The following is a 57,671-nucleotide window of genomic DNA, read 5'->3' on the forward strand; positions in this document are numbered from 1 at the left end:
TCAGAAAGCTGTTGAGCAATTTCCACATCACGGATATCGCGATTAACCAACAAGCGATTTAAACAGCCTTCTAAAACCAACTCCATCTGATTGGCGACGAGTTCTGCATCTTCAATATCTAGCTCATCGAGCAGCTGCTTAGTAAAGCTGAATGAGTTGGATTTTTGCAGGCGGCTTAATTGGTGGATAGGGTGTTCTGGGTCTGGGTAATAGTTGCAGGCAGAAATAAACAGACAGCCAGGGAAACGCCCTTCGCGGACTTTCTCTGCCAGTTGTTGATAACGAGCCATGAGTTTAAGTTGTGGGCTGAGTCGCTCATCTAATAAGGTTTGGCGCTGCCACACTTCAATTTGCTGCCCGTGATAGCGTAGAGAATCATAAACGAGGGCTTCATCATCAGGCCAAAATTGGCGTAAGGTCGTAAAATCGGATTCAATTTCAGTGAGTAAACTTTCTGTCGAGGCAGATAACCCCTGTTGCTCTAACTGGTTTAACGCATGGCTCAAAATAGTGTCGCGCTGGATACTCATCGTTATCTCCATCACAAGATTTGCTAATTTTTCCATCATAGCAATGTTCAAAGTTGATTTATAGGCGTTGATTTTGTCACAAGTATGAGGGTGATAGAGGGGAATTACGGGGAAGTCAAAGAGAGAAGAGGTAGAGAGGCATTACCCTCTCTATACCTAACAAGTTGTTTAGTAGAAATTAATTTCTAGTTAAACAACTTTTTCTCCATATCAATATCGATATGATAAAAATTAAAAATATTTTGCAGGAACTCATCAATATCGTGCTTTTTTAATTCTAAAGCATGCAAAATTCCCAAAAGATTTTGAATAGTAATCGCATTGACACCTCGCTCATAGCGAGAAATCTGTTGTTGGCTGATGCTTAAACGAGAAGCGAGCTCAGCGCCCGTGAGCCCAACGACTTTACGTCGTCGTTTAAGAAATGAACCAATGTAATTGGATACTTCATGGTTATCAAATTGTTGATTAGCTAGCATGATCCCTCCATGCGAGTTTTATTGAGATAATAGTATTCAAAGATAATTAAATATTATTATCTTTAATTGGCGAGAGTAATCTAAAATTGACTGGTTCAATTTAGGAGTATTTAACCGCTAAGTTAAATTAATTACCAATATTTATGACGGATTGATAGGCTATTTTCGATAGTTAATAGCTATTTCGATCACTCAGTTAGTGAGTAAAGGTATAAATAATTATGGATTTTATGTTTGATTATTTTAATTTAATCAATCTAATAATCTAGTTTTCTGGGTTTTGATTGGTTTTTTATGGCGATAATTACTGACTTATTTTTTATAAAAATAACGCAAAAAATAATAATGAAGTATGAATTGGGTAATGGGCTGTTACACTTATATATATATTATTCATAAATATGTTTCGAGAGAAAGATTTATATTTACTTCGTCATAAAGATACAGATTTGTTTATTGATTATCGGTATTATTTTAAATAGTTTATAGAAATAAAAATAAATATGACATTGTGCAAATAAGGAATGCGGATTAATGAAAATTATCATTGCACCTGATTCTTTTAAAGAGAGTATGAGCGCCGAGCTTGCGGCTCAATCAGTCATAAAAGGCTTTCGACGTGTGTTTCCTGACGCGGTATATATTTCACTGCCAGTGGCTGATGGTGGAGAGGGAACCGTGGATGCGCTTATTGCGGCACTGCACGGTGAAAAAATATCGGTTACCGTGGCAGATCCATTGGGTCTCCCTGTCATGGCTTACTATGGGCTATTAGCTGAAAGTAAGACGGCGGTGATTGAAATGGCACAAGCCAGTGGGTTGATGCTAGTGCCTATTGCCAAGCGAAACCCGATGCTGACGAACAGCTATGGTACGGGAGAGTTGATCGCCAATGCGCTTGCTCAAGGGGTTGAGCGGATTATTCTAGGGATTGGCGGGAGCGCTACAGTGGATGGCGGCGTTGGTATGTTGCAGGCGCTGGGTGTGCGATTTTATGATGAAAATCATCAATTACCGGGAACCACGGGTAATATCCTTTCACAGATATCGCATATCGATATTCAGCAACTTGACCCGCGGTTATCTCAGTGCAAAATCGACATTGCTTGCGATGTGAGTAACCCATTGGTAGGAGAACACGGCTCAGCGGCGGTTTTTGGTCCACAAAAAGGGGCAACGCCAGAAATGGTGGCTGAGTTGGATAATGGATTAAACCAGTTTGCGGCGCTTCTTCAACAGTTAACGGGGACTGACTATCGTTATCTTGCCGGTGGCGGCGCGGCGGGGGGGATCGCCGTTGCAGCAGCTGCACTACTCGGCGGTGAGCTTAAATCTGGTATTGAGATTGTGATGGACGCTTTAGCGTTTGAGCAACACTTACAAGATGCTAACTTGGTGATCATCGGGGAAGGTAGTATGGATGGGCAGACCGCAGGAGGAAAAGCGCCCATCGGCATTGCGAGACTCGCGGCAAAACATCAGGTTCCGGTTATTGCATTAAGCGGTGTGTTAGGGGATGGGGTAGAAGGATTGCACCAAGAGGGTGTAACGGCGGTATTTAGCATTCTGCCAAGATTGTCTTCCCTTAGTGAGGCGCTCAATCAGGGGGCTGAAAACTTAGAAAATACAGCATGCAATGTGGCTCGAGTATTAAATATGGGTCGCCACCTTTGAAATAAAAGCGAACCTATTTATTTGATGAAAAATAATCTGACTTATCCAATATTTATGTTATATGCACTTTTTCCGATACCATGATGGCGGGTTATTTGGTAAATGAAGGGTAATAAAGCAATAAACTACAAGAATAGGTAAAAAATGCTTAACCCCAACACGTTTGTGCCACTGAAAATTATTGCTTCTGGCATCGCACTACCCGCACATAAAGTATTGTCGATGGATTTGGATAAGCAGCTGAATAAACCGAACGGTTACGTTGAAAAACGTTCGGGGATCCGCTGGCGCTACCATGCATCAAATACCGATAGCCAAGCTGAATTAGCTGCTTCAGCAATTCACGATGCATTAACTCGCCACCATATTGACCCTGCTTCAGTGGATGCCTTGATTTGTGCATCGGCTATTCCTGTCCAAGCCCTACCTTGTAGCGCAGCTCATATTCTTGCAAGTTCAGCACTTCATTCGGGTATTGCCTGCTTTGATGTGAATGCGAGCTGTGTGAGTTACTTATCGGCGTTGCAAATTGCGGGTGGGCTACTCACTACCCATCAGTATCGCCGAATTGCAATTGTCTCTGCGGATATTGCCTCTCGGGGGATCGATTGGGAACATGAAGAATCCTCGCTTATTTTTGGGGATGGTGCGGCTTGTACTCTTGTTGAACGCGGTGATGGGAATAGCGGTATTTTGGCATTTCGTCTAGAAACCTATCCTGAAGGATTAGATCTCTGTGAAATTCGCGCGGGGGGCACTCGTCGTAATCCACGTTCAGGGATGGAGCCGAGCGATTTCTTATTCCACATGAAAGGCAAACCTCTATTCAAGATGGCATCCGCCATGGTTGAGGATTTTATGGAGAGAATACTGTCTCAAGCGGGAGTGAGCTTAGCGCAGATTGATACGGTGGTTCCCCATCAAGCGAGCCACTTATCCTTGGAACATATGCGTAAACGCCTGGGTGTTACCGCCGAGCAGTTAGTCGATATCTATGCCACACACGGCAACCAAGTCGCGGCATCAATTCCTTCCGCGCTGCATGAAGCCATTATTACCGACCGTTTTTATGGCAAATCCCACGTAATGCTGGTAGGAACCGCAGCCGGTTTAGCGTTATCCGCACTGGTTCTTATACCATGAAAATCTTAGTCACAGGTGCGACCAGCGGGCTTGGGCGCAATGCCACAGAAATCTTGCTACGTGATGGGCATCAGGTGGTGGCTTGCGGGCGTGATTTGGCTATTGGTCAGGAGTTAACGGATGCGGGGGCGGTATTTATTCCCGTAGAACTGGCAACATTAACACCGGAAACCGCGCGTGAATTGATGGCAGGGTGTCAGGTAATTTGGCACTGCGCCGCACTGTCGGCGCCATGGGGTGCGCGTGAAACATTCGAAGCCATTAATTGGCAAGCCACCAAAACCTTGGCGCAGACTGCGGCAGAGCAAGGTATCGAGCGGTTTGTGCATATCTCCACCCCTGCAATCTATTTTAATTTTACTCACCAGCACAATATTTTCGAATCAACGAATAACACGCAATTTGCTAATGATTATGCGCGAACGAAGTTCCTTGCCGAGCAAGAAATTGCCAAGATAGTACCGAATTATCCCTCAACCACCTTTGTGATTTTGCGTCCTCGAGGATTATTTGGGCCTCATGATCGGGTTTTATTGCCGCGTTTGATGGCGCAAGTCCGCGCCCGCCATGGCAAATTGGTGCTGCCGGCAGGGGGCAAAAATGCCTTCGATTTGACCTACGTTGAAAATGTGGTGGATGCCATGATGTTGGCAACCCAAAAACCGTTAAAAAATGGCTCGATATTTAATATTACTAACCAAGATCCTCAACCGTTAGCCACCACATTAAAAATGCTATTTAAGCAAACAGGCACTGAGTGCCAGATTAAATCAGCCCCTTATTCGCTATTATACGGTGTGGCGTTTTGTTTAGAAAAATTAGCGATTATGCAGCGAAAAGAGCCGTTATTAACCCGTTATAGCCTCGGCGCTGCTTATTTCACGATGATTTTAAACAATCAACGCGCTCAGCAGGAACTCGGTTACATCCCACGCTATTCCATGGCGGAGGGCATCGCACGCACCGCAAAATGGCTTAATGAAAACCAAGAGGGCAAACTATGATGAACATTCGGGTATTTGAAGTGGGATATTGCACCCATCCCGGTTGTGTTGCCCTCAAAGGTGCCAGTATGAAAGCGTGTAAATTCCCCGCGCGGGCATGGCTGATTGAGGGGCATGGCCAGCGCTGGCTGTTTGATACGGGGTATGCCGACCATTTTTATGATCATACCCGTGAAGGCATCATTCGGTTGTATCGAGCGGTTACGCCGGTTTATTTTGATACCAAAGATGCTCTCGTTTCTCAGCTCAAGGCGGATGGTATCACGCCTGCTGATATTACAGGCGTCATTATTTCCCATTTCCATGGCGACCATATTGCGGGGCTGCGGGATTTCCCTTCAGTACCGCTGATCTGTTCGGGGGAAGGGTGGAAAAAAACGCGTAACCTAACCGGATTTTCCGCATTACGTAAAGCTTTTGTGCGTGGGTTAATCCCTGAAGATTTCGAAGAAAGAGCACGGCTTTATGAAGGCTTTGAGCGTATTGAGCTGCCTGAAGCCTTAGCCGAATTAGGATTTGGCTACGCAATAAACCCAGAAAAAACCTTAATTGCGGTGCCATTACCGGGTCATGCCGCGGGGCATACTGGGTTATGCGTGGCAACGGATGATGGCTGGATTTTGCTGGCGGGAGATGCGGCATGGTCACCAACGAATTACCGAGAATTGCGCGGACCAATGGCGGTGGCGAATTTAATTATGGATGACCGCCAAGCCTATTACGACACGCTCAATAAATTGCATCAGATTGATAAACGCCAGATACCGATCCAACTGTGTCATGAGGGTGAGCTGTGAAACTGCTGAAAATTCTGTGGTATTACTGGCAGGCTCGCCGACTGCGTTTTACGGATAGCGCAGCGCTAGAGGCATATCAACAGCGAAAATTATCGGCATTTACGCAGCGTTTTTTACGGCGTAGTCCCTATTTTGCGGCATATTGTCAGCAAGCACTTACTCAGTGGCCTGTGATGAATAAAGCTTTGATGATGCAGCATTTTGACCGCATGAACACCCAAGGGCTGAAAGTGGATGAGCTGCTTGCCTGCGCGAAACAGAGCGAATCCTCCCGTGATTTTTCTCCAACAGTGGGGGAATTTAGTGTGGGGTTATCGTCAGGGACATCAGGAAAACGTGGGGTGTTTGTGGTCAGCCCAAATGAGCAAGCTCGCTGGTCGGGAACCATGCTCGCTAAGATGCTACCAGATGGATTATTTGCTGGAGAGCGCGTTGCACTGTTTCTACGTGCAAACAATAACTTATATGAAAGCGTGAATAACCGCTGGCTCTCATTTCAGTTTTACGACCTGCTGGGGGATTTTGATGAGCATCTTGCTGAGCTTAATCAATGGCAGCCTACCATTATTGTTGCTCCTGCACAGGTGCTGGTAGAAATTGCAAAGCGCCAGCAGCGAAATGAGTGCTCACTAACCCCGAAAAGGGTGATATCAGTGGCGGAAGTGCTAAATGCGGATGATAAAGCCCGGCTAAAAACCGTTTTTGCAGATGTCGGCGAAGTGTACCAAGCGACGGAAGGTTTTCTTGGTTGCACCTGCCCTCATGGCACATTGCATCTGAATGAAGCTTTTTTGCATATCGAAAAACAGTGGATTGATGAACGCCGCTTTTCACCGATTATCACCGATTTTACGCGGCAAACTCAGCCCATTGTGCGCTATCAGCTGGATGATATTTTGGTCGTTAGGGAGACCCCATGCCCCTGTGGTGATGCTCAAATAGCCATTGAATGCATCGAAGGGCGTAGTGATGACCAAATAGTTTTAACCAATCAACAAGGTGAGCCAATAACCTTATTTGCGGACGCCTGTAACCGAGTGATGTGCAATACGTTACCGATAGAAACAGATTACCGACTTCATCAACAGGGGCAGTTATTCACCTTATCCGCGGATTGTGAAGACACGGCGCTGTTGGCATGTAAGCAAGCACTAACTGACTACTTCGAACTGCAAGGCGCAGTGACTGAGCATCTTCAGTGGCAACTCAACACCACCTTGCCCGAGACGACAATGGCAATCAAACGTCGGCGGATCACGCGGGAGGTACCATGATAACGTCGATATCAGTGTGGCAGCGCGTGGGGTATTTACTATTAGGTTGGGGATGTGTTGGGGTTATCTACTCTTTGACGGGGCATATTTATTCCTCTGCGCACGTTATTTCCCCCTCGATCATTGATGATGCCATCGGTTATTCGCCAAATGCGATATGGCTTTATCTCTCATTTTTCCTTTTTATTCCTTGCGGTTATCTGCTGAGTCACGCAGAAAAAGTGAAGCCGTTAATGTGGCAGATGATCCTCTGTGCGGTGCTATCTGGCACGGTGTATTTGATTTATCCAACCACGGCAGAATTCCCTCAAAATATAGGGAGTGGATTGACTCAGCAGGCACTTGCCAGGTTATTGCAGGTGGATACGTCGCAAAATATGCTGCCTTCGCTCCACGTGTCGTTAACATTAATTGCGTGGTGGGCTCTGTGTCGAAAAGGTCAATTTTTGAGAAACCTCTTGTGGCTATTGTGGGCGTTGATGATTATTTTTTCTGTCTTAATGCTGAAGCGGCACCTATTTATTGATGTGGTTGGCGGCGCGGTTTGTGCGTGGATAGCGATAACGGTTGTTCGCTTATGGGCGGCTTATCCGTCACGGAGAGTGCGATGAATGAACTGACATTTCCCATTATCTTTATGGTGGCGATTGTGATGGTGGAAGCGCTGATTATTGCTCGCCAAAAGCGCGTTTCATTCAGTTGGCAAGATGTGGTTTTTAACCTTAATTCCGGGCATATCATGCTGTGGCTGTTCCGTGGATTAGAACTATTTTGCTACGGTTTTGTGGTCACGCATTTTTCTTTTGGTCTTACCGATAGCTGGCCAACGTGGTTGGTGTGGTTGTTTACGTTAATTGCTTGGGATTTAGGATTTTATTGGCTACATCGTTTGCACCATCGTTACCGTCTTTTGTGGGCCGTGCATGTGGTGCACCATCAAGGGGAGCATTTTAATCTCTCATTAGGGGTACGTAATTCGTGGTATTCCTCACTCACTTCGATTCCTTTCTTTCTGTTATTGGCGTTGATGGGCGTGCCGCTCACTGTTTTTATGACGATATCTGTGCTTCATTATACGATTCAATTTTTTAACCATAGCGGGTTAATTCCCCGTTTTAAATGGCTGGAATCATGGATGGTGACGCCGCATCATCATCGGGTTCACCATATAAAAACGGGTGGGTACGCCAATCGTAATTTTGGCGGTAGCTTTATTATTTGGGACAAGCTGTTTGGGACGTTTTCTGAATCTCCTGAAACACCGCATCAATACGGTATCGGTGGTGAGGTAGCGACGGAAAACCCGCTGATTGACAGCAATCGTCCATTCTTGCGTATCTTGGGCGTGAAAAAAACGAATAAACCAACGCATTCCCCTCGTTATCACATCGGAAAAATGGGGCTTGTAGGCGGGACATTGCTGCTGTTCGCGTTGGTGATTGGCTATGTGTATCGCTATGGGTACGGTTTTAATGGCACGACCCTTGAGCAAGTCGGGTTATTTATTCTGTTAGCGGCAGGAACTGTCGCATTATCTGGCTTATCAAGCGGTTATGGCTGGGGGAAATGGAGTTGGTTTACGGTGGCCAGCCTGATGCTGTTATTGATCATTATTGCAGGTTGGTTGACACCATTTTGGCTGGTGGTGGGGGCGCTATTATGGTTGCACAGCGCTGCTGTGCTAATGGGCATAGGAATAACGCCTGTGGATAGACGTGATGTACAAGCCTAAACCATTACCGCCCCTCGCTTTTCGCCAGCGGGATGACTTGGCTTTTCACCGTGCATTGCAGCAAGCGGCAAAGGGGTATCTGCAAGAAAAAGGCGATCACCGCTTTGCCGATGGCTGGGTCTATCTCAAAAGTTTTATGCTGATTTTGGTGTGCTTAGGCAGCTACGGGCTAATGCTCAGCTCCCAAGGTGGAATACTGTTTTTTGTGGGTTATCCGCTGTTTATTTTCTTTGCCTTATTGTTGGCGATTAATATGGTGCACGATGCCTCCCATAACGCCGTTTTTCAGCGAGGAGCACTTAACCGGATTGTGAACTTTTGGGTGACAATTCCTTTAGGGTTAGATCCTGATTGTTGGCGTGTGCGGCACATTGTTTTTCACCATTCCCATACTAATGTTCGTGATTATGATCTGGATATTGAAGAGAATTTTTTACTGCGCCAAACTCCATACCAACGCTGGTATCCGTTTATGCGTTGGCAGCATTTGTATTGGCCGTTGATAGCGGCAATGACGTTTCCCGCGCTGATTTGGGGCTACGATTGGTTTGACCGTTTTCATTTCACCCGCGTCGCGCCAAAAATGCGCTATCAAGGTGCGAAAGGTATTGGGGTATTTTTTCTGAGTAAGAGCCTGCATCTTGCCTTGGCCATATTATTACCCTATTGGGTGTTATCCCCGTATGGCATCGGTATTGGCACATTGTTGGGTGTTTATCTGCTTAGCCAAATGTTCGCGTCATTTATTTTTGTGGTGCTGATTTTAGGTACTCATTGGGCGAAGGCCACCTTTTATACGGCACCGGATTCAGGGCGTATGGAGCAAGGGTTTTATACTCATACGTTTTCAACGACCTATGATTGGCAAACCACGCCGAAGTGCCTAACTTACTGGCTCGGCGGACTGAATTTGCATCTGACCCATCATTTATTCCCCAATTGGCACCACCGACATTACCCTGCGCTTGCTCGTATTATTCAGCAAACTGCCGCGCAATTTGGCATGGATTATCACTGTGTTGATGCCAAAACTTTGTGGCGTTATCAGCAGCGGTTTTTAAAGCGAATGGGGACAGGGGAAGGGGTTAGGTAAGCGATAATCGCCTACCTAACCGTGGGTTAGTGTAGCTCAGATTGAACTTGCTGTAAGCTACGTACCCACGGTTTATCCCGTTGAAATGCAGACGGTAAGCTTGGTATGGCGTGTTTTGCGGCTCGGAGCGTTGGGTATTCGCCATACACTAATATATACCATTGGCGGTTATTTCTTACCGTTTCATAGACCAAATAATTACGTAATTTATGTCGACGAGCACGTTCATAAAGCCCTTCAGGGCTGCTTGCGCTGCCTAATTGCAATGTGTAATGGCGAGGGGAAGCTGAGCGAATATCGCCACCTAAGTTAGTGCTCACTGAGGTGTGTTTCGCCACCGGAATCGTCACCTCTATCGGTTTGCTAGGCATATCGATTGGCACTGATTCTAGCTGTTCAGTTTCACCTTTGTGTTCTGACGGGGGCAATACAAGGGTAATGATCACTTCAGTCGGTTCGTCAGAAACGGTTTCATTTACCATTGACGCTGTTTGCTGCTGAATATGGGCTTTATGCGCAGCGGCGAGCATTAAGCGTTCACGGTGCTCGGCAATAGGTTGCCATATTTTAGTCAGTTCCTTTTGCAATAGGCGCAATGTGGCATAAATCCGATGCGGTCGGTGGTTGTTTAAAACTTCCAGTAGCACCTGATTTCCCTTGGCAGAGAGCTCGATAGCATTAACTTGCGGTTCAGCGTGAACGGGCTCGGTCATCGGTAGGCTGATTAAGTTGTACGAATATTGCTGGCAACGTTGTTCATCAACCGCTTCTGTGGTGACAGTGGTATCTTCCTGAATGTCATGCAATGCCTGTTGCGCTCTTTCACGCACTTCATTATTCGCGGCAATGGCTTTTTCCAGCCACCAAATTGCGCAGGCTGAGTTTTGAGGACCTCCTTCACCCGTGAAAAACAGAATCCCTAAATGGTATTGACCGAGGGGATAGCCCTGCAATGCGGATTGCTGAATATAGTAGCGCCCTTTGGCGAGATCTACAGGGACGCCATCTCCATTGATGGATTGCACACCAAGGTCGTGAATTTGCTCAAGGGATGTTGGCGATGTGACTGAAAGTGCAGGGCGGCACAATAGAAGCGAAATACCCATGAGCAATAAGGTGAAAACGCAGTGGCGGTGAGTGGCTATCATGGCATTCTCATCGTTGAATGATAAAGGCTTAGTGGTTTGTGGTGAAAACCACTAAGCGGTTAGGCAGGTTATTCCCAGTCAAGAGTGACGGTGGCGGTGGCAGAAGCGGCGCCAGATTTAAAACCTTCTCCAAGCGCACAGAGGCTAAAACGGTAAGGGACTTGATGTGGACCAACGGTGAGCTCACCTAAATCAACGATATGTGAGAGGGGCTTACCGTTTGTTAGAGTAAAATTTACACCGTTATTATCGCAAGGGGGATAAAGAGACTTAATGGAGGCTCGTATGGTCGCAGGTGCCACCTCTCCAGTGGTATCCATTGTCATTTTTAAGTCGTTTGTGTATCCTTGATGCGTTCCATTTAGTGTCAATTTAGCGGGAGCATGAGCACCATTATCTCCAGTGCAGTTGATCGTAAAATTCCCATCAACTACCCCTAAAACATCCTTACGATTTCCTCCTGGTGTACCGGATGTATTGCCTTTCCAATCCCAAATATTCACTTTGCCGAAATCAATTTTAGGTGGGGTGTTGATGGTGCATTGGATTGGCGGAGCATAGGTAAATTCAATACGATTAGAGAGGTGGACACGCATATCTCCCACTTCCAGATTAACATCTCCTGAATATGAATAAGTACCAGGTTTCACTGAATCACTGATATATAACGCAACCTGTAAATTTCTAGCCTGATATAAGTTATTTCCAGTAATGCGAATGGGGATACCTGTGGACTTTAGTCCTGCTTCATATTTATAAATTCCGCTATTTTTGAAAACGTTAACTGTGTTTTGGTTTTGTATACTGGATGCTTTCGGTTCTGCATTATATTGGTAATCAACTCTAACGTTATAACGGCTGGAGGCAGTGTAGGACATTCCTGAAAAAGTGAGTACTATACCAGGCTCAAGAACCACTCCGTGGTGGCCATCAACAACTCCCCAGTCGCTTCTGGAAACAGTAGATACTACTGTTCCATGAATAACACTCTCCGCACCTCCTTCATAGTAAGGTCTTTCTTCTTTAGTGATAGCTTCACCTGTCCATACTCTTTTCCCGGATTCCCTAAATACTGCTCCGCTAGGAAAACTCCAGTTATCAGCACTGTAACTAACAGCTGTGAATGCATTGTATATAATTAAACCTGCCGCGGCTGACCACACTTTTCCCCAGCGTTTTTGATTGTTCAATTTCATTATTTTTCTCCTGCTGGCGACTGTAACCAACGTGTTTTATTGGGTTTTTGATGTAAAGGCTCGATATTTTCCATTGGAGCAGGTACCTGCTGAGCCGTTTGGGATGTATTCGATATCACAGGCTGAGCCTGCGGTTGCCCACTCACACAGCGATAAGAGACTTGGCGGATTGGCATATCGGCTGAAACGTCAACATGGCGCAAATCGAAATTTACCTGACATTGTTGTGCGGCTGTCTCTCCCCACTTCACTAACAATTCCCCGGTTTCTGGTAACCCTGTGAGGTACACCTGCCCGGCATCCCCCACAATGCTGCTCATGTTGTCAGCGCTGCTATCGGAAATTAAGGTGGCAATTGCCCCAAATGGCACATACTTGGCACCCTGTTTTAAGGTCATGAGCACTTGGTAGCCGATACGGGTACGGAAACTGGCTTTCACCACTGCGCCTTTGGTGGGGTAAACGTTGGTATTGGATTGCGGTAAATCGACGTTTTCAGGCAGCGTGCTTGGGTCTAAGCCAATGCTGTTTTTGTTATAGTCGGAAAGATAAGGCGCCACGGCGTAGCCGCGCCAATCGGTCACGGCGGTTCCGCCATTAACACTGACGCCTTCGGCACCCGGTGCACTGATCAGCGCGACAGAATCCCCCATAGAGCGGCTTAAAGTCAGCCCTTCGGCGTGGAGCAAGGCGCCGCCGCTGGCATTCATATTGATTGACTGAGAATTATTGCTATAACTATAACCGGTACTGATGCTGCCTTTATCGCCTTGGTAGCCCGCATTCAGGTTGGTGTTGGCGATTTGCCCTTTATTTCCCCAGCTTTGTGATGCGCCATAAGACAGCTTGCCATCCAGCATGTTGCCGCTCAGGCCGCTATTATTTTGCGTGCGTCCATTTTGGTCATGACTCATGGAGTAGGTGGCATAAATCGACTGCAAATTACGGTCTTGAGTAAATACACTAAACGGCACGCTTAAGTTGAAGGAGAGCTGGCGGTTTTCCGGCCAGTTATTACGGCTGTCTTTCACGCGGTCGATATTGTAGTTCACACCGTAACTGACCCCTTTAAAGCTGTTGCTGTAGCCCATGGATAAACCCGTTAACGTTCGGCTGCTGCCCCAGTAATCATCACTATTAGCGCGAAAATGCAGTGAGCCATACTGTTGCATCTGTTGGCTGAGCTGGGTTTGGAAGCTGCTGCGACGACGCTGTAAAGTCCACGGGCTAAGACCCTCTTCAAGGCGATAACCTTGGCTGTTAAATTCGCTAAAATTATAGAAATGCTCGGTGGAGTAACGTAATGCAGTTAAATCCACCGACGTGCCGGTTGCCATTAAGCTTTTTGAGTAACGGATACGGTAAGATTGCCCCGTTTTTCGCTCGCTAGAGCTGGTAACTGGGTTGGAATAAGTAAATTTAGCCGATGAGTGCGTGACGTCCGTGGAGACAGCACCGAAGTCACCTAAAGAGACTCCTGTTCCTAAACTCAGAGATTGATAATCTTTTGCCAGCAAGGCGCCGCCATACACCGTGACATCGTTATGCAGCCCATAAACAGCAGTACCGAGAATAAAGTCAGAACGACGTGAGCTGGTGGTCAAGTTGCCATTGTAACGACCGGAGGCCACTTCGTATTTCCAGCCACCGGGGCGCAACATCACGGGTAAAGATGAGTAGGGCACCACAAACTGGCGCTCAGCGCCATCGGCTTCGGTGACCGTGACGTCATAATCCCCGGATAAGCCCGCTTGCTGGATATCATTGATATAAAAGGGCCCTGGAGCCACATAGGCTTCATACACGATATTGCCATTTTGGCGAATAGTGACGCGAGCGTTGCTGTTGGCAACACCACTGATCGCCGGCGCATAGCCGCGTAATTGGCTTGGCAGCATTTGCTCGTTAGAGGTTAGCTGCACGCCCTTAAAGGGCACACCATCAAACACATCGCTGCCCGTGCTGCTTTCACCGACTAACAATGTCGAGCGTAATGCACGAATATCCCGTGATAGGGTGGTATTGGAAAAGTAGGTTTGGGTGTTGGTCGTGGCCGATTGGTTCTCGCTCCCGCTGTATTCGAAACGGGAATGGGTGAGGTTACTGCGCAGACGCCACGGCCCTGCATTGGCACCCAAGCGTGCGGACGCAAAGACGTTGGTATTTTGGTTTTTTTTGCCGTGATCATAGCGACTGGTGGTACGACCCGCACTGACGTTATAGTTCGCCATTAACGCAGGAATGCCATCGTCCCATAATGACGGATCGGCATTACGATTGACTTGAGATTGCATCGCCACTTGCGGCACGCTGATGTTTAATCGCAAGCGTGACAAATCTAATCGGGTTGTCGCTTGTGGGATCAGTGCGCCTAAATCTGAAATAAACTCGCCGTTAGGTAAGTCTTTCAGGACAGGAATTTGCGGCACATTGACCCCAAAGGTGTCGAGTTGCTCAGGGGTTAATTCCGGTGCGATTTCACCGTGGGTATTTTTGATAAAATTAAGCGTGAATTGCCCCACGTCCTGTTGGTTCACAAATACGGAAACGGTGTATTCCCCTTCGGCAACGCCACCGACTTGTGAGAAGGCGGATAAATCCACGTCTGTGTTTTCACCTGCAACCCCTAAAAAACTGGGATCAAAGTAATCTTCGGCCTGTGTTGGAGCGACCGCCAATAGCAATACACACGCCAGCGGGTGATAACGGAAAAAAGGGATTTTTGGCTGATTTTCAGCAATTTTATGGGCTTTTTTCATGATCTTCCTTTATCTTGCGAATGCAAGAATCCCCCCGTTGCCAATGCGCATCGGGTGAATGTGTTTATCTGTCGGGTGTGGTTACATTGCTGAGAGTTGGCGTGTTCTCATTTTGTCGGTTCCGCCATCGTCTTCCATGAGCTGCCAATGAATGTCGCTTCCCATATGGCTGGCATCAAGGGGCCACTGCGCCTCCCCAAAGGGGGGGATCATGCGTGAGGAACTTAAATTCAGGGCGTTCTTCCCCACCGACAGTGACGCTAACGTGACATAAAAAGGCGTCGGGTTTTTCAGGGTTAGCGTGTTTTTTGTATGCTGAAATTGCAGCTGTTCGGCGATGTTGTCGAGATGATGTTCCGGTAATCCCGCGGGGCGATAAAACAGCTTCAGATTATTTTGTACGGCAAGGATCATTTGCGCGCCTTCCGCCGCCTCTTTTGATTGCGCGGGGATCGCCGTCAGTGACAACTGCGCAATCGACTCTTTATCTTGCGCGAGTAAATGATGTTTTTGAAGAATGCGCAATGTGAGTGTTTCACCCGGTTCGAAGCGCTGTAACGGCGGTAAAGCAATGAATGCCGTCAAATTTTCATCGGCGGCTTCGGTATTTTCGTTCGCCGTTTTGCTTGATGAATTCCCTTCCCACGGCAAGAGGCGCGCCTGCAATAAATACGGTATCGCCGTATTATTGGTGATAGTGTACGTCACCCCGTTTTTGGCATCATGGGGGTAGATAATACGGGTTGAATGCAGTGTCAGCCCATTAATTTGGTCTTGGATGTTATTTGCCCATACAGTCTGGGTAAAAAGTGAAGCCAATAGGGCAATCCCGCTAATTAGGCGATACAACGCAGGTTTTTTAATCTTCAATAACTTAATGTTGTTCATCGCGAATATCTCCTGATTGAACCTTCCCCTGATACGCGGGGCTCATATCCCCATAATCCGTAATCACTCTCCACTCTGCACGTGTAGCACCGCCTTTGACGGGGTAAATTTGGGTGGAGAAGGGGGCAATCATAGGGTCCAGTTCTCGTACATCAATGGGGTGCTGATCCACACTCAATTGCGCCAAGGTTATGTAATACGGCGTTGGGTTACTGACTTCGAGCTGTTGACCTTGCTGGCGAAACGTCAGTTGGCTTGAAGCGGTTTCGACGCTCATGGGTAACCCTTTCGGGCGATAAAACAGTTTGATCACGTTGCGGATCCCCACAGAAACTTGCGCACTGGTCATCTCGCCTTCGGGGGCATTCGCTTTTGTGGTGGAAGGGATCGCTAATAAGCTTAAATAAAACACGGATTCTCGGTCTGTCGGCAGCTCTGCGGTACCATTACGCACAATGAGCAGCGTATTTTGGCTCTCTTTTTCTAAGCGAGACATGGGTGGTGTCACAATAAACGGGGGCGCGGGTTTGTGGGCATTCCCCTCAGGCGTATTGAGGACATCGGCTTTGATTAAGTAGACCTGCGGGCTGCTATTTTTGATGGCAAGTTTTGTATTTGGATTGGCTGCATCAAAGACGACGCGAGTTTGAGCCAAACGCAGTCCGCCTTCTGCTGCGAAGGATAGCGTCGAAAAACTGCTGCATATCAATAAAATAATTAGCGCGCGGTAGTCAAAGAAACGATTTAAAAACATACGTATTACCCAATTAGTCATATACGAAGCTAAACGTGACGGTTGCTGTGAGTTCACCGTTCTGTAAATTGTCACTGGCTGTGCAGGTGCCGCAGGCCAGCTCGGCAGTAAAATCAAGTGAGCTGTTTAAGCTTGCGACATCGCTGGTTCCATCCGGTGGCCATTTTTGGATGGTAATCGCCTCATTGCCGGGTTTCGCAGTATTGTCATTGGCATTGAAAACATTATTCCCCTGGGTGGATAGCTTAATGCCATAGCCTTTTGCGGTGCTGGATGCATCGGCATACAGCGGTTCATTGTTATCTGCGGTGAACGTGTTCCCTTTGACCGCAATTCTGGGTGTTAAAAAATAGCCCTGGCACCCTGAGAGGGTTAACCTGAATCCGCTACGTTGCGGATTTTTCCGAATTTCATCGTAGGGCAGTGGTGCGCCATTGTTATACGTGACGGTATTTGGCACCGTCACATCGCAGCTACCACCATAAAAAAAGGCGGAAAAGGAGAGGGTGGTTGAGGCACTGCCTGCCTGTAATTCACTGGCTGGTAATAGCAACCCTACAATCACGCTAAAGAAAGACAGTTTTCGTATCATTGTTATTAGCAGCCTTCAAAATCAGTGATAGATAAAATTAAACGTTAGTGAGGCGGTTAACTCGCCACCTTGTAAGTTATCAGCAGTACAGGTTCCACAACTGACGGTTGCTTTCAGGGGAATTTTTCCCTCCAATGTGCTGGCAAAGGTTTTATCCCAGTTTGTGGTGGTGAGTGGCTTGATTTCTTTACCCGTTGCCAGGTTGTCACTTTGGTTAAAATTACTGTTACCGTCTGTGGATAATAAAATGCCATAACCTGTACTGGTGCTGCCGGCACTCACAAACAGCGCTTCACCGGAGTCACTATTGGTGTCCCCTTCGAGGGTTATCGAGGGTTTTAACCCGTAACCTTTACAGCCAAGAATGGTGAGATCAAAAGTTTCGCTGATATCGCTGGTGGTGGTGATATCTTCAGCAGGAATCAGATCCCCGTTACGAATCGAAACAGTTGAGGGCGCGGTAATTTGGCAGCCACCACCGACAATGCTGGCACTGATTTTAGTGGTGGCCGAGGTTGCCGCCATCGCGGATTGTCCCAGACTTGCCGCATACAAGGCGGTGGGGATGAGCAGGGAATAGAGTGACTTTTGAGTCAGTGTCATGATGATTTCCTATTTTTAGGTCTTACTGAAAAATAAGGTTAAACGTCAATGAGGCTGAGAATTCACCAGGAATGGCTTCCCCATCCACGGGCCCCACTAAACCCACGAGAAAAGTCTCTTCGGTTTGGTGATGGTTCTCTTTGGTCAGTGGCGTTAAGGCAATCTGTTCACCGCGTTTAAAGGCTTTGCTTGTGTCATAAAAATCACTCAGGGAGAGCGGCGTGCCATCACTGAGGCGTAACATAAACCCTGTGCTATTTGGGGTACCATCCAAGAAAATCGTGCTTTCGTTATAGGGGGTATTTCCCTGTAATGTAATTTTTGGGGTCAGATTGCCCGTTTTATCCACACAGATAAATTGCGCTTTCAAGGGCTTAATTTGATGCGTGGTCACTGCGCCTTGAAAATCGGATGTGCGCATCGGGGTAAATTGCAATGAGTTAGGAATGCGAATTTCACACCCAACATCATCAGTAATGAGCGCTCTAATCTCGGTCTTTTCGGCCTGTGCCATGTGCCATCCGTTAAGTAACATGGCGAAAAAAAACATGCATAATTTATTGAATTTGCGCATGAAACTCGTCCTTTCCGCCATAGTCATTAATGGCTTTCCATTCAACCGAGCCTTGTCGTTGAACATGGGAATAGGTGATGCTGCTAAACGGCGCAATCATGTTATTTCCCTTTTTGGTACTCAGAGAAACGGGTTTATTGGCAATTTTTACGCTGTCTAAGGTGATGTAGTACGGGGACGGATTGGACACTTGAACCCCATTATTTACACTCGAAAATTTCAGCGATTTCATGGCTTGTGGCTGGGTCATGCCTAACTGATTCGGGCGATAAAACAGCTTAATGATGTTTCCCGTCGACACTTGTACGGCACCATCAATATGATTTTGTGGGGTATTCAATCCTTTTTCGCTGGTCGGCATGGCGATGGTACGAAAATAAAAAACAGATTCTTTATCTTGCGGGAGCGCCACACTGTTTTTCATTATACGGACTTGATTGGTCGACCCTTTTTCTAAGCGGAATAAGGAGGGCGTCACCACAAAAGGGGTTTCTCCTTGCTCGCCATAAGGGTCACGCAACATTTGTGCTTTGACTAAATAAGGCGTGAGTGACTGGCTTGAGCTGGTGATACCCACACTTTTTCCGGTGGTGTTATCACTTTCTGAAAAGATAATTCGAGTGGTGTCGATAGCGATCCCGGCTATCGATGAACCTGATAGCAATAGCAAGCCACCGCAGATCCCTTGCATAAATCGGTTATTTCGCATTTGTCTATCCTCATAGTTTTCGTGGCAGAATATAGGTAAGACGGAGCCCGCCTTACCTCAATCGACTGAGTTAATTAAATCGAATTAGTCAACGATATAAGCCACTAAGATGGGTGCGCTGTAGGAATCTGCTTTCGGAGTGGTCGTGGTTGTTGCCATGCCAACTTTGAATGTGTATTGGGCTGCTGTTTCACCTGCGCCAATTTCAACTTTTGTACCACTACCGTTGGTGATGCGCTTGTTGGCTTCATCTTCAATCATAAAACCAACAGTTTGAGAATCTGTTGCAACAAAGATGTCTTGTTGGTTGTTGCCGACAGAAGTGATCCCTTGAATGATTAAGTTACCTTCCTCACCCTCAGCACAACCCACTAAAGTCACTGGCATATCAACGGTTGTAGAGGACATTGCATTGACAGCGGCAAAGTCTGAATCTGCTTCACCCACAGACGTTTTTAAGACACCTACGTTTAAGACTGATTTACCGCCATTGATGGTGACATCACAGGTTGTGTTGGTCAGGATCCCTTGCAGAGTGACTTCTGCAGAAGGTGCTGCCATTGCGTTCAGGCTTAAAGCTGACAGGCTCATAAATAAAGCAGTAGAAAGTGCCGTTGTTTTAAATGACATAATTAGTATTCCTATTTGTCCAAAGTTAAATAATTAAATTGATTGTATATGCTCGTATTCCATGACTTATTTCGTTATAGATATATACGTATGATGCCGATATTATCTATTTACCTAGGCTAAATTTAGGTTGAATCAGTTATAAACATTCAATTTAAAGTTTCGCTAATTTCCTTTATTCCATTCCTTAGATATAAAGGGGATACTCTCTTGTTCTAAAAAAGAGAATATTACCTTTATTCTTAGTGCTCGATTTATTATTCACTAACCTATAATAAATAAGCATGAAAAGTAGGGCGCCATATGAATAGAATGGCGCTCCATGGATTTATCAGAGTGTTAATTTTCTATATTTAATAGATTAATTTTTTCACATGTATTTAATGGCTAAGTATAAATAACTGTTTAGGTGGTTAGATTAAGTTTTCAGCTGTGCTGAAATAATTTAAATGTTTAATATATTTATCATTAATACGATAAATAGGACTTTTAAAAATATTTTTATTTATAAAATCATATTGTTATTGGTAAAGCTCCATTGGAGTAGGGGTATTGCTATAATAAAAATAAAAGTTATTCTTTATTGTTAAGATATAATGAATTAAACATGTAGGGAAAATATATGCCTACTTTATAAATGAGCTATTTAACAGTGAGATATCTTTACTGCCAACACTGCTTAGCTTAAATTTCATTATGGAAACTCGAATAACGGTTCTATCCAAAAAGTCCTGAATAGGCATTTTTAGTACATTTAAAACCTGTACTAGCATATCTATTGTAATGTTGCAGATACCTCGTTCATAACGAGAAACTTGCTGTTGAGAGATATTCAATAAATTTGCTAAATCTTTTCCACTGAGCGAACGACGCTTTCGTAATAAATAAATTTCATAACCCACTGCTTTTGTATAAATAGTTATACCCTTCTTGGGTGAAGGGCTATTACCGTCTGTTTCTTTCATTGTATGCATTCCTTCCAAACAGCATCACTTAATAAAAGTCGTATTTAGGTGAATACGAAGGATTGATGAAAACGTTGTGTGAGGAAATTATTTCACTCCGTTTTCTTCTAACTAATTTACGTGACGTTTTTTATAAAATCAAATAATGCAAATATAGTGAAATAGTCGAAAATTTTAAATTAAACACATAAGGTGAGTAATATAAAATAATAAAGCTAGCGTTAGGTGGTGATAAGGGGAGTAGACTCTTTGAGAGCATCTTTATTAAATAGTGATATAATCTTATTTAATTCGTTATCGGTACATAATAAAGAATATAATTCTGGCTTTTACATTTATTAACAACTGGTCACTAAATTGTGACGCATCAATTCTTTCTTGCGCTCAAAATCATCTTTTTTTATCTATTAATTGTTATTTTTCATTATTTTATGTGATTTATTTTTAGCGTTTTATTCAATTTTAAATATGACAAATTGTTTCAGTTTGTTTAAATGAAAAGAATTGTTCTATTTTGAACAGGTATATTTACGTAGTTGTAAATACTTAAATTTAAGCGTGATTAGACCGTTTTTTCTGTAATGGAATACAGCCAGTTTAATTATTATCTATTTTAGATATTCTAAATGGGTGGGAGATTTAGTGCAGACATAAAAAAACCGTGACTAGAAAGCCACGGTTTCTCTGTTCCTAAGTCATTGCATTGATGACTACAGGATCATACCGCCGAACAGGAAGCCGAAGGTAACGGCCAGTGCCACAGCGATGGTACCCGGAATAAAGAATGGGTGGTTAAAGACGAATTTACCGATGCGAGTTGTACCGGTGTCATCCATTTGTACTGCCGCAACCAGAGTTGGGTAAGTAGGCAGGATGAACAGACCAGATACGGCTGAGAATGAAGCGATAGCGGTTAATGGGCTAACGTTCAGTGCCAGAGCCATCGGCATCAGTGCTTTCGCTGTTGCTACTTGAGAGTACAGAAGCGCAGAACAGAAGAAGAAGATAACCGCTAACATCCATGAGTGTTCGTGGATTAAGTCACCCGCAGTTTCTTTGATCCAATCAATGTTGTGTTGTACGAAAGTATCACCTAACCATGCAACACCTAATATACAGATACATGCGCTCATACCTGCTTTGAAGGTACTAGAGTTCAGGATTGCATCAGTGTTTACACGGCACAGTACAGTGATTAACGTAGCCACAGTCAGCATGATAATCAGGATAGCGTTAGTGGTGTTCATCAGTGGGGTTGCCACAATGCCTAAACTTGGGCTGTTGATGATTGCGTAGCAAACTACACCAACAACGCCGAGTAAGAACAGCAGAACAGACGCTTTAGCACCTGGTTTGATCTCTTTAACTTGGCTACCGCGCAGTTCAACTAAGCCTTCAGCTAAACGTTTTTGGTAGATTGGGTCATCAGACAGTTTAGAGTTAAATGTCCAAGAGATAATGAAAGACATCAGGATGATAGCTAAGAATGTTGCTGGTAATAAAATACCTAACAGCGTGATATAGCTAACGGTGTTACCTGCACCAACCATTGCTGGGTTTTCCATGACAGATGCCATGTAAACAACTGCCGCAGAAATTGGAGATGCTGTGATACCAATCTGAGCTGCAACAACCGCTGTAGACAGTGGGCGACATGGTTTCACGCCTTGTTCTTTCGCCACTTCTGCGATAACTGGCAGAGTTGCTAATGAGATATTACCTGTACCTGCGAACAGAGTCAGGAAATAGGTCACGATAGGGGCAAGGATAGTGATGTATTTTGGATTGCGACGCAGTAGTTTTTCTGTTTGAGCAACCAAGTAATCCAAACCACCCGCAATTTGCATTGCAGAGATGGCGGCAATAACTGCCATGATGATAGAGATTACGTCAAAAGGAATGGTTCCCGGTTTCACGCCAATTGCAGCGAGCACCAGAACACCAAGGCCACCGGCAAAACCGATACCTATCCCTCCAAGACGGGCCCCTAAAAAAATGGCCAGCAGAACAATGACAAATTCTACGGCTAACATAGTGTTTACTCCTCGACAAAAATGAAAATTATGAAACTGTTATGTTAATTATTTGTGTGTGCATTCATGAAAAAAGGCACGCTATCCGGTGGAAAGTCGTGCCCTTATTCTTAAGAATTATTTATGCTAAACATAAATAATTAGTCGTCAAATCTTTTTGCTTTATATGCTGGATGTTTTAGGTTCTCAACAGAGAAGATATCATCCAGTTGCGCTTCGGTCAGCAGTCCGCGTTCTAGGACAACTTCACGTACGCTCTTACCTGTTTCTGCACAGATTTTACCCACGATATCACCGTTGTGGTGACCGATGAATGGGTTCAGGTAAGTTACGATACCGATAGAGTTGAATACAAACGCTTCGCAGATTTCTTTGTTAACAGTGATGCCGTTAACGCATTTTTCTACTAAGTTGCGGCATGCATTGCTCATCAGAGAAATGGATTCGAACATCGCTTGACCGATTGCTGGTTCCATTACGTTTAATTGTAATTGACCTGCTTCAGCAGCCATCGTTACACAGATGTCGTTACCCATAACTTTGAAGCATGCTTGGTTAACAACTTCAGGAATTACTGGGTTAACTTTTGCTGGCATGATAGAAGAACCTGCTTGTAATTCTGGCAGATTAATTTCTTTCAATCCTGCGCGAGGACCAGAGGAAAGTAAACGTAAGTCGTTACAGATTTTAGACAGTTTAACTGCTAAACGTTTCAGGCTAGCGTGAACAGTGATGTAAGCACCACAGTCAGAAGTTGCTTCGATTAGGTCTTCTGATGGTACGCATGCTAAACCTGTTACTTCTGCTAATTTTTTAACAGCCAGTTCTTGGTAACCAGGGGCTGTGTTCAGGCCAGTACCGATAGCAGTTGCACCTAAGTTAACTTCGAGCAGTAAATCGATGCTACGTTTCAGATTTTTTTCTTCTTCTTTAAGAAGAGTTGCGAAAGCATGGAATTCCTGACCAACAGTCATTGGTACTGCGTCTTGTAATTGAGTACGACCCATTTTCAGGATGTCTTTGTACTCTTCTGCTTTACTTTCAAAACCTTTTTTCAGGTAAGTAACAGAATCGATTAATTTCAGAACAGAGTTATAAACCGCGATACGGAAACCGGTAGGGTATGCATCGTTGGTAGATTGGCTTTTGTTCAGATGGTCATTTGGGTTTAAGAATTCATACTCACCTTTTTTATGACCCATCAGTTCAAGACCGATGTTTGCCAGAACTTCGTTGGTATTCATGTTCAGTGATGTGCCCGCACCACCTTGGAATACGTCAACTGGGAACTGATCCATGCATTTGCCTTCATTCAAAACAACGTCACATGCTTTGATGATGGTATCTGCGATATTACGAGGAATAGTGTGCAGTTCTTTGTTAGCTAGTGCGGCTGCTTTTTTTACCATTACCATGCCGCGAATAAATTCTGGGACATCGTTAATGGTGCGGTCGCTGATATAAAAGTTTTCAATCGCACGCAGAGTATGAACACCATAATAGGCATCGGCTGGAACTTCTTTTTTACCTAACAGGTCTTCTTCGATACGAGTATTGTTTGACATGAGAACCTTCTTAATTAGATTACAGTTACTGTCCGTTTATGCGCTTTTAAAAATATATCCTAAAACTAAACTTCTAGGTGATTACCACCTATTACTCCTTTATCAGTATTATGTTCTACTGACTTATGGGGTGATCATATGCCCTTTATCACCCCATACCTTGAACCTAGATCATTTTATGGATTGATTAGTGCAATAGAATTTATATTGTGTGATTTAAATCACAGATAAGCCTTGTTAATGATCTTAGTCCATGAGTTGAAAATCACGATCAGAGACCCAATTATTATGGCTATACTGATGAAAAAAGCGAATATGAATAGTAGTCTCTTAGAGATAGTTCACAAAGGTTTTCATTTAGCCCCGAAAAATGCAGTAGCTTATTGATATTAAGGAGTACTTGTGCGCTGGTTACCACTAATTCTGATATGTATTTTGGTGTATATAGAGTCGGTCATTTTTGTCCGAGTTGCGGCTGAAATTGGTGTATTGATGACATTAATTTTAGTGGTGCTCACATCCTGTTTGGGGGTTTCACTTGTGAAGAACCAAGGGATGAAAAATGTCATGCAAATACAACAAAAATTAATGAGTGGTGAAAGTCCTGCCGCTGAAATGATTAAAAGTGTGGCGTTAGTGTTAGCAGGATTTTTACTTATTGTTCCTGGATTCTTTACGGACTTTATTGGACTACTTTTATTACTACCACCAGTACAAAAATTATTTGTGATGCGTTTAATCCCGCACATCAAGTTTTACCAACCTGGAAATGGTTTTCAGGGTGGTGGCTATCAAAATGGCAATACTTTTGAAGGCGAGTACCAACGCAAGCAAGATGACCCTTCTTATACTATTGATCGCGAAAGAACTATTGATGATGAAAGCCATCGTGTTCCTGACGATAAATCTTCAGATTCCAACCAAGATAACCCGCCTAAACCTTAATTCCCTTTGAACTGTAGGGAGATAAATAATAAAAAAATTTATCTCCCACCCCTTGAAGTCTTAGTTATTCATCCCAATCTCCTGAAACATGGTACTGGTGAAGATCACCTTGGTATCGACCTTTTACCCGTATGGACTTTATTTGTAGGAGAACTATTAATGAAAATTCGTCCATTGCATGACCGTGTTATCGTTAAACGTAAAGAAATCGAATCTAAATCTGCTGGTGGTATCGTGTTAACTGGCAGTGCTGCGGGCAAATCAACTCGTGGTGAAGTTATCGCTGTGGGTCAAGGCCGCATCCTCGAAAATGGCGACGTTAAAGCGCTGGATGTGAAAGTTGGCGATATCGTAATTTTTAACGACGGTTATGGCGTAAAAGCTGAAAAAATCGACAACGAAGAAGTGTTAATCATGTCCGAAAGCGACATCTTAGCAATCGTTGAATAAGAATTTTCACTTAAAACTTTCATCAAACGAAAAGAATTTAAAGGAAAGAGATAATGGCAGCTAAAGACGTTAGATTTGGTAATGACGCTCGTACAAAAATGCTTCGTGGTGTCAATGTTCTTGCTGATGCAGTTAAAGTAACTTTAGGTCCTAAAGGCCGTAACGTTGTTTTAGACAAATCTTTTGGATCACCAGTTATCACTAAAGATGGTGTTTCTGTTGCTCGTGAAATCGAATTAGAAGATAAATTCGAAAACATGGGTGCACAAATGGTGAAAGAAGTTGCTTCTAAAGCTAACGATGCAGCGGGTGATGGTACAACAACCGCTACCGTTTTAGCTCAAGCAATTATCACCGAAGGTCTGAAAGCAGTTGCTGCGGGTATGAACCCAATGGATCTGAAACGTGGTATCGATAAAGCAGTCGTTGCTGCTGTTGAAGAACTGAAAACTCTGTCAGTTCCATGTTCAGATACTAAATCAATCGCACAGGTTGGTACTATTTCTGCAAACTCCGACGAAACTGTTGGTAAATTAATTGCAGAAGCAATGGAGAAAGTCGGTAAAGAAGGCGTTATCACCGTTGAAGAAGGTACTGGTCTGGAAGACGAATTAGACGTGGTTGAAGGTATGCAGTTTGACCGCGGTTATTTATCTCCTTACTTCATCAACAAACCAGAAACTGGCGTTGTTGAACTGGAAAACCCATTCATCCTGTTAGTCGACAAAAAAGTGTCTAACATTCGTGAATTACTGCCAGTATTAGAAGGCGTTGCTAAAGCGAACAAACCACTGCTGATCATCGCTGAAGATGTTGAAGGTGAAGCACTGGCTACATTAGTTGTGAACACCATGCGTGGTATCGTGAAAGTCGCTGCGGTTAAAGCGCCTGGTTTCGGTGACCGCCGTAAAGCAATGCTGCAAGATATCGCTATCCTGACTAACGGTACTGTTATCTCTGAAGAGATCGGTATGGAGCTGGAAAAAGCAACGTTAGAAGATTTAGGTCAAGCTAAACGTATCGTTATCAACAAAGACACCACTATCATCATCGATGGTATCGGTGACGAAACTGCAATCGCAGGTCGTGTGACTCAAATCCGTCAACAAATCGAAGAGTCTTCTTCTGATTACGACCGTGAAAAACTGCAAGAACGCGTAGCGAAATTAGCTGGCGGTGTTGCGGTAATTAAAGTGGGTGCAGCAACTGAAGTTGAAATGAAAGAAAAACGCGCTCGCGTTGACGATGCTCTGCACGCAACTCGCGCAGCGGTTGAAGAAGGTGTTGTTGCTGGTGGTGGTACTGCGTTAGTTCGCGTCGCGGCTAAACTGGAAGCACTGAAAGGCGATAACGAAGAACAAAACGTAGGTATCCGTGTTGCTCTGCGTGCGATGGAAGCGCCAATGCGTCAAATCGTCACTAACGCAGGTGAAGAAGCTTCTGTTGTTGTTAACAATGTTAAAGCAGCAACTGGCAACGACGGTTACAACGCAGCAACAGATACTTATGGCGACATGATCGAAATGGGTATTCTGGATCCAACTAAAGTTACTCGTTCTGCTCTGCAATTCGCAGCATCAATCGCAGGTCTGATGATTACGACTGAAGCGATGATCACTGATATGCCAGCATCTGACGCTCCTGATTTAGGCGCAGCGGGTATGGGTGGCATGGGCGGAATGGGCGGCATGATGTAAGCCAGTAGGCAAACATTGTGCGCCAGTAGCCACTAACTAGTGGCTACCAGCCAAAATAAGACCGGCACCATGAATTATCGAGTGGTGCCGGTTTTTTTTATAGGTAATCAAATTAATGCTTTCGTGCTTTGTATTTGTGAGGTTTATTACTTATTTTTGCGTTAAGGTAACTCATCGGGTTATATTTAACCCAAGGTAAAAAATAGTTTAAATAAGTAAAGAACATCACAAGCGTATTGATTGTTTTGTGATAAACTCTGAGCGATTGACAGTTTTTATCAAGCCTACTTGGATATCTAGTACGCTAATTTACTGTCATAAAACAGAATTTTGAGTGATTGGAGCTATAAAGGTTCAACAACCAGCTGCAAAAACACAATAAAAAATGAGGGAAAACATGCGAATTAAAGTCTTGCTTGGTGCTGCTGCATTACTAACTTTAGCAGGTTGTACATCAACCAATGATCTGACTGAGGCAGGCTCACAAGTTCGTTTTGTTGAAAATCAACCGGGAAGCGAATGTCAACTTCTTGGTCAAGTCACTGGAACTCAAAGCAACTGGTTGAGCGGCGTTAATAACGAATCTAGCTCCATGCGCGGCGCAGCAAATGATTTACGTAACAAAGCTGCAGCAATGGGTGGTAACGTGATTTTTGGTGCTTCAAGCCCAAGCGAAACTGTCCTATCTAGCTTTGTTCCTGTTGATAGCAAAATGGTTGGCCAAGTTTATAAGTGCCAATAATCATGTATCAATAAGACCCGCTTAATCAGTTAAGCGGGTTTTTTTATGCCTATTAGTTTTGATGTTTATTAACTCAGACTAGCTTTGGCGCAAGTTTAAATCGAGTAAGGTTTTGCTTGGCTCCCCGCCAATTTCTCTCGCTAACTTCGGTACTAAATACCCCGAGACCTGACTTAACAATTCACGAATTAATTGTCGAGCTTCAATATCACTCACTAAGAAGTGGGCAGCACCTTGGACCTTATCGAGCACATGCAAGTAATACGGTAAAATTCCTGCATCAAATAGGGCATTGCTCAGGTTTGCCAAAGCAGTGACATTGTCATTAACTTGGCGGAGCAATACGCTTTGGTTGAGCAGTGTGACGCCTGCACGTTTTAATTTCTGCATCGCTTTCGTAAATTCATCATCAATCTCGTTAGCATGGTTAACGTGAGTCACCATAATGACCTGCAAACGTGACTGAGATAAACGCTGGCAAAAGGTATCTGTAATTCTTTCTGGAATTACCACTGGCAAGCGAGAATGAATTCGCAAGCGAGTAATATGTGGAATTTCCTCAAGTTGGCTAATTAACCAGTCAAGTTCGTGGTCTTTTGCCATTAAAGGATCACCGCCAGAGAAGATGATTTCATTGAGTTCACGGTGGTTTTTTATATAATCCACAGCCATCAACCAGTTATTTTTATTTCCTTTGTTATCTTCATAAGGAAAATGCCGGCGAAAGCAGTATCGACAGTTCACTGCACAACCCCCTTTAACCAGCATTAATGCGCGGTTACGGTACTTGTGGAGTAAACTCGGGATCGCGTTATCCTGCTCTTCTAGTGGATCAGTAGAAAAACCTGGATGTATATCGAACTCTGCTTTTGCGGTTAATACCTGCAATAACAGAGGGTCTAGTGGATCACCTTTTTTCATTCGCGAAATAAAAGGACGCGGAACACGTAAAGGAAATAACTTACGTGCTTCATGACCTTCTCGCGATGGCTGATGGTCTTCTAAGTTTAGTAATTGCAGCAATTCATCCGGATTAGTGACTGCTTCGGCAAGTTGTTGTATCCAGACTTCTCTGGATGAGGTATTTTGAGTTATAATATCGACCATTTTTTGGCTATGCCATTTTTAGTTTATAAATAGAGGATCTCCATGGCTACTTATAGTACCAATGAATTCCGCTCAGGTCTTAAAATCATGTTAGATGGTGAGCCGTGTGCAATTCTTGAAAGTGAATTCGTTAAACCGGGTAAAGGTCAAGCGTTCGCACGCGTTCGTCTGCGTAAACTGATTTCTAACAAACTGTTGGAAAAAACTTTTAAATCTACTGATTCTGTTGAAGGCGCAGATGTCATGGATATGAACTTAACTTACCTGTACAACGACGGTGAGTTCTGGCACTTCATGAACAACGAAACTTTCGAACAGCTGGCAGCAGATGCGAAAGCTATCGGTGACAACGAAAAATGGCTGATCGACCAAGCTGATTGTATCTTAACGCTGTGGAACGGTCGTCCAATCGCGGTAACTCCGCCGAACTTCGTTGAATTAGAAGTTGTCGAAACAGATCCAGGTCTGAAAGGTGACACAGCAGGTACTGGTGGTAAGCCAGCAACGTTAAGCACTGGTGCAGTGGTTAAAGTTCCTCTGTTTGTTCAGATCGGCGAAGTGATCAAAGTTGACACTCGTTCAGGCGAATACGTTTCACGCGTGAAATAATCGTCGACAGATCAAGCCAGCCATTATAGTGAGTGGCGAAGTGAGATCAAGAAGAGCCGAATGCAGTTTCGTACTGTATTCGGCTTTTTTATTTGCGGTGCTCAATAAGAGCAATGATTAACAACATTTAAACCCGCCTTTACCCTTACCACCGTAGCGAGCATCCTGCCGTTCTTTGAAAAACTCTTCATAAGTCATCGGCGTTTGGTCTGGATGGGTACGCTGCATGTGAGCGACGTAGTTGTCGTAGTCGGGGACGCCGACCATCATTTTGGCGGCTTGGCCTAAGTAACGGGCCGCTTTCCCTAAGTTTCCAAACATAAATCCTCGTCATATTTTGCGCTGTAGCTGTGTTGTCTTCGTTAGTTAAACCCAAGTCACATACTTATGTATGCTCCTCGGGTTTATCAAACTCGTCGCCTTGCTACAACACAAACTATTTAGAGGATTGCATCGTAGCTAGCGATTTTGGAGAAAGAGAGTGAGTTTTGAAAAACATCTAAATCAAAAATCTAAAATACAAAACTGAAGTAAAAAGGTTAATAGATTCTCAATTCTCAATTCTCAGCTCTCAATCTCCGGTGTATTAATGATGGCGGGTGTTTGCCACAATCTCTTCGTAGTTGGCTGGCATTGGCTCATAAGGAACTTCGTTGGCGGTCGGTTCCTTAGATTTCAATGCTTTTAACGCGGTACGGATAGAGAACAGGGCGAGAACTACAACCACAATCATAAAGAAAATCGTTAAACCAGCATCTAAACGGTTATTGAAAACCAACTGAGTTAACTGAGATTCTGTATATTGCGGCGGCAAGTTGCCGCTATCTAACATCGCTTGGAACTTATTCGCGACTGCTAAGAAACCAACGCGGGCATCTTCACTGAAGGTTTTTTCCCAGCCTGCGGTCATCGTACAAACCAATAACCATGCTGTTGGTAATAGCGCGACCCATGCGTAGGCTTGTCGCTTCATTTTGAACAGAACGACCGCACATAACATCAGCGCCATACCTGCCAGCATCTGGTTAGCGATACCGAACAGCGGCCATAAGGTGTTAATACCACCGAGTGGGTCAACGACGCCTTGATGCAAGAAATAACCCCAAGCCAGCACACACAATGCAGTGGCTATCAGGTTAGCGGGTAGGGAATCCGTTCTTTTCAATGATGGTGAAACCACACCCAGTAAATCTTGCAGCATAAAGCGCGCCGCTCGGGTTCCGGCATCCACCGCCGTCAGGATAAACAGTGCTTCAAACAGAATAGCGAAGTGGTACCAGAATGCCACATTCATCAACCCGCCTAATGCGCCATGAAGAATATACGCCATACCGACTGCCAGTGTTGGAGCGCCCCCTGCACGGGAAATAATGCTGGTTTCACCGACTTCGTTGGCAATTTGCGTTAATTGTTCAGGGGTAATTTGGAAGCCCCAACCGCTGACAACTTGCGCCGCGGAAGCCACAACATCCGTCGTTCCTGCTGGCGCTAACATCGCCATTGGGCTGTTCATCGCGAAATAAACGCCTGGGTCAATCACACAAGCTGCGACTAACGCCATGATAGCCACGAATGACTCCATCAACATCCCGCCATAACCGATAAAACAAGCTTGGTTTTCATTGGCGAGCATTTTCGGCGTGGTACCGGAAGAGATTAAGGCGTGGAAGCCAGAAACGGCACCGCAAGCGATAGTAATAAATAAGAATGGGAATAAATCCCCAGCCCACACAGGACCAGTTCCATCAATATATTTAGTTAATGACGGCATTTGTAGATTGGGATTTAAAATCAAAATACCAATCGCCAGACCAATAATTGTCCCGATTTTCAAGAAAGTAGAGAGATAATCACGAGGGGCTAATAACAGCCAAACAGGTAAAACCGCAGCCACAAAGCCATAGCCGACCAGCATCCACGTTAACTGCACGCCAGTGTAGTCAAAGTAAGGCGCCCATATTTCACTCTCTGCGACCCAGCCGCCTGAAATAATCGCAAAAACTAAGAAAATAAGACCAATAACTGAAACTTCACCAATGCGACCTGGGCGAATATAACGGGTATAAATCCCCATGAAAATAGCCAGTGGGATGGTGAAGGCAACGGTATAAGTTCCCCATGGGCTGTGTGTTAACGCTTTCACGACAATCATCGCGAGCACAGCAAGGATGATCACCATGATCATAAAGCAAGCAATCAACGCAATAACGCCCGCAGTATTACCCATTTCCTCTTTAACGAGTTCACCCAAAGAGCGACCATCGCGGCGAGTGGAAACGAACAGTACCATAAAATCTTGTACAGCCCCTGCCAATACAACCCCTGCGAGCAACCACAGCATACCCGGTAAATACCCCATTTGTGCCGCAAGTACAGGACCGACTAATGGGCCTGCGCCAGCAATGGCGGCGAAGTGGTGACCAAATAACACTTTTTTGTCGGTTGGTACATAATCCAGACCATCGTTATGACGAATGGCTGGCGTCATACGTGTGGAGTCCACTTGCAGGACTTTTTTAGCAATAAACAGTCCATAGTAACGATATGCGATCAAATAAATACAGACCGCGGCGACCACGATCCACAGGGCGTTGATCTGTTCACCTCGATTTAATGCAATATAACCGAGCGAAAACGCGCCGAGCAGAGCGAGAACAATCCAAATCAATTGTTTACCCATAGCCTTTCCCCATCCATTTCGTTAACGAGCTTTATTAGTTATTTATGTAAGTAAAAACTCAAACAGATATAGCGAGAGTTGGGGGAAAGAAAAAGTAGCTAAATCGAGACACTTAATTGAAATTGTAGATAAATTCCAATATTGGAATTCGCATCACTAAAATTGAAGTTAATATTGGATTTTATCTTGTTTTGGTCTAGCGTTAATTCAATGATTGGTTTTATATTCTAATTAATATTTTAATTTTAGATTATAAATTCGCTTGGGTGTATGGGGTTTTTACTGAAAATAATCAAACAGACAAAAAAATACCGGAAGAAAATTTCCGGTATTTGAATGCGTTGGCGGTTACTTTCGAATCACCTGAATAATTTTTTTACCAAACAATGTCGTGATTAGCCCTAACATAATCAAAATTAATCCAGCAATTTGTATGCCGTTTATGTGCTCACCAAGGAATAAAGCACTGCTACTTAATCCAAAGACGGGTACCAATAAAGAGAATGGTGCGACGCGCCATGCCTCATAGCGTCCGAGCAGCACGCCCCACAACCCATAACCTACAAAAGTGGAAAGGTAGGCAAGATACAAAATCACACCGAGTACAGACCAATCAAACCCCGCTAAGCCTTGTACAATGGCATCTTCGCCTTCGAAAATCCAAGAGCTTAATAAGAAAGGTATAATTGGAATTAGGGCGCTCCAACTGACCAAGGAAAGGGCGCTGCATTTTTCTTCGCCTTGATGCTGCATAATGATGCGGTTGGTGATATTACCGAATGCCCAAGAAAGCCCCGCGACCAAAATAAAGATCAAGCCCAACAGTGGGATATCATCGATTCCGCCAGAGGTTGCGCCATTGGCTAAAATCCCGAGACCCGCTATGGCGATAAACATACCGATAAAGTGGGTTGGCTGTAGGGATTCTTTAAGGATCACGGCACCGAGCAAGATAGTGAAGAAAGCTTGTGACTGTAAAATCACCGAGGCAATGCCTGCTGGCATGCCCACACGCAAGGCGCAAAATAGAAACGCAAACTGTCCAAAACTAATGGTTAGCCCATAAATCAGTAAGAGCTTCAGCGGAATTTTGGGACGCTTGAATAGGAAAATGGCAGGGAAGGCCACAAACACAAAACGTAAGGCACCGAGGAGTAGTGGGGGTAAGGCGGTTACGCCAAGTTTGATGATCACAAAATTGACGCCCCAAATAATCACGACACACAGGGCAAGTAATATATCTTTGATACGCATGGTGTTTTCTCGGTACAAAATTGGCGGAGGATCTCTACTTTACCTGTGCTTTGGGATTTGTGCGACGATATTGCATGTCAGGGCTCAAATTCAGCATGAATAGGATAAATATGGGTGTTAATTTAGTGTTAATTATTATTTTAAGTGACTTGAGTCTCTGAAATTGAACGTTTATAATACGGTTTCATTTCGCGTGTTCAGGACGACCTGAAATCATCACGTTTAAGTAATGGGGACGACCCCGAGAAGTTGACGGAGTACATCCACCATGGCTTGGATCATCTTATTATTCGCAGGTTTATTAGAAGTTGTTTGGGCAGTGGGTTTAAAGTATACCCATGGTTTTACGCGCCTAACCCCTAGCATTATCACTATCACCGCCATTATCGCCAGTATGGGCTTACTCGCTTATGCGATGCGTGACTTGCCTGCCGGAACCGCTTATGCGATTTGGACAGGCATTGGCGCAGTCGGTACCGCAATTTTCGGGATTATTTTCCTTGGAGAATCTGCCAATATGTTCCGCTTATTGAGCCTTGGCTTGATTGTGATGGGGCTAATTGGGTTAAAACTTTCCAGTTAAGTTTCTGAGAATAAGAACGGGTGAGCGAAGGCTTACCCGTTTCATTTTAAATTACCTATCTAATGTGGCGAGTCAGCCACCAGAAAATAAGCGCAAAAGCACTCACACCGACCCCTAATAGACAAACACCATTCCAGCCCGCATGGGCATAAATCCACGTTGAACTGACTGCACCGAGGCCACTCCCGACCGCATAAAACATCATATACAGTCCCACTAGGCGGCTATGGGCCTCAGGCTCTGAGCAATAAATCATACTTTGATTCGTCACATGTAACGATTGCCCGCCCACATCGAGCAAAATAATCCCAATGATCAACGCCCATAGTGAGCTATCCATAAACGCAATGGGTAACCAAGATAACGTTAATAATAGCAGAGCAATAAAACTGACTATTTGTCCGTATCCATAATCTGCTAAACGCCCAGTTCTTGAAGCAATCAACGCACCGACTACACCGACAAGACCAAGCGCACCAATCTGAGTGTGAGAAAAATAATGGGGTGCATCACTTAAAGGAATGACCAAGGCACTCCAGAAAATATTAAATGCGGCAAACATCAGTAATGCTAAGAAGCCTCGTACCTGTAAGACTTTTTGGCGTTTAAATAATGTTGCCATTGAGCGCAACAATGTTGAGTAATTCATGGCATTCTTTGGCGGATCAATCTGCGGTAGATATCGCCAAAGGGGGTAGGCAATAGCGAGCATCAGCAGTGCAGAAGAGAGATAAACACCACGCCAGCTGGTTAGGTCACTTATTGCACCAGAAAAGACTCTTGCAAGTAAAAGCCCAATAAACACACCACCTTGTGCGGTGCCAATTACGTGCCCTTGCTCATGAGTTCCCGCTGAGCTCGCTGCATAGGAAATCAATCCTTGTGTCATGGCGGTTCCTAGCATGCCAACTGCGAGCATTCCTATGAGAAGCATGGCGGGTGTTTTTGCTATAGCAACAATGAGCAAAGACAGAACAAGTGCGCTGAGCTGCCATCCCATCAAGTGGCGACGTTTCATTTTATCGCCCAGAGGGACTAACAATAACAGCGCGAGAATACTGCCAACTTGAGTAGCGGTGATAACGCCACCAATAGCAGCATCACTAATATGAAAGTCACGAGAAAGTGAATTTAGCAATGGTTGCGCATAGTAAACATTAGCGACACTTAATCCACTGGCAACTGCGAAGAGATAAACTAACCCTTTCGGTAATGAATTTTGAAGGCTATTTTGCTCAATAGCCGAATGGAGTAATGAAAGGGAATTTTTCATTTTGCACACTCATCTAGTTTTAATTTGAAATTGGTTTTGATTTGAAACTAGTTGAATGCTAGGTCACTTGGTTTTAAAATGCAACTAGATTTTTTGGTATTAATTATTTGATATTAAATATAGGGGGAGTCATGTCGTCGAATACAGTAATGGAAGGATCCCCATGCCCTGTGGCTCGAAGCGTAAATTTAATTGGGGATCGCTGGTCGTTATTAATTGTGCGTGATGCTTTTGATGGCGTACGACGTTTCGGTGATTTTCAACGAAGTTTAGGGGTAGCGCGTAATATTCTGTCAGACAGATTACGTAAATTAGTCGATGCAAATATTCTCGAACTGAAGGATGCATCAGATGGCACTGCTTACCAAGAATATGTGTTAACCGAGGCGGGGGAAAGCCTTTTTCCTATCGTGGTTGCATTAAGACAATGGGGGGAAGTGAATCTATTTCGAGAGGGAGAACCACACTCTATTTTGATAGATAAACAGACTCAAAGCCCCATTCCGGCGATGTACCCGCTTTCACACGATGGAAAAACGTTATCGCCAAATGAGACTGAAGTGATCAAAATTAAGTCGTGAATCCCCACTGAGTCGTGGGGCACTCTACTGCAATTTATTGCGCCAAAAGACGTACAAAACGCCCATACAGCAATTCACCCAAATTGCTTTGGTTGTATTCATGGGTTGTGGCGAGGTTATCTACTGCCGCATGCATTGAATGATAGATCATCGTGGCGATAAGCTCTGGTGGTGCGGCATGCCAAGCTTGCTGCTGTTCACCAAGGGATAAAATCTGTTTAATTTGTTCAACGGCACGTTGTTCATGGCTGTTAGTGTGACCATGGTATTCGTCGTGAAAGAGCATGTCGTGCAGTGTCTGCTTTTCAACATAGTATTTAACGCTGTTTTCGCACCATGATTTTAACTGTGAAGACGCCGATTGATGCGGTGAAAGCGCATCTGCAATATGCCCTAAATACCAATCCATATAGCGGGTACGTAGGGCATCCATAATTTCGTTTTTTGATTGAAAATAATGATAAAACGTCCCTTTTGCCACATCCGCCACAGCCACAATTTCACTCACCGTCGTGGCAAGAAATCCTTTGGAAAGAAAGAGATTTTCCGCGGCATTCATCAGGTCGTTCAAACGTTCTTCTGCTGGCTTGGTTCTTGGTTTTTTCGGTGGCGTTAACATAAATAGGGCTCTTATCGCGTTATTTTCATTGAAGACTTAATAACATTTTACGTCCGAAATACCGGAATGTCCTTTCAATATATGTTGAGGGCGATAAAACAGTAAAAAGCAGCTAATCAGAGCGAGATAAAGTAGTGTACCAATCATCCAGACCCAGCCATCCCAAATACCGAGTGTTTGACCGAAAATAATGCTGAACATCAGTGGACCAATAACCCCCGTGGCATTAGTTAAGCTGACTAGCATTCCTTGCAGCTTACCTTGATTTTCTTGGCTAACTTGGGAAGACATTAACCCCTGTAATGCGGGAAGGGCGATGCTGTCGCCAGCCAGTAAAATTAATGTCGGGTAAATCATCCATCCTTGGGTGATAAATGCTAGCACCATAAATGCGCAGCCATCCGCAATAAAGCCCACAATGATGGTGACTTTTTCACTGAATCGTTTGGCGATGGTTCCTGCAATAAATGCCTGAAAAATGGCGTGCATCAAGCCCAGCCCAGCAAGAGATATACCAACTTCAACACTACTCCACTGGAAGCGGCTTTCGGTAAACAATACCCACGTCGTTGCAGGGATCTGCCCAATCAACTGTGCAGTGAAGAAGACTGTAAGTAGCAGCAAAATAGGCTTAGCAACCTGCATAAATGAGAGACTGTTTTGTGGCGCATCTACATGATTTTCGGATTCTACGTTTTTCTTTGGCTCTTTAAACAGGGTGAATACCATGATGAAGGTAAATGCATTTAAGATCGCTGCAATAATAAACGGCAAATGTGCAGAATAATTCCCCGCAAATCCACCAATTACAGGACCTGCGATTAAACCAATACCAAACGCGCCACCTAAGCGACCAAACCAAGTTGTACGCTCTTCAGGTTTTGTGGAATCGGCGATAACCGAAGCGGCCACGGCTCCCGTTGCCCCAGTGATCCCTGAAACTAAGCGCCCTAAATAGAGCATCCAAAGTGTGCTAGAAAGCGCGAGCAAGGTATAGTCCATCGCGGCGCCGGCAAGGGAGAGTAGCAAAATCGGGCGGCGTCCCCATTTATCCGACCATTTTCCTAACAGTGGCGCAAAGAAGACCTGCATCACGGCATACAGCGCCAGCAATACACCGTAGTGGTTAGCGAGCTGCTCCAGCGTGACATATTCCCGTAACAGTGTGGGTAAGACAGGCATGATCAGCCCAATTCCCATCGCGTCGAGGGCGGTGATGACTAAAGCAATAACAGCGGTTTTGTTCATAATATATTTTCTCTATCATCGATAGAGTTGGAATATATCCCTATCAGTGATAGAGTGTCAACAGAAATGATGAGGAGAACTTAATGGCTCGATTAGACAGAGACACCATTATTAGCGCCGCCCTGGATTTGTTGAATGAAGTGGGCATGGAAGGGCTGACCACGCGTAAGCTCGCGCAAAAGTTGGGGGTTGAACAACCAACGTTATATTGGCATGTGAAAAATAAACGTGCGTTATTGGATGCGCTGGCGGTGGAAATGCTCGTTCGTCATCATGATCATGGATTACCGCGAGAAGGGGAAACATGGCAGCAGTTTCTACGCAATAACGCGCTGAGTTTTCGCCGAGCGCTATTAAGCCATCGAGATGGTGCCAAAGTACATCTAGGAACTCGCCCAACACAAAGCCAATACACCACGATTGAAACCCAATTACAGTTTATGTTGGACAATGGTTTTTCGCTAAAAGCAGGATTGTATGCTTTGAGTGCTGTAGGGCATTTTACGCTAGGGGCGGTGCTGGAACAGCAAGAGCATGTAGCCGCTCAGCGGGACGTCGAGCCTAGTACCGATGAAAATGTGCCACCACTATTGAAAGAAGCATTAGACATTATGGATGGTGATGAGGGGGAATCGGCATTTTTATACGGTTTAACCGCGCTGATTTCAGGGTTGGAAAGCCATAAGTAATGCAAAAAAATACCCCATCATGCAGTGCATTGACGGGGTACTTGCTATCAATTTACTTAGTTAATCAACAATTACAGTGTGAATACACCGATGATTGCGATAACGCTAATGATTGCTGAGCTGCCGTAGAACACCCATTTTGTAGCTGGAACATGCACTTTAAAATCGTGCAGGGTGTGGTGAATACGGTGCATACCGCACCATACAGGCAGAATAATCATCAGTAATAAGAAAATGCGTCCAATAAAGCTTTGGCTAAATGCCATGATGCGCTCATAGCTCAGCATTTCTGGTGCGACACCTAATGGGATTAAAATACCCAGTAAGAGAATGATTGCAGGGCCAATAACGGCGCTCCACATACCACCTGCACCAAATAATCCCCAGAAAATCGGCTCATCGGAACGTTTAGGCGTTAGATTCATCAGATTCTCCTTCGATTAAAATAATAATGCGATTGCTAAAATAGCCGCAGTCACGACTATAGTGAGTGCCCAGAAGCCTTTTACAATTGGCTCATCTGGCAGTTTCTTATCTTTAACAATGATAGCGACAGCTTTTGGCGCCAGTTTGAACCACGTTGTGGTATGCAGCAGCGTCGCAGCCAGTGTCACAATGTTAATGATCAGAATGATTGGGTTACTTAAGAACCCAACAAAGCCCGCCCATGATTCAGGTCCATTTTTCAGAGCAAATACGCCGTACAGGACTAAAATACTGAACCAAACCTGAAGCACGGAAGTACTTTCACGCATGATGTAAAAGCGGTAGAAACCCAGCTTTTGCCACCAGTCGCCTTTCATTTCCCTGACATAGGGTTTACGTTTAGTTGTCATGACTTCAATTCTCCTTATCGTGGCTTCAGCATGGCGATAACAAAGTCTTGCGCACTCGCAACTTTACCTTGTTGGATAGCCGCCGCCGGGTCGACATGCTTAGGACAGACTTCAGAGCAGTAACCTACAAACGTACAGCTCCATACACCGTTGTCACCATTTAATAATGGCATACGCTCTTTCGCGCCGTGGTCACGGTTATCGAGGTTGTAGCGCTCTGCTAAGGTGATTGCCGCAGGGCCTAAGAACTCAGGGTTCAGACCAAACTGTGGACACGCTGCATAGCACAGACCGCAGTTAATACAGCCAGAGAACTGATGATATTTCTCCATTTGAGCTGGAGTTTGCTTGTTCGGACCGTCAGAAGGTTTGCGATCATTACCAATAATGTAAGGTTTGATAGCTTCTAAACGCTCGATAAAGCTTGTCATATCAACAACAAGGTCACGCTCGATAGGGAAGTTACCCAGTGGCTCGACTTTAATTCCTTGCGGATAGTCACGCAGGAATGTTTTACAAGCCAGTTTAGGAACATTGTCCACCATCATGCCGCAAGAGCCGCAGATAGCCATACGGCAAGACCAACGGTAAGACAGGTCTGGCGCGAGGTTATCTTTGATGTAGCCCAAAGCATCTAACAAAGAGGTTTGCTCGTCATAAGGGACATCATAAGTCACTAAATGGGGTTCATTGTCCGTTTCTGGGTTGAAACGCATGATCTCCATTTTTAAGTGTTTCATATCATCCATTAGCTTGCTCCTTATTCGCCTTATCTTGAGCTGCCCCTTCAGCACCATACACACGTTTCGCTGGTTGTGATTTAGTGATTTTCACATCAGAGTACTCAAGGCGTGGTGCACCTTCTGGGTTATAGAATGCCAGAGTATGTTTCAGGAAGTTGACGTCATCACGCTCAGTGCAACCTTCGTCAAGACGTTGGTGCGCACCGCGAGACTCTTTACGGTTAATCGCAGAGTGAGCCATACATTCCGCCACGTCTAAGCCAAAGCCTAATTCGATGGTGTACAGTAAGTCAGTGTTGAAGACGCTGCTATGGTCAGTGATTTCAACATGCTTGAAGCGCTCTTTCAGCTCTGCCAGTTTATCAACAGTTTTCTGCATTAATTCAGGTGTACGGTAGATACCGCAACCTTCTTCCATCGAAATACCCATTTCATCACGGATTTTCGACCAGCTTTCTTTACCTTTTTGGTTCAGAAGTTTTTGCAGGTCATTTTCGATATCACGAGTACGTGCTTCGATAGCGCTTGCATTTGCAGGGGTAGCTTCAGCAGCATGACGTGCCGCTTCTTCACCTGCTAAGCGACCAAATACCACTAATTCTGCCAGTGAGTTAGAACCTAAACGGTTTGCGCCGTGTAAGCCAACAGATGAACATTCACCCACCGCGAACAGACCTTTAATACGAGTTTCGGTGCGTTGGTCAGTTTCAATACCACCCATGGTGTAGTGAGCTGTTGGACGAACAGGAATTGGTTCGTTTACAGGGTCAACACCCACGTAAGCTTTTGCCAGCTCACAGATAAATGGTAGACGTTCATGCAGTTTTTCAGCACCTAAGTGACGTAGATCCAGATACACAACATCACCACGGTGAGTACTGATGGTGCGACCTGCACGCCATTCGTGCCAGAATGCTTGTGAAACTTTGTCACGAGGACCCAGTTCCATATATTTGTTTTCTGGTTTACCCAGTGGCGTTTCAGGGCCCATGCCGTAGTCTTGAAGATAGCGATAGCCATCTTTGTTGACTAAGATACCGCCTTCACCACGACAACCTTCAGTCATCAGGATACCGGAACCTGGCAGGCCTGTTGGGTGATATTGAACGAATTCCATATCACGTAATGGCACACCATGACGCAGTGCCATACCCATACCGTCACCGGTTACGATACCGCCGTTGGTGTTATAGCGGTAAACACGACCCGCACCACCTGTTGCCATAACAATAGCATTGGCACGAATTTGAACTTTCGTACCTTCCATCATGTTCAGAGCAACCAGACCACGCGCCTGACCTTCGTCCACAATGATGTCGAGAACAAAGTGCTCGCCGAAACGTTGGATTTGAGGATATTTTAATGAAGTTTGGAACAGGGTATGCAGCATGTGGAAGCCAGTCTTATCGGCTGCGAACCAAGTACGTTCAATTTTCATCCCACCGAAACGGCGAACGTTAACTGAACCATCTGGTTTACGGCTCCAAGGGCATCCCCATTGTTCCAGCTGGGTCATTTCTGTTGGGCAGTGTTCGACGAAATAATCGACGACATCTTGCTCACACAGCCAGTCACCACCAGAAACGGTATCATTAAAATGATAGTCATAGGAATCATGGGCTTGAGTAACTGCTGCTGATCCCCCCTCTGCGGCCACGGTGTGACTACGCATTGGGTAAACTTTTGAGACCAGAGCAATCTTGATATTGGGATTTGCTTCAGCAGCAGCAATTGCTGCACGTAAGCCTGCGCCCCCGGCCCCGATAATCGCTAAATCGGCATTGAAGGTTTGCACTGCGCTTCTCCATTGTTCAAGTGTAAAGTGTTAAATTAATAAATTCTTTTAAATACTTTTAGTGCTTAGCTATTTCAGTTTCGGTTTGCCTTTAGGCAAATCTGCAAAGAATCTTTTTTTAATCGTAAATATATAATAGCTAATAACGACTTATTATGTTGGGAATTATAACGAATAGTGGCGGGGATAAATTTGATATAGAAAGGTGTTTTGGGTGATATTACCCCTAAAGTGTGATCTGCGTCTTCTTTTTGTAAATTGTTTTTGGGTGTCAAGAAATTGCAGAGAAACCGAAAATAATAAAAAGGAATTTCAAATAATTATCATTAAATTTAACGGAATTCCTAGCATTTAAAACCAACTAAAATCGTCAGGTTTTTCTTTCTAACAGTGGATAATCTGGTGTTCCTCGAGGAAATTCTAGAATCATATCGAAGATAAAATTGCGAAAGAGTTCACTGTTTAGAAAGTCGCTTAATTTTTAATGCTAAAAAACAGATTTAAATTGTATCAATAAGGTGAGTAGTGAAGTTTGGTTTTAACATTTGCATCACAAGCGATAAGAAAAAATCATGTTTTTGTTTTTTTTTAACCAAATGTTAAAAGTTAATAATAAAGCTTTTTTGCCTAATCGTATAAAGCAGGAGATAATCACATCATCTTTTCTCGCCTTGAATCATATCCCCTATCGATACTCAGATAGCGCATAATATCCACAATATTCCATTGTGTGTTAAGGGGGAGGTGAGTACACTGCACGACTAAGTTTATTTTGGAGTTATTTTAATGAGTGAAGTAGCGAATTGGCTGCCTACAGCCCCCATCGCTAACCTGTTACAGCGCGCAAAAATTGTTGCGGAAATCAGACGTTTTTTCGCTGATCGCTGTGTACTTGAGGTAGATACACCCGCAATGAGTCAGGCCACAGTGACTGACATTCATCTTGTTCCATTTGAAACTCGCTTTGTGGGACCTGGCGCGGCTCAGGGGATCAATTTATATTTGATGACTAGCCCTGAATACCATATGAAGCGCTTACTGGCAGCGGGAAGTGGGCCTATCTATCAAATGTGCCGCAGTTTCCGTAATGAAGAAGCGGGAAGACACCATAACCCTGAATTTACGATGCTGGAATGGTACCGCCCACACTTTGACATGTATCGCTTAATCAATGAAGTGGATGACCTTCTGCAACAAGTGCTGGAATGCGAAAGTGCCGAGCTACTCTCTTATCAGCAAGCATTTTTACGCCACTTAGATATTGACCCGCTCTCTGCGGAAAAAAGCGAGCTACGCGAAGTGGCTGCCCGCTTAGATTTAAGCAATGTGGCGGACAATGAAGAAGACCGCGACACCTTATTGCAACTACTGTTTACCATGGGCGTGGAGCCACACATTGGTAAAGAGAAGCCTGCGGTGGTTTACCACTTCCCTGCAACGCAAGCGTCATTAGCGGTAATTAGCACAGAAGATCACCGTGTAGCCGAACGTTTTGAAGTCTATTTTAAGGGCATGGAGCTGGCGAATGGCTTCCATGAACTGACCGATGTGGGCGAACAGCGCCAACGTTTTGAGCAAGATAACCGCAAGCGTGCTGCAATGGGTTTACCCGTTCAACCGATTGATGAAAACTTGCTTGCAGCGCTTGAGCACGGTTTACCGGCATGTTCCGGTGTGGCTGTTGGTGTTGATCGCTTAATCATGCTGGCACTGAATGCCGAACGAATCAGTGATGTGATTGCATTCCCTGTGACGATTGCTTAGTACTGCGATAGTGCATGTCAAAAGAGAAAATCCCAGCAAGGCTGGGATTTTTTATATCGTTCAAACTTCTATTTTACTTCTGTTTTTGCTGTTCTAAAAACTTAACCCCTAAATCAGGGAAGTCGGTAAAGGCACCATCAACGTCCGCTTGGTTATAAATAATGTCATATAACTGCTGACCATCTTTCGCGTACTTAGGCAGTTTATCCACACGGATAGTAAATGGATGCACCGCCATATGGTTCGCGTGAGCTTCCTTCACCATACCGTTCACTTTGATATTGGTTGGCGTAGAATCTTCGCTAATGAGCATATGATAGTCAGGGCCAATACCATCTGCGTAGGTTGCAATTTCTTTCATTGCACCCGGCTTCATCATCCAATCATAGTTATAGTTCACCCAAGTACCGTCTGGCTTCTGCTCTTGCGTCTCTTCCCAATCGGTGTAAGCGATTAATTGGATCAGTTTTAAATCCATTCCCATTTCTGGCATCAGTTTTGTTTTGATGCGTTTTAGGTCAATCGGGTCGAAAGATTGCAGATAAACGTTAGAATCTTTGTTGGTATAGCCATACTCTTTCAGGACTTCTAAGGTTTTCTTGGTGATATCTTTGCCTTCTTGTTGATGGAACCAAGGGGCTTTAATTTCAGGATAGATACCGATATTTTTACCCGTTGATTTGTTCAAACCTTGAATAAATTCAATCTCTTCTTGGAAGGTGTGGACACGGAAATCAGATTTACCCATAGGGAAACGGTTTGGATAGCTTTGGACTTTTTTGCCATCAACAATGTCGAAACCTTCCGTGAATTTCAGAGACTTAATTTCTGGTAGGGTAAAGTCAATGGCATAGTAGCGACCATCTTTACGTGCGCGATTTGGAAACTTATCCGCTACGTCAGTGACGCGATCCAGATAGTGGTCATGAAGAACAACCAGCTCATTATCTTTGGTCATCACTAAATCTTGTTCGAGGAAATCCGCACCTTGCGCATACGCCATCGCTTTCGCTGGAAGGGTATGTTCAGGTAAATAACCGCTTGCACCACGATGGGCAATCACCACTTTACCTGCCGTTTCGGCAGCCGCAGACACTGACATCACTAAGACCATACTTGCGACTAATGTTTTTAATTGAAAATTCATCAGTAAATCTCCTTGGTAATCATTCTTTGTAAGTAAAGAACTTGTAGGTAAACAGTTTTATAGGTAGATAAATTTATAGATAAATACTTTTGCAGATATAAAATGGTGCCAATAACAAATTTTGGGAAAAAAAATGGGTTATATCCTTTTCTTGATATAACCCATCAATCTAGCTAATCAACTCAACATAAGCGGTCGCTTATTGGTTTTTAGCAAGTTCACGTTTATGTTTACTTTCGCTCAGCATAACGATGAACAGTAAAACAACGGCCAGTGCAGAACCACCGATCATCACAGCAAAACCGCCGTTCCAACCGAAGTAGTCAACGGTATAACCGACGATAGCACTTGCGGCAACAGAACCACCAAGATAACCGAATAAACCAGTGAAGCCTGCGGCGGTACCCGCTGCTTTCTTAGGTGCAAGTTCAAGAGCGTGCAGACCAATCAGCATGACAGGGCCATAGATTAAGAAACCGATAATCAACATACATGCCATATCAACGCCTGGGTTACCCGCTGGGTTCATCCAGAAGACGATAGTTGCAATAGTCACTAAGGTCATGAAGAACACGCCTGTCGCACCACGGTTACCACGGAAGACTTTATCCGACATCCAACCGCACAGCAGCGTTCCTGGAATACCCGCATATTCATACAGGAAGTAAGCCCATGAGGATTTATCCATTGTGAAGTGTTTAACTTCGCGCAGGTAAGTTGGTGACCAGTCTAGAACACCGTAACGCAGTAAGTATACGAACACGTTAGCGATAGCAATCATCCACAGAAGTTTGTTAGGGAATACATACTTCATGAAGATAGCTTTAGCGGTTAATTCTTCTTCATCAGAGGCTTTATAGTCTGTTGGATAGTCGTTTTTGTACTCTTCAATCGGTGGCAGACCACAAGATTGCGGAGTATCACGCATTAATGCGAAGGCAATCATTGCCACTAAAATAGCCGCGAATGCTGGCATATACAGCGCAGCTTTCCAGTCGTTAAACCATGCCATACCTAACAGGAACAGTAATGGAGGCAGACCACCGCCGACGTTATGCGCACAGTTCCAAACAGAGACGATTCCGCCACGTTCTTTTTGTGACCACCAGTGAACCATGGTACGTCCGCAAGGAGGCCAACCCATACCTTGGAACCAACCACATAAGAATAACAACACGAACATGATCATGATGCTAGACGTTGCCCATGGTACGAAGCCCATGAATATCATGACAAGTGAAGCGAGGATCAAACCTGCCGGTAAGAAGTACCGAGGGTTAGCACGGTCAGAAAATGAGCCCATGATAAATTTGGAGAAACCATAGGCGATTGAAATCCCAGATAATGCGAAACCAAGGTCACCTTTAGAGAAACCTTGTTCAACGAGATAAGGCATTGCGAGGGCGAAGTTCTTTCTAACTAAGTAGTATGCTGCGTAACCGAAGAAAATCCCCAGGAAAATCTGCCAACGTAATTTACGATAGACGGGGTCTATTTTATCCGCTGGCAGCCTCTCGATATGAGCGGCGGGTTTAAACATGCGTAACATAAAGCCTCCGATGGCATGTCAGTAGTTATATGCTCTTCATTTCACATATGTTGTGAAGTTGTTGAGCGTTTATTATGGGAGAAGTAACAAAAACGAAAATAATCGAGTTTCTTTAAGCGCTTTTATTTTCTAATTGCGCTAAATCTTAATCGTTAAAAAACATTTTATCTGTAATCTAACGCACAATTATTGATTTTGTTTATCTGGCTGCATAGTTAATGCGATTTGTGAATAGAATGGAACTAAAATTGTGAATTATTTTGTGAGGGTTATCACGCTTCCGCGCTTTGATGTGCCTAATTTGTACTTTTGACTTTCGTTTTTGTTCCTTATCAAACATTGAGCGCTTTTTTGAGCTTATATTAACTATAGACTATAAAAATAGAAACTATACTTATCGAATAGTGAAGATTGATTAACGTGAGGAATGCGACATGAATGGCTCATCTGTGACTGAAACGGATGTCATCATTATCGGTGGTGGCGCAACAGGTGCAGGTGTCGCTCGTGACTGCGCTCGCCGTGGATTAAAAGCAGTTTTGCTAGAACGGCATGATATTGCGACAGGTGCAACAGGGCGTAACCATGGCTTGCTACACAGTGGTGCTCGTTATGCCGTGACAGATAGTGAATCGGCAAGAGAGTGTATAGAAGAAAACAAAATTCTTAAGCGTATTGCCCATCATTGTATTGAAAAAACCGATGGACTCTTTATTACCCTACCTGAAGATAGTCTCGAATATCAGCAGCAATTTATCACCGCTTGCCAATCCGCTGGCATCGATGCTCAAGCGATTGATCCCGCGGAAGCTATTCGCTTAGAGCCTTCAGTTAACCCGCGTTTAATTGGTGCGGTTCGCGTGCCTGATGGTACTGTCGACCCATTCCGTCTAACCGCTGCAAATATGCTCGATGCGCGCGAACATGGCGCTAAAGTGCTGACTTACCATGAAGTGATTGGCTTGATCCGCCAAGGGGATAAAGTCAGCGGCGTGACGGTTTATGACCATCAAGCTAAGCGCCAATATGATATTCATGCACAAATCGTGGTGAATGCTGGCGGAATTTGGGGACAGAAAATTGCCGAATACGCCGATCTGAAAATCAAAATGTTCCCAGCGAAAGGGGCATTACTTATTTTAGGTCACCGTCTTAACAATATGGTGATCAACCGCTGTCGTAAACCGGCAGATGCGGACATTCTGGTTCCGGGGGATACCATTTCTCTGATTGGTACTACGTCAACGCACATCGAATATGACCAAATCGATAATATGTATGTGACACCAGAAGAAGTGGATATTTTGATCCGCGAAGGTTCTATGTTGTCACCAGCATTAGCGACAACGCGCATTTTACGCGCGTATGCGGGTGTTCGCCCATTAGTGGCGAGTGATGATGACCCTTCTGGTCGTAACGTAAGCCGCGGTATCGTGTTACTCGACCACGCAAAACGCGATGGTTTAGATGGTTTCATTACCATTACGGGCGGTAAGTTAATGACTTATCGCTTAATGGCGGAATGGGCGACCAATAAAGTCTGTGAAAAATTGGGTGTCACAACCCCATGCACGACGGCGGAAGCACCACTGCCGGGCTCTCAACACAGTGCAGAAGAAGCGCTGCGTAATGTGGTCTCTATCCCTGCACCTATTCGCGGTTCTGCGGTTTATCGTCACGGTGATAGAGCGTCTGCGATCCTCAGTGCCGACCGTTTAGATAAAAGCTTAGTGTGTGAGTGTGAAGCGGTGACGGCAGGTGAGGTTCGTTATGCGGTGGAATCTTTAACTGTGAATAACTTGCTTGATTTACGTCGTCGTACCCGTGTGGGTATGGGTACGTGCCAAGGTGAACTTTGTGCTTGCCGCGCGGCGGGATTACTCAATCGTTTTAACGTCACTACACCACATGAAACCGAGCAGCAGCTGGGGCACTTCTTAAATGAGCGTTGGAAAGGGGTGAGACCAATTGCTTGGGGGGATGCTTTGCGTGAAAGCGAGTTTACCAGTTGGGTGTATCACGGATTATGTGGCATGAATGAAAGTACATTGAGCCAGCCTGCTCAGAAGGAGGCAGAGAATGAAATATGATGCAGTAGTGATGGGCGGAGGCCTTGCCGGTCTTATCTGTGGAATTCGTCTGACTCAATCAGGACTTTCTTGTGCCATCGTGAGTGCAGGGCAGAACGCACTGCATTTCTCGTCGGGTTCATTGGATTTATTAACGCATCTTCCTGATGGTACTCAAGTCGAGCAACCGCTGTCTATGTTGGAAGCGCTAGAACAACAAGCACCGAGTCATCCGTACAGTTTGATTGGGGCAGAAAAAGTCGCTGAGCTGGCTCAATTGGCACAGACTACACTACAGCAAGCAGGGCTACATCTAAAAGGTTCTTGCGAAGAAAATCATTACCGTATTACGCCGTTAGGCCATAAGCGAATGACATGGCTCAGTCCTGAATCGGTGCCAACAACTGCACTTCATCAACCGATGGAATTAGGCAAAATTGCGGTTGTGGGCATTGAAGGTTTTCTCGATTTTCAACCGCAAATGGTGGCGGATGAGTTGGATCGCCAAGGATTAGAAGCTGAGGCGTGCTATGTCCACTTGCCACTGCTTGATCGTTTAAGAGAAAACCCAAGCGAGTTCCGAGCGATTAACGTAGCGCGCTGGTTAGATAGACCTGAAAATATGGCGCAAATCGTGGAAGAAATTGCACCATTAGTCGCCAACGCGGATGCGGTGTTTATGCCTGCGTGTATTGGTCTTGACAGTGAAGAACCAATGTTAGAGTTGCAGAAACGCTTAGGTAAGCCGCTATTTTTACTGCCAACATTACCGCCATCTTTATTAGGTATCCGCCTTCATGAAATGCTATTACGCCAGTTCCGCCGTCAAGGTGGGATCATGATGCCGGGTGATAAAGTCACTTCCGTCAATTTCGTGGGGTCACGTATTGAATCTGTGCAAACCCGTAATCACGGCAATATTTCATTGAAAGCTAAACATTTTGTGTTGGCGACGGGAAGTTTCTTTAATAACGGCTTGGTCGCGAAATTTGACCAAGTGTATGAACCCTTGATGCATTTGGATTTAGGCGAAATCGGCGACCGCGCCAAATGGACGAACAAAGAGTTCTTTGCTTCCCAACCGTATATGGCGTTTGGTGTACAAACCGATGAAAATTTACGCGGTAAAAAACACGGTGAAACCATCGAAAACCTGTATGTTGCGGGTGCAGTATTAAGCGGGTTTGATCCGCTGACTCAAGGTTGTGGCGCAGGGGTTTCACTGGTCAGTGGCTTATATGCCGCGAATGAAATCGTGAATGAATTTGCTAAAGATAAAGCCATGCAGGCGGAGGTGGCGCAATGAGTATTCAAGATGCAAGCTTTGAAAGCTGTATAAAGTGCACCGTTTGTACCACCTATTGCCCAGTGGCAAAAGCGAACCCTCTGTATCCGGGACCAAAACAAGCGGGTCCTGATGGTGAGCGTTTACGCTTAAAAGATCCGATGATGTACGATGATGCATTGAAATTCTGTACCAACTGTAAGCGTTGTGAAGTAGCCTGCCCGTCTGATGTGAAGATAGGCGACATTATCGCGCGCGCTCGTAATACCTATAGCCAGCAGAAACCGAAACTGCGTGATGCGATTTTAAGCCATACAGACATCATGGGCTCTTTATCGACCCCATTTGCCCCTGTAGTCAACACCATTACAGGCTTAAAACCCGTTCGCCAAATTCTGGATAAAGCCCTTAAAATTGACCATCGCCGTGAGCTACCGAAATACTCATTCGGGACTTTCCGTCGTTGGTACGGTAAACAAGCCGCAGAGCAGGCGAAATTTGAGGAACAGGTGGCATTCTTCCACGGCTGTTACGTGAACTATAACCATCCACAATTGGGTAAAGATTTAATCAAAGTTTTCAACGGGATGAATATCGGTGTTCAGCTGTTAAAACGTGAAAAATGTTGTGGTGTGGCACTGATCGCAAACGGATTTATGAAGCAAGCGAAACGCCAAGCGAATGTGAATTTGGAATCACTCCAAGAGACGATTCTGGAGAAACATATTCCCGTCGTGGCGACCTCATCGACCTGCACATTTACCATTCGTGATGAATATACCCATGTGCTGGATGTCGATACCTCTGAGATGCGCGATAACATTGAGCTAGCGACCCGCTATATTTATCGTCTGCTGGAAGAAGGGCGTGAACTGAAACTGAAACACACACCATTAAAAGTGGCTTATCACACACCATGCCATATGGAAAAAATGGGTTGGACGTCCTACACCCTTGAGCTGATTAAGCGTGTACCGGGTGTTGAGCTGATTGTTTTAGATTCACAATGTTGTGGTATTGCAGGAACTTACGGGTTCAAAAAAGAGAACTACGAAGTTTCCCAAGGTATTGGGGCTGGGCTGTTCCGTCAAATTGAAGAGAGCGGTGCGGATATGGTGATCACTGACTGTGAAACCTGTAAATGGCAAATTGAAATGTCCACCAGTAAGAAATGTGAACACCCAATTTCACTACTGGCTCGCGCGCTAGAATAATCAATTGTTGTGTTGAGTAATGTGAAAAGTAGTTAGGTATTAATCAAGTTAACCCCTTGGGAGATAAGTGATGGCTTATCTCCCTTTTTTATCTCAGTGCTGCGGGGATAATTGTTTCTTACTGGCGGTAGCGAAGAAAGTCTTCAAAATAAAGTTCAGTAATAAACCATAAGCTGGCAAGAAGAAAAGCATACAAATTAATAACTTGAAGACGTAATCAACGAGAGCGATTTCCATCCAGTTTGCTGCCATAAACGGGTCGCTGCTTTGATAAAACGCGATAAAGAAGAACGCGATAGTATCAATCAAGTTACCAAAAAACATGGCGCAGGCGGGTGCTACAAACCAGCGTTTGTTTTGGCGCAGGCGGTTAAATACGCTGACATCCAAGATTTGGCCGAGGACATATGCCATAAAACTTGCTGCCGCGATACGCGCAACAAACAGGTTAAATGTCATGATAGCCGCGAAACCTTGCCATTCTCCTTGGAAAAACAGAGCAGAAATTACATACGAAATTAATAATGCTGGTAACATGACCGCAGTGATAATTCGACGAGCTAATGGCGCACCATAGATGCGAACCGTTAAGTCCGTAGCAAGGAAAATAAAGGGAAAGGTAAACGCACCCCAAGTGGTATGAAACCCAAAAATATTAATGGGTAACTGAACCAAGTAGTTGCTGGATGTAATAATTAAAATATGAAATAACGATAGCCAAATTAACGCAGTGGCTTTTTGCTGCGGAGTAAACGTAAACATATTGTACCTTTTTAGTGGCAATGGGGTGAGGGAACCCATGAATAACATCCCTAAATTGGGAAGAGCGCATCATACTCTCGTTGCGCAACAAAATCAAAACTGTTCATCCACTGCGCGTGGCTTTACAATAAGCGCATTGATGACCAAGAGAATGTGGTGTTATGTCTGACTTATTTTCTAATCCAACGAAAACCCTTGATACGCTAGGGCTACGCTGCCCTGAACCTGTGATGCTGGTGCGTAAAACCGTTCGCAATATGGCGGACGGAGATACGCTGTTAATCATTGCAGATGACCCCGCTACCACCCGCGATATTCCTGGTTTTTGCCGTTTTATGGAACACGAACTGCTGGCGGTTGAAGCGGAGAATGCACCGTATCGTTATTTATTGCGCAAAAAAGCCAGCGGCCTGTAATACCTAGTCAGCGGCATTGATGAGAGATAGCCTTTTTGCTTCGCAGGAGGCTATTGTTGATGGGCGATCCATAAGAGCTTGAATTTCACTGAGTGATAATTCAGTGATTTTACTGATAGTTTCTATGTTTAAGCCAAGTTGTAGTGCATTTAAGGTTATCTCTTGTTGGCAGATGGCTTTACCTACTTTGAGCGCTGTTTGTAGTCCCACTGTGAATTCTTCCTCAAATCCTTCTACAAATCCTTGTGCAAATCCTTTCTTATATCCTTCATATCTTAAACGTGTGGCAATATTCATAACTATTTATCCCCGATGCTTACATAATTTGTTGTTTAATTAAGGGCTTGAATTTCACTGTCTGATAACCCAGTGAGTTTGCGGATAACGTCAATGCTTAAACCAAGTTGTAAGCTCTTTAATACAACCTGTTGTAAGGTTTCTTCTTTTCCTTTTTCTTTTCCTTCGTTTTTTAACCGCTGTGCAATATTCATAATAGTTTCTCGATGGTTTTCGGCTTGGTCGATTAATGTCTCGACAATGTATGTGTAGTAGGGTGAATCCATGATGATAAATAAGTAATTCAAGATAGTGATCACATCATCTTTGTCATTATAGTGGCTGTTTAATATTTGAACGAAGTGCTCAGTGACTCTCTGGTGGTCATTTCGTAGTTTTTTATGTTTCATTGCGAGTTCCATCACAGCGATTTTGCGGTGACTAACTATTTCGGTATCCTCAACTACGGTGATGTCCACCAACGGGAAAGGGCTGCTATACAGATCATGAGCTATTTCAGCGTGGGGCAAGCATTGTGTCCATGTACCTTCATAAGGATAGGGGGATGTTTCCCCATGATAAAACAGAATGGGGACAACGAGCGGTAAGGTTTTATGCCCTTGCTGTAGATGTTGATTCATTGCCATAAACGCGTAGTGCATTAAACGCCAGCCCATCAACTTGTCAGGTGTCGACTGATGTTCGACTAACAGATAGATATAACTACCCCTCGTTTTTGTTTGAACAGAATAGAGAACATCGGAAAACCGGGTTCTCAATTTGCTATCAATAAAAGCTGAATTAATGAGGGTAAGCGTATCGAAATCGCACAAGCGTTCAATGTGTTCAGGTAAATGAAGCTCAAAGAAATCTCGGGCATTACTCTGCTTTGTCATAAAGCCTTTAAAGGCGGCATCATGGGGTATTGAACTTGCATTATTAGTCATATCCACGCTCAGCAAATGTTGTCAATGACCGAGATATTACCCAATATTTCTGTGTGCGGGAGAAAAGTTAGTCTTAAATTCAGTTGGTGAATGGTTTGTGTAACTCTTTGCTATAACTGATTATTTTAGATTTCTTTCGCATAAAAAAACGCCGTAATGATGACCATTACGGCGTTGAGATATCAAACTAAAGAAAGGCTATTTTTTGATTTCGGGCAACTTAACGCGCAGTAAGCGAACCGCGTTGGCTGTGACTAATGCCGTGGCGCCAGAATCCGCTAACACAGCAACCCATAACCCAGTGATACCTAACAAGCTCGTTACCAAGAAAACGGCTTTTAAGCCTAAGGCGATAGTGATGTTCTCGCGGATGATCTTCCGTGTGGCTCTGGATAATGCGACGATTTCAGGTAATCCAGTCAAACGGTTATGGGTTAAAGCGGCATCCGCAGTTTCTAAAGCAACGTCAGTACCGCCACCCATTGCAACACCAATGCTTGACGCTTTCATGGCTGGAGCATCGTTGATACCGTCACCTACCATCATGGTGTTGTGATCGCGATTAAGCTCCATCACCGCGGTGACTTTATCTTCTGGTAATAATCCTGCACGGAACTCCATGCCTAGCTGATTTGCGATGGCGCTGGCGGCACGTGGGTTATCACCTGTTAGCATCACGGCATTAACATTCAGTGATTTCAACATAGCCATTGCATCAGCAGCATCGCCACGTAAGGTATCCTGCAGGGCGGTTAAGCCGATAACTTGGTCATCTTCTAACGTGACGACAACCGTTTTACCTTGCGCCTCTAACGCTTCTACTTTCGCTTGCCATTGGCTGCTTAATGGAGGCTCAACCCTTGATGGTGCGCTGACTAACACTTGTTTACCATTAAAAGAGCCTTCAACCCCTTTACCTGCTAGTGCTTTACGCTCTAACGCTTCTTCAACAGTGATAGATAACTCTTCAGCTTTGTTGACGATAGCTTTAGCCAGTGGGTGATGAGAGCCGACTTCAACTGATGCAGTGATACGAATTAACTCGCTTTCACTCAGACCTTCAACGGGAACGATATCGGTGACGTGTGGTTTGCCTTCCGTTAGTGTGCCCGTTTTATCCAGTGCAATTGTAGTGACAGTTCCCAATTGTTCTAATGCAGCACCACCTTTAATTAAAGCTCCACGGCGAGTGGCGGTTGCCAGTGCTGAGGTGATTGCTGCAGGGGTTGAGATAACCAATGCGCAAGGGCAACCAATTAACAACAGAGTCAAACCACGGTAAATCCAAGTATCCCATGCTGCACCGAAGAACATTGGCGGGATCACTATCACTAAGGCCGAAATCAGCATGATAATTGGAGTATAGATGCGGCTGAAGCGGTCAATAAATCGCTCAATTGGCGCACGACGCTCTTCTGCTTCTTCAATCAGTTGCAAGATGCGGTCGATAGCATTTTGACCTTGCTCTGATACCACTTCCATTTGTACGGCTTTATCGACAGACAAACAGCCCGCAGCCACTTTTTCCCCAGCACTGCGTTCTACAGGGACGGATTCACCCGTTAATGCGCTTTCATCAAAACTCGCAAATCCTGCAACCAGCACCGCATCGGTTGGTAATCGACCACCTGGTGCAATTTCAATGATGTCACCAGGGCGTAACTGTGCCACAGGAACTGACGTTTTTTGTCCATCCTTGATAAGCACGGCATCTTCAGGGACTAAAGCCATGAGTGCGCTAACACCTCGGCGAGCGCGTCCCGCAGAGTAGGACTCAAGCATTTCACCCAGCATAAACAGCAAGATAACCATGGCGGCTTCTTCAGTTGCTTGGATGAAAATCGCCCCTACAGCGGCAACGGTCATCAAGGTTTCAATTGCAAATGGTGTACCAGTACGAATCAAACGTAACGATTTACGCGCGATAGGGTATAACCCAAATAACGTGGTTAGGATAAACGCCACGTTACCTAGCTGTGGATTAACAAACTCAAGTCCCCAGCTGATTGCCATCAGGATAGCTAAAATGATGACGGGCTTCGCTTCACTCAATAAGCTGGGTGGCGGTGCTGATGTTGCACTCGCGCTACCCACATCATGTAGTTCGTAACCTGCGGCTTCAACAGTTGAACGAACGACGGCAGTGACGTCTTTGTCAGCGTCCACGACGAGTTTTTCAGTGGCAAAGAGGACTTTGGCTTGAGCGACTTCGCGAATTTGGGAAATCGCGTTTTCGATTTTAGCCGCGCAGCTTGGGCAGTCCATCCCGCGTACAATCCAGCTAAAACGCTGTTTAGCGGTTTGGGTAGGCTCTACGTCATCATTTGCAGCGGATGTTGAGCTGCAGCAGCTACCATGTTGATGGGATTTTTCATCGTCATCATCATGAGCATGATTTTTGTCATCGCCATGATGATGTTCATGGGATGATGCGTCATGGCTCACAGCTTTGCTATTCTCTACGGCTGCGGATGTGCAAGTGTTTCCTGAGCAGCAAGACGTGCTGTGTGCATGGGTATCTTTATGAGAGTGTGAGTGCATAAGCGCCCCCTTTTTCTAGATGCGTTTTTAACCATGTTCTCTAATTAAGGTTAAGTCTACACTTTGGAGTAGACTCTAGAGTCAAATGAAAAAGGGGAAGCCAATTGATAAAATTCTCAAATAGCACGTTTTATCAATTGGTGGGGAATTATAAATAAATGGCGCGAACAATAAAGAACTGACCGAGGAAGTAGAATGCGGCTACAACTGCTTTAGAGGCTTTGAATGGAAAACGGAAATGGGCAATTAGCCAGATGCAGTGAGATAAAAACAGCATAGAAGCGCCCACCATAATCGAGAAATTAAATTCTCGACCTAAGCCAAAGTATTGGTCTCCTGCCACCCACATCATAATCATGCTCATAATAATAGAGGCGAAAACTACAGGCTGTTGGCTTTCCAGTTTTCCCCAAATCAGCACCAAGGTGACGGCTGCGATAGCGATAGGGACGATAAGCCAAGGCAGATACAGACCAAAGTTGAATTGCATTCCAAAGCTAATGGTGTAGACCAAATAGCTTAAGAACATGAGCCCCAAAGAAGTAAGCAAGTGCTCACTAGAAAACATTCTCGAAAGGTCGGCAACTAAGGAAAGCGCCAAACCGCCTAAAATCAGATAGGTTTGCGCATTTAAGTCGTCAGAACTCCATCCCCAGAATAGTAGAAGAAGTAAAGTGATAGGGCGGAATAACCAACGTTGCCACTCAGGACCACGATAGGCTGCATCAACGTACAGCCAGCCAGAAAATAAAACAGCGAGGAATGGCCAACTAATCATACACATATCCTTAAGAGTTTCTGGAAAAGAGAAATCACCAAGAGCGATTAAATATAAATGAACTATACCGTGTCTCGCATAAATTGTATGGCGTTTATCTGCAATTTGAGCGATAGAGGGTATATACTTATGATAATTCTAAGCTAAATATATAAATTATGAATAAGCCAATTCTCTTAATTATTGTTCTTGCGATTATCGCCGTGTTAGCCACTAAGCGTTTTTTTGACCAAAAGAAACAAAATGAAATTAACGATAATTCATTACCTGTCAGTCAGTTAGTGCTCGTGAAAGAGAAAAAAGATTACCCTTATCCAAATATGCGTTCTCGGGAGCGCGATGTGGTATCCCCTGAAACTTTTCGCTATGAACTTTATTTTCAGACTCAAGCTTCAGGAGAAACGATTAAGGTGATCGTCAGCGAAGAGCAGTACCAAGGTGTTGAATTGGGTGCTAAAGGTAAGCTAACCCTACAAGGTACGCGATTTATTCGCTTCGAACCCTCTGAATAATCGGTTATTTCTTTTTAGCGGCTTCAATGGCCGCTTTTGTTTTCTTATGCATGGCGAGCATTTCAAATACGCCAAAAAAGAAAATTTTTGTCTGCTGGAGCCCTGTTAGCTTTTGATCTTTCGGTAAGCTAGCTTTCAGGAAAATAGTCTGCAATGCATGCATGAAAATCATAAATACCATTGCGACATCCATAAAATATTTCAATGGCTTAGGGAATGGATGCACAATATTAAAGATCATAAAGCCCCAAACACAAATCATAAGCAGACGTCCGATATTAATCAGCATCTTTTTCTCCCTGCATACTTGATGAATGAACAGATTGACGAATAAACAGACGATACGCAACTTGGCCAGCGACCTTTTCACGGTGTAGCTGCCAGTTTGCGGGAATGTCAGTAAGTGGTAACTCCGCTT

At 44.6% G+C, this 57,671-nt stretch carries 57 protein-coding genes (1 of these 57 running past the window's edge); 22 read left to right on the forward strand and 35 right to left on the reverse strand.

From position 1 onward, the window contains the following. The coding region (dicD, locus tag GKR71_RS09575) for a division control transcriptional repressor DicD (protein WP_442959413.1) at positions 1-524 on the reverse strand (524 nt) is incomplete at its 3' end. 191 nt (positions 525-715) lie between these two features. Next, positions 716-1,009: a helix-turn-helix domain-containing protein gene (locus GKR71_RS09580; RefSeq protein WP_036949597.1), complete on the reverse strand. Its 294-nt coding sequence runs from the start codon at positions 1,007-1,009 to the stop codon at positions 716-718. 534 nt (positions 1,010-1,543) lie between these two features. On the opposite strand from GKR71_RS09580, the gene GKR71_RS09585 reads away from it, so the two are divergent. From GKR71_RS09585 to GKR71_RS09620, 8 genes are all read left to right on the forward strand, one after another. Continuing rightward, the gene (locus GKR71_RS09585; RefSeq protein WP_154634219.1) at positions 1,544-2,683 is read left to right on the forward strand and encodes a glycerate kinase family protein; all 1,140 of its coding nucleotides are present in this window, start codon (positions 1,544-1,546) and stop codon (positions 2,681-2,683) included. A 144-nt stretch (positions 2,684-2,827) separates the two neighbouring features. Further along, complete coding sequence (locus tag GKR71_RS09590) at positions 2,828-3,826, forward strand: 3-oxoacyl-[acyl-carrier-protein] synthase III C-terminal domain-containing protein (protein WP_036949599.1); 999 nt, start codon at positions 2,828-2,830, stop codon at positions 3,824-3,826. After that, positions 3,823-4,830, forward strand: a complete 1,008-nt coding sequence (locus tag GKR71_RS09595; protein WP_036949607.1) for an NAD-dependent epimerase/dehydratase family protein — start codon at positions 3,823-3,825, stop codon at positions 4,828-4,830. Before GKR71_RS09590 ends, GKR71_RS09595 begins: the two co-directional genes overlap by 4 nt. After that, positions 4,827-5,627, forward strand: coding sequence for an MBL fold metallo-hydrolase (locus tag GKR71_RS09600; RefSeq protein ID WP_154634220.1), 801 nt, complete (start codon positions 4,827-4,829; stop codon positions 5,625-5,627). The genes GKR71_RS09595 and GKR71_RS09600 overlap by 4 nt, the downstream gene beginning before the upstream one ends. Then, complete coding sequence (locus GKR71_RS09605) at positions 5,624-6,901, forward strand: F390 synthetase-related protein (protein WP_230085054.1); 1,278 nt, start codon at positions 5,624-5,626, stop codon at positions 6,899-6,901. The genes GKR71_RS09600 and GKR71_RS09605 overlap by 4 nt, the downstream gene beginning before the upstream one ends. Next, on the forward strand, positions 6,898-7,512 hold the full coding sequence (locus GKR71_RS09610; protein WP_154634221.1) for a phosphatase PAP2 family protein: 615 nt from the start codon (positions 6,898-6,900) through the stop codon (positions 7,510-7,512). The genes GKR71_RS09605 and GKR71_RS09610 overlap by 4 nt, the downstream gene beginning before the upstream one ends. After that, complete coding sequence (locus GKR71_RS09615) at positions 7,509-8,633, forward strand: sterol desaturase family protein (protein ID WP_036949616.1); 1,125 nt, start codon at positions 7,509-7,511, stop codon at positions 8,631-8,633. The genes GKR71_RS09610 and GKR71_RS09615 overlap by 4 nt, the downstream gene beginning before the upstream one ends. Next, positions 8,620-9,726, forward strand: coding sequence for a fatty acid desaturase family protein (locus tag GKR71_RS09620; RefSeq protein WP_036949617.1), 1,107 nt, complete (start codon positions 8,620-8,622; stop codon positions 9,724-9,726). Before GKR71_RS09615 ends, GKR71_RS09620 begins: the two co-directional genes overlap by 14 nt. A 26-nt stretch (positions 9,727-9,752) precedes the next feature. Here the strand turns inward: GKR71_RS09620 and GKR71_RS09625 are convergent, their stop codons facing one another. The 13 genes from GKR71_RS09625 to aspA form a co-directional block, all read right to left on the reverse strand. Next, on the reverse strand, positions 9,753-10,874 hold the full coding sequence (locus GKR71_RS09625) for an SPOR domain-containing protein (protein ID WP_230085055.1): 1,122 nt from the start codon (positions 10,872-10,874) through the stop codon (positions 9,753-9,755). Between the two features lie 68 nt (positions 10,875-10,942). Beyond that, positions 10,943-12,070, reverse strand: a complete 1,128-nt coding sequence (locus tag GKR71_RS09630) for a hypothetical protein (protein ID WP_154634222.1) — start codon at positions 12,068-12,070, stop codon at positions 10,943-10,945. Beyond that, a complete protein-coding gene (locus tag GKR71_RS09635; RefSeq protein WP_230085056.1) occupies positions 12,070-14,829 on the reverse strand; it encodes a fimbria/pilus outer membrane usher protein in 2,760 nt (919 codons plus the stop codon). Before GKR71_RS09635 ends, GKR71_RS09630 begins: the two co-directional genes overlap by 1 nt. Before the next feature lie 81 nt (positions 14,830-14,910). Then, positions 14,911-15,717, reverse strand: coding sequence for a fimbrial biogenesis chaperone (locus GKR71_RS09640; protein WP_154634223.1), 807 nt, complete (start codon positions 15,715-15,717; stop codon positions 14,911-14,913). After that, the gene (locus GKR71_RS09645) at positions 15,704-16,471 is read right to left on the reverse strand and encodes a fimbrial biogenesis chaperone (protein ID WP_230085057.1); all 768 of its coding nucleotides are present in this window, start codon (positions 16,469-16,471) and stop codon (positions 15,704-15,706) included. Before GKR71_RS09645 ends, GKR71_RS09640 begins: the two co-directional genes overlap by 14 nt. A 13-nt stretch (positions 16,472-16,484) precedes the next feature. Continuing rightward, positions 16,485-17,063, reverse strand: coding sequence for a fimbrial protein (locus tag GKR71_RS20370; protein ID WP_036949869.1), 579 nt, complete (start codon positions 17,061-17,063; stop codon positions 16,485-16,487). Positions 17,064-17,084: 21 nt separating this feature from the next. After that, positions 17,085-17,666, reverse strand: a complete 582-nt coding sequence (locus GKR71_RS20375) for a type 1 fimbrial protein (protein ID WP_154634225.1) — start codon at positions 17,664-17,666, stop codon at positions 17,085-17,087. A 22-nt stretch (positions 17,667-17,688) separates the two neighbouring features. After that, positions 17,689-18,180, reverse strand: a complete 492-nt coding sequence (locus tag GKR71_RS09660) for a fimbrial protein (protein WP_230083364.1) — start codon at positions 18,178-18,180, stop codon at positions 17,689-17,691. Positions 18,181-18,223: 43 nt separating this feature from the next. Beyond that, complete coding sequence (locus tag GKR71_RS09665) at positions 18,224-18,949, reverse strand: fimbrial biogenesis chaperone (RefSeq protein ID WP_154634227.1); 726 nt, start codon at positions 18,947-18,949, stop codon at positions 18,224-18,226. Between the two features lie 84 nt (positions 18,950-19,033). Then, complete coding sequence (locus GKR71_RS09670) at positions 19,034-19,579, reverse strand: fimbrial protein (RefSeq protein ID WP_036983844.1); 546 nt, start codon at positions 19,577-19,579, stop codon at positions 19,034-19,036. Positions 19,580-20,205: 626 nt separating this feature from the next. Beyond that, entirely contained in the window at positions 20,206-20,544 is a 339-nt protein-coding gene (locus GKR71_RS09675; RefSeq protein WP_036955937.1) for a helix-turn-helix domain-containing protein, read from the reverse strand. A gap of 710 nt (positions 20,545-21,254) precedes the next feature. Beyond that, positions 21,255-22,577: an anaerobic C4-dicarboxylate transporter gene (locus tag GKR71_RS09680; RefSeq protein ID WP_154634228.1), complete on the reverse strand. Its 1,323-nt coding sequence runs from the start codon at positions 22,575-22,577 to the stop codon at positions 21,255-21,257. A 140-nt stretch (positions 22,578-22,717) separates the two neighbouring features. Further along, on the reverse strand, positions 22,718-24,142 hold the full coding sequence (aspA, locus tag GKR71_RS09685; RefSeq protein ID WP_036955941.1) for an aspartate ammonia-lyase: 1,425 nt from the start codon (positions 24,140-24,142) through the stop codon (positions 22,718-22,720). A 402-nt stretch (positions 24,143-24,544) separates the two neighbouring features. Between aspA and GKR71_RS09690 the strand changes: the two genes are divergently transcribed. From GKR71_RS09690 to GKR71_RS09705, 4 genes are all read left to right on the forward strand, one after another. Further along, positions 24,545-25,087, forward strand: coding sequence for an FxsA family protein (locus GKR71_RS09690; RefSeq protein ID WP_230085058.1), 543 nt, complete (start codon positions 24,545-24,547; stop codon positions 25,085-25,087). Positions 25,088-25,246: 159 nt separating this feature from the next. Continuing rightward, positions 25,247-25,537, forward strand: a complete 291-nt coding sequence (locus GKR71_RS09695) for a co-chaperone GroES (protein WP_108478399.1) — start codon at positions 25,247-25,249, stop codon at positions 25,535-25,537. A 53-nt stretch (positions 25,538-25,590) separates the two neighbouring features. Then, complete coding sequence (gene groL, locus GKR71_RS09700) at positions 25,591-27,234, forward strand: chaperonin GroEL (RefSeq protein WP_036955948.1); 1,644 nt, start codon at positions 25,591-25,593, stop codon at positions 27,232-27,234. Positions 27,235-27,631: 397 nt separating this feature from the next. Then, positions 27,632-27,976, forward strand: coding sequence for a DUF4156 domain-containing protein (locus tag GKR71_RS09705; protein WP_195848966.1), 345 nt, complete (start codon positions 27,632-27,634; stop codon positions 27,974-27,976). 78 nt (positions 27,977-28,054) lie between these two features. Here the strand turns inward: GKR71_RS09705 and epmB are convergent, their stop codons facing one another. Then, positions 28,055-29,083, reverse strand: a complete 1,029-nt coding sequence (gene epmB / locus GKR71_RS09710; RefSeq protein ID WP_154609717.1) for an EF-P beta-lysylation protein EpmB — start codon at positions 29,081-29,083, stop codon at positions 28,055-28,057. Between the two features lie 42 nt (positions 29,084-29,125). Here epmB and efp point away from each other — a divergent pair, with 42 nt between their 5' ends. Beyond that, complete coding sequence (efp, locus tag GKR71_RS09715; RefSeq protein WP_006658996.1) at positions 29,126-29,692, forward strand: elongation factor P; 567 nt, start codon at positions 29,126-29,128, stop codon at positions 29,690-29,692. Positions 29,693-29,809: 117 nt separating this feature from the next. On the opposite strand, the gene GKR71_RS09720 is transcribed toward efp, so the two are convergent. The 3 genes from GKR71_RS09720 to GKR71_RS09730 all read right to left on the reverse strand — a co-directional run bounded on the left by GKR71_RS09720 (position 29,810) and on the right by GKR71_RS09730 (position 33,626). Then, on the reverse strand, positions 29,810-30,013 hold the full coding sequence (locus tag GKR71_RS09720) for a YbdD/YjiX family protein (RefSeq protein ID WP_006658997.1): 204 nt from the start codon (positions 30,011-30,013) through the stop codon (positions 29,810-29,812). Between the two features lie 265 nt (positions 30,014-30,278). After that, positions 30,279-32,372: a pyruvate/proton symporter CstA gene (cstA, locus tag GKR71_RS09725; protein WP_154634230.1), complete on the reverse strand. Its 2,094-nt coding sequence runs from the start codon at positions 32,370-32,372 to the stop codon at positions 30,279-30,281. Positions 32,373-32,720: 348 nt separating this feature from the next. After that, positions 32,721-33,626, reverse strand: a complete 906-nt coding sequence (locus GKR71_RS09730) for an EamA family transporter (RefSeq protein WP_036955957.1) — start codon at positions 33,624-33,626, stop codon at positions 32,721-32,723. Positions 33,627-33,894: 268 nt separating this feature from the next. On the opposite strand from GKR71_RS09730, the gene sugE reads away from it, so the two are divergent. Beyond that, positions 33,895-34,209 (forward strand): quaternary ammonium compound efflux SMR transporter SugE, encoded by a 315-nt coding sequence (gene sugE, locus GKR71_RS09735; protein ID WP_036955959.1) that lies wholly within the window; start codon positions 33,895-33,897, stop codon positions 34,207-34,209. 55 nt (positions 34,210-34,264) lie between these two features. Here sugE and GKR71_RS09740 read toward each other — a convergent pair whose 3' ends face one another. Next, positions 34,265-35,482, reverse strand: coding sequence for an MFS transporter (locus GKR71_RS09740; protein ID WP_154634231.1), 1,218 nt, complete (start codon positions 35,480-35,482; stop codon positions 34,265-34,267). Between the two features lie 131 nt (positions 35,483-35,613). Between GKR71_RS09740 and GKR71_RS09745 the strand changes: the two genes are divergently transcribed. Further along, a complete protein-coding gene (locus tag GKR71_RS09745; protein WP_108478401.1) occupies positions 35,614-36,063 on the forward strand; it encodes a winged helix-turn-helix transcriptional regulator in 450 nt (149 codons plus the stop codon). Positions 36,064-36,097: 34 nt separating this feature from the next. Here the strand turns inward: GKR71_RS09745 and GKR71_RS09750 are convergent, their stop codons facing one another. After that, the gene (locus GKR71_RS09750; RefSeq protein WP_036955964.1) at positions 36,098-36,682 is read right to left on the reverse strand and encodes a TetR/AcrR family transcriptional regulator; all 585 of its coding nucleotides are present in this window, start codon (positions 36,680-36,682) and stop codon (positions 36,098-36,100) included. Positions 36,683-36,718: 36 nt separating this feature from the next. Beyond that, entirely contained in the window at positions 36,719-37,930 is a 1,212-nt protein-coding gene (tet, locus tag GKR71_RS09755; RefSeq protein ID WP_154634232.1) for a Tet(A)/Tet(B)/Tet(C) family tetracycline efflux MFS transporter, read from the reverse strand. A gap of 83 nt (positions 37,931-38,013) precedes the next feature. On the opposite strand from tet, the gene tetR reads away from it, so the two are divergent. Next, positions 38,014-38,619 (forward strand): tetracycline resistance transcriptional repressor TetR, encoded by a 606-nt coding sequence (tetR, locus tag GKR71_RS09760; RefSeq protein WP_036955966.1) that lies wholly within the window; start codon positions 38,014-38,016, stop codon positions 38,617-38,619. A gap of 71 nt (positions 38,620-38,690) precedes the next feature. On the opposite strand, the gene frdD is transcribed toward tetR, so the two are convergent. Genes frdD through frdA form a run of 4 tightly spaced genes read right to left on the reverse strand, consistent with a single transcriptional unit; the run spans position 38,691 to position 41,993 of the window. Further along, positions 38,691-39,044, reverse strand: a complete 354-nt coding sequence (frdD, locus tag GKR71_RS09765; RefSeq protein ID WP_006659009.1) for a fumarate reductase subunit FrdD — start codon at positions 39,042-39,044, stop codon at positions 38,691-38,693. A 15-nt stretch (positions 39,045-39,059) separates the two neighbouring features. Further along, the gene (gene frdC / locus GKR71_RS09770) at positions 39,060-39,455 is read right to left on the reverse strand and encodes a fumarate reductase subunit FrdC (RefSeq protein WP_006659010.1); all 396 of its coding nucleotides are present in this window, start codon (positions 39,453-39,455) and stop codon (positions 39,060-39,062) included. Between the two features lie 14 nt (positions 39,456-39,469). Next, entirely contained in the window at positions 39,470-40,204 is a 735-nt protein-coding gene (locus GKR71_RS09775) for a succinate dehydrogenase/fumarate reductase iron-sulfur subunit (RefSeq protein WP_036955969.1), read from the reverse strand. Further along, the gene (gene frdA / locus GKR71_RS09780; RefSeq protein WP_230085059.1) at positions 40,197-41,993 is read right to left on the reverse strand and encodes a fumarate reductase (quinol) flavoprotein subunit; all 1,797 of its coding nucleotides are present in this window, start codon (positions 41,991-41,993) and stop codon (positions 40,197-40,199) included. The genes GKR71_RS09775 and frdA overlap by 8 nt, the downstream gene beginning before the upstream one ends. Positions 41,994-42,779: 786 nt before the next feature. On the opposite strand from frdA, the gene epmA reads away from it, so the two are divergent. Further along, positions 42,780-43,757: an elongation factor P--(R)-beta-lysine ligase gene (gene epmA / locus GKR71_RS09785; RefSeq protein ID WP_036955971.1), complete on the forward strand. Its 978-nt coding sequence runs from the start codon at positions 42,780-42,782 to the stop codon at positions 43,755-43,757. Between the two features lie 73 nt (positions 43,758-43,830). Here the strand turns inward: epmA and glpQ are convergent, their stop codons facing one another. Beyond that, positions 43,831-44,904, reverse strand: a complete 1,074-nt coding sequence (gene glpQ, locus GKR71_RS09790; protein ID WP_006659015.1) for a glycerophosphodiester phosphodiesterase — start codon at positions 44,902-44,904, stop codon at positions 43,831-43,833. A gap of 199 nt (positions 44,905-45,103) precedes the next feature. Continuing rightward, positions 45,104-46,453: a glycerol-3-phosphate transporter gene (glpT, locus tag GKR71_RS09795; protein ID WP_036955981.1), complete on the reverse strand. Its 1,350-nt coding sequence runs from the start codon at positions 46,451-46,453 to the stop codon at positions 45,104-45,106. Between the two features lie 434 nt (positions 46,454-46,887). Here glpT and glpA point away from each other — a divergent pair, with 434 nt between their 5' ends. From glpA to glpC, 3 genes are read left to right on the forward strand one after another with little or no spacing between them, the layout of a single operon-like run. After that, positions 46,888-48,543 carry an anaerobic glycerol-3-phosphate dehydrogenase subunit A gene (gene glpA, locus GKR71_RS09800; protein WP_154634233.1) on the forward strand — a complete coding sequence of 552 codons (1,656 nt, stop codon included), beginning with the start codon at positions 46,888-46,890 and terminating at the stop codon, positions 48,541-48,543. Next, positions 48,533-49,828, forward strand: coding sequence for a glycerol-3-phosphate dehydrogenase subunit GlpB (gene glpB / locus GKR71_RS09805; RefSeq protein WP_036955984.1), 1,296 nt, complete (start codon positions 48,533-48,535; stop codon positions 49,826-49,828). The genes glpA and glpB overlap by 11 nt, the downstream gene beginning before the upstream one ends. Next, the gene (gene glpC, locus GKR71_RS09810; RefSeq protein WP_006659019.1) at positions 49,825-51,021 is read left to right on the forward strand and encodes an anaerobic glycerol-3-phosphate dehydrogenase subunit GlpC; all 1,197 of its coding nucleotides are present in this window, start codon (positions 49,825-49,827) and stop codon (positions 51,019-51,021) included. Before glpB ends, glpC begins: the two co-directional genes overlap by 4 nt. 93 nt (positions 51,022-51,114) lie before the next feature. On the opposite strand, the gene GKR71_RS09815 is transcribed toward glpC, so the two are convergent. After that, entirely contained in the window at positions 51,115-51,783 is a 669-nt protein-coding gene (locus tag GKR71_RS09815; RefSeq protein WP_036955987.1) for a 7-cyano-7-deazaguanine/7-aminomethyl-7-deazaguanine transporter, read from the reverse strand. 161 nt (positions 51,784-51,944) lie between these two features. Here GKR71_RS09815 and tusA point away from each other — a divergent pair, with 161 nt between their 5' ends. Then, on the forward strand, positions 51,945-52,199 hold the full coding sequence (gene tusA, locus GKR71_RS09820; protein WP_036955989.1) for a sulfurtransferase TusA: 255 nt from the start codon (positions 51,945-51,947) through the stop codon (positions 52,197-52,199). Between the two features lie 3 nt (positions 52,200-52,202). Here the strand turns inward: tusA and GKR71_RS09825 are convergent, their stop codons facing one another. The 4 genes from GKR71_RS09825 to GKR71_RS09840 form a co-directional block, all read right to left on the reverse strand. After that, on the reverse strand, positions 52,203-52,496 hold the full coding sequence (locus GKR71_RS09825) for a hypothetical protein (RefSeq protein WP_036955992.1): 294 nt from the start codon (positions 52,494-52,496) through the stop codon (positions 52,203-52,205). A 35-nt stretch (positions 52,497-52,531) separates the two neighbouring features. Further along, entirely contained in the window at positions 52,532-53,422 is an 891-nt protein-coding gene (locus GKR71_RS09830; RefSeq protein ID WP_154609714.1) for an Rpn family recombination-promoting nuclease/putative transposase, read from the reverse strand. A 198-nt stretch (positions 53,423-53,620) separates the two neighbouring features. Continuing rightward, positions 53,621-55,963: a zinc/cadmium/mercury/lead-transporting ATPase gene (locus tag GKR71_RS09835; RefSeq protein ID WP_036955998.1), complete on the reverse strand. Its 2,343-nt coding sequence runs from the start codon at positions 55,961-55,963 to the stop codon at positions 53,621-53,623. A 148-nt stretch (positions 55,964-56,111) separates the two neighbouring features. Beyond that, positions 56,112-56,741: a lysoplasmalogenase gene (locus tag GKR71_RS09840; protein ID WP_036956000.1), complete on the reverse strand. Its 630-nt coding sequence runs from the start codon at positions 56,739-56,741 to the stop codon at positions 56,112-56,114. A gap of 158 nt (positions 56,742-56,899) precedes the next feature. Between GKR71_RS09840 and GKR71_RS09845 the strand changes: the two genes are divergently transcribed. Beyond that, entirely contained in the window at positions 56,900-57,253 is a 354-nt protein-coding gene (locus GKR71_RS09845) for a DUF2500 family protein (RefSeq protein WP_036956001.1), read from the forward strand. 4 nt (positions 57,254-57,257) lie between these two features. Here the strand turns inward: GKR71_RS09845 and GKR71_RS09850 are convergent, their stop codons facing one another. Together GKR71_RS09850 and rsmD are read right to left on the reverse strand one after the other, a co-directional pair. After that, the gene (locus tag GKR71_RS09850; protein WP_036956002.1) at positions 57,258-57,542 is read right to left on the reverse strand and encodes a DUF1145 family protein; all 285 of its coding nucleotides are present in this window, start codon (positions 57,540-57,542) and stop codon (positions 57,258-57,260) included. Further along, positions 57,532-57,671: the end of a 16S rRNA (guanine(966)-N(2))-methyltransferase gene (rsmD, locus tag GKR71_RS09855; RefSeq protein ID WP_036956004.1), read on the reverse strand. It continues 478 nt past the right edge of the window; 140 of the gene's 618 nt are visible here — the last part of the coding sequence; the start codon falls outside the window, past its right edge; it ends in the stop codon at positions 57,532-57,534. Before rsmD ends, GKR71_RS09850 begins: the two co-directional genes overlap by 11 nt.

The sequence above is a fragment of the Providencia sp. wls1922 genome, from assembly GCF_009706505.1.
Lineage (GTDB): Bacteria > Pseudomonadota > Gammaproteobacteria > Enterobacterales > Enterobacteriaceae > Providencia > Providencia lanzhouensis.

What these genes read in the sequence shown, in the direction of transcription:
- GKR71_RS20370 (WP_036949869.1), bottom strand. Translation starts at nt 17,063, where the DNA reads ATGATACGAAAACTGTCTTTCTTTAGCGTGATTGTAGGGTTGCTATTA.
- groL (WP_036955948.1), top strand. Translation starts at nt 25,591, where the DNA reads ATGGCAGCTAAAGACGTTAGATTTGGTAATGACGCTCGTACAAAAATG.
- GKR71_RS09665 (WP_154634227.1), bottom strand. Translation starts at nt 18,949, where the DNA reads ATGCGAAATAACCGATTTATGCAAGGGATCTGCGGTGGCTTGCTATTG.
- GKR71_RS09845 (WP_036956001.1), top strand. Translation starts at nt 56,900, where the DNA reads ATGAATAAGCCAATTCTCTTAATTATTGTTCTTGCGATTATCGCCGTG.
- efp (WP_006658996.1), top strand. Translation starts at nt 29,126, where the DNA reads ATGGCTACTTATAGTACCAATGAATTCCGCTCAGGTCTTAAAATCATG.
- GKR71_RS09840 (WP_036956000.1), bottom strand. Translation starts at nt 56,741, where the DNA reads ATGATTAGTTGGCCATTCCTCGCTGTTTTATTTTCTGGCTGGCTGTAC.
- frdD (WP_006659009.1), bottom strand. Translation starts at nt 39,044, where the DNA reads ATGAATCTAACGCCTAAACGTTCCGATGAGCCGATTTTCTGGGGATTA.
- sugE (WP_036955959.1), top strand. Translation starts at nt 33,895, where the DNA reads ATGGCTTGGATCATCTTATTATTCGCAGGTTTATTAGAAGTTGTTTGG.
- tusA (WP_036955989.1), top strand. Translation starts at nt 51,945, where the DNA reads ATGTCTGACTTATTTTCTAATCCAACGAAAACCCTTGATACGCTAGGG.
- GKR71_RS09580 (WP_036949597.1), bottom strand. Translation starts at nt 1,009, where the DNA reads ATGCTAGCTAATCAACAATTTGATAACCATGAAGTATCCAATTACATT.
- GKR71_RS20375 (WP_154634225.1), bottom strand. Translation starts at nt 17,666, where the DNA reads ATGACACTGACTCAAAAGTCACTCTATTCCCTGCTCATCCCCACCGCC.
- GKR71_RS09645 (WP_230085057.1), bottom strand. Translation starts at nt 16,471, where the DNA reads ATGTTTTTAAATCGTTTCTTTGACTACCGCGCGCTAATTATTTTATTG.
- GKR71_RS09850 (WP_036956002.1), bottom strand. Translation starts at nt 57,542, where the DNA reads ATGCTGATTAATATCGGACGTCTGCTTATGATTTGTGTTTGGGGCTTT.
- GKR71_RS09740 (WP_154634231.1), bottom strand. Translation starts at nt 35,482, where the DNA reads ATGAAAAATTCCCTTTCATTACTCCATTCGGCTATTGAGCAAAATAGC.
- GKR71_RS09825 (WP_036955992.1), bottom strand. Translation starts at nt 52,496, where the DNA reads ATGAATATTGCCACACGTTTAAGATATGAAGGATATAAGAAAGGATTT.
- GKR71_RS09630 (WP_154634222.1), bottom strand. Translation starts at nt 12,070, where the DNA reads ATGAAATTGAACAATCAAAAACGCTGGGGAAAAGTGTGGTCAGCCGCG.
- GKR71_RS09620 (WP_036949617.1), top strand. Translation starts at nt 8,620, where the DNA reads ATGTACAAGCCTAAACCATTACCGCCCCTCGCTTTTCGCCAGCGGGAT.
- epmA (WP_036955971.1), top strand. Translation starts at nt 42,780, where the DNA reads ATGAGTGAAGTAGCGAATTGGCTGCCTACAGCCCCCATCGCTAACCTG.
- GKR71_RS09705 (WP_195848966.1), top strand. Translation starts at nt 27,632, where the DNA reads ATGCGAATTAAAGTCTTGCTTGGTGCTGCTGCATTACTAACTTTAGCA.
- GKR71_RS09720 (WP_006658997.1), bottom strand. Translation starts at nt 30,013, where the DNA reads ATGTTTGGAAACTTAGGGAAAGCGGCCCGTTACTTAGGCCAAGCCGCC.
- GKR71_RS09600 (WP_154634220.1), top strand. Translation starts at nt 4,827, where the DNA reads ATGATGAACATTCGGGTATTTGAAGTGGGATATTGCACCCATCCCGGT.
- glpB (WP_036955984.1), top strand. Translation starts at nt 48,533, where the DNA reads ATGAAATATGATGCAGTAGTGATGGGCGGAGGCCTTGCCGGTCTTATC.
- glpQ (WP_006659015.1), bottom strand. Translation starts at nt 44,904, where the DNA reads ATGAATTTTCAATTAAAAACATTAGTCGCAAGTATGGTCTTAGTGATG.
- GKR71_RS09775 (WP_036955969.1), bottom strand. Translation starts at nt 40,204, where the DNA reads ATGGATGATATGAAACACTTAAAAATGGAGATCATGCGTTTCAACCCA.
- GKR71_RS09835 (WP_036955998.1), bottom strand. Translation starts at nt 55,963, where the DNA reads ATGCACTCACACTCTCATAAAGATACCCATGCACACAGCACGTCTTGC.
- GKR71_RS09730 (WP_036955957.1), bottom strand. Translation starts at nt 33,626, where the DNA reads ATGCGTATCAAAGATATATTACTTGCCCTGTGTGTCGTGATTATTTGG.
- GKR71_RS09585 (WP_154634219.1), top strand. Translation starts at nt 1,544, where the DNA reads ATGAAAATTATCATTGCACCTGATTCTTTTAAAGAGAGTATGAGCGCC.
- GKR71_RS09680 (WP_154634228.1), bottom strand. Translation starts at nt 22,577, where the DNA reads ATGTTAGCCGTAGAATTTGTCATTGTTCTGCTGGCCATTTTTTTAGGG.
- GKR71_RS09635 (WP_230085056.1), bottom strand. Translation starts at nt 14,829, where the DNA reads ATGAAAAAAGCCCATAAAATTGCTGAAAATCAGCCAAAAATCCCTTTT.
- GKR71_RS09750 (WP_036955964.1), bottom strand. Translation starts at nt 36,682, where the DNA reads ATGTTAACGCCACCGAAAAAACCAAGAACCAAGCCAGCAGAAGAACGT.
- GKR71_RS09625 (WP_230085055.1), bottom strand. Translation starts at nt 10,874, where the DNA reads ATGATAGCCACTCACCGCCACTGCGTTTTCACCTTATTGCTCATGGGT.
- GKR71_RS09670 (WP_036983844.1), bottom strand. Translation starts at nt 19,579, where the DNA reads ATGTCATTTAAAACAACGGCACTTTCTACTGCTTTATTTATGAGCCTG.
- GKR71_RS09660 (WP_230083364.1), bottom strand. Translation starts at nt 18,180, where the DNA reads ATGGCACAGGCCGAAAAGACCGAGATTAGAGCGCTCATTACTGATGAT.
- glpT (WP_036955981.1), bottom strand. Translation starts at nt 46,453, where the DNA reads ATGTTACGCATGTTTAAACCCGCCGCTCATATCGAGAGGCTGCCAGCG.
- cstA (WP_154634230.1), bottom strand. Translation starts at nt 32,372, where the DNA reads ATGGGTAAACAATTGATTTGGATTGTTCTCGCTCTGCTCGGCGCGTTT.
- GKR71_RS09610 (WP_154634221.1), top strand. Translation starts at nt 6,898, where the DNA reads ATGATAACGTCGATATCAGTGTGGCAGCGCGTGGGGTATTTACTATTA.
- GKR71_RS09830 (WP_154609714.1), bottom strand. Translation starts at nt 53,422, where the DNA reads ATGACTAATAATGCAAGTTCAATACCCCATGATGCCGCCTTTAAAGGC.
- GKR71_RS09745 (WP_108478401.1), top strand. Translation starts at nt 35,614, where the DNA reads ATGTCGTCGAATACAGTAATGGAAGGATCCCCATGCCCTGTGGCTCGA.
- tetR (WP_036955966.1), top strand. Translation starts at nt 38,014, where the DNA reads ATGGCTCGATTAGACAGAGACACCATTATTAGCGCCGCCCTGGATTTG.
- frdC (WP_006659010.1), bottom strand. Translation starts at nt 39,455, where the DNA reads ATGACAACTAAACGTAAACCCTATGTCAGGGAAATGAAAGGCGACTGG.
- aspA (WP_036955941.1), bottom strand. Translation starts at nt 24,142, where the DNA reads ATGTCAAACAATACTCGTATCGAAGAAGACCTGTTAGGTAAAAAAGAA.
- GKR71_RS09615 (WP_036949616.1), top strand. Translation starts at nt 7,509, where the DNA reads ATGAATGAACTGACATTTCCCATTATCTTTATGGTGGCGATTGTGATG.
- GKR71_RS09675 (WP_036955937.1), bottom strand. Translation starts at nt 20,544, where the DNA reads ATGAAAGAAACAGACGGTAATAGCCCTTCACCCAAGAAGGGTATAACT.
- GKR71_RS09640 (WP_154634223.1), bottom strand. Translation starts at nt 15,717, where the DNA reads ATGAACAACATTAAGTTATTGAAGATTAAAAAACCTGCGTTGTATCGC.
- glpC (WP_006659019.1), top strand. Translation starts at nt 49,825, where the DNA reads ATGAGTATTCAAGATGCAAGCTTTGAAAGCTGTATAAAGTGCACCGTT.
- GKR71_RS09590 (WP_036949599.1), top strand. Translation starts at nt 2,828, where the DNA reads ATGCTTAACCCCAACACGTTTGTGCCACTGAAAATTATTGCTTCTGGC.
- GKR71_RS09815 (WP_036955987.1), bottom strand. Translation starts at nt 51,783, where the DNA reads ATGTTTACGTTTACTCCGCAGCAAAAAGCCACTGCGTTAATTTGGCTA.
- glpA (WP_154634233.1), top strand. Translation starts at nt 46,888, where the DNA reads ATGAATGGCTCATCTGTGACTGAAACGGATGTCATCATTATCGGTGGT.
- GKR71_RS09595 (WP_036949607.1), top strand. Translation starts at nt 3,823, where the DNA reads ATGAAAATCTTAGTCACAGGTGCGACCAGCGGGCTTGGGCGCAATGCC.
- tet (WP_154634232.1), bottom strand. Translation starts at nt 37,930, where the DNA reads ATGAACAAAACCGCTGTTATTGCTTTAGTCATCACCGCCCTCGACGCG.
- epmB (WP_154609717.1), bottom strand. Translation starts at nt 29,083, where the DNA reads ATGGTCGATATTATAACTCAAAATACCTCATCCAGAGAAGTCTGGATA.
- GKR71_RS09695 (WP_108478399.1), top strand. Translation starts at nt 25,247, where the DNA reads ATGAAAATTCGTCCATTGCATGACCGTGTTATCGTTAAACGTAAAGAA.